Source organism: Leucothrix pacifica (assembly GCF_003172875.1).
Taxonomy (GTDB): Bacteria; Pseudomonadota; Gammaproteobacteria; order Thiotrichales; family Thiotrichaceae; genus Leucothrix; species Leucothrix pacifica.
In genome coordinates, this window is sequence record NZ_QGKM01000007.1 from 1 (window position 1) to 57,671 (window position 57,671).

The 57,671-nt window shown below is 46.2% G+C and carries 53 protein-coding genes; 33 read left to right on the forward strand and 20 right to left on the reverse strand.

Going from position 1 to position 57,671, the window contains the following annotated elements; translation table 11 throughout:
• Positions 1-119 precede the first annotated feature (119 nt).
• The gene (locus DKW60_RS04175; RefSeq protein WP_219988631.1) at positions 120-1,475 is read left to right on the forward strand and encodes an IS5 family transposase; all 1,356 of its coding nucleotides are present in this window, start codon (positions 120-122) and stop codon (positions 1,473-1,475) included.
• Positions 1,476-1,978: 503 nt separating this feature from the next.
• Here DKW60_RS04175 and DKW60_RS04180 read toward each other — a convergent pair.
• The 4 genes from DKW60_RS04180 to DKW60_RS04195 all read right to left on the reverse strand — a co-directional run bounded on the left by DKW60_RS04180 (position 1,979) and on the right by DKW60_RS04195 (position 4,869).
• Positions 1,979-3,145 carry an ATP-binding protein gene (locus DKW60_RS04180; RefSeq protein ID WP_109836413.1) on the reverse strand — a complete coding sequence of 389 codons (1,167 nt, stop codon included), beginning with the start codon at positions 3,143-3,145 and terminating at the stop codon, positions 1,979-1,981.
• An 82-nt stretch (positions 3,146-3,227) separates the two neighbouring features.
• Positions 3,228-3,683, reverse strand: coding sequence for an EVE domain-containing protein (locus tag DKW60_RS04185; RefSeq protein WP_109836414.1), 456 nt, complete (start codon positions 3,681-3,683; stop codon positions 3,228-3,230).
• A 132-nt stretch (positions 3,684-3,815) separates the two neighbouring features.
• The gene (locus DKW60_RS04190) at positions 3,816-4,196 is read right to left on the reverse strand and encodes a carboxymuconolactone decarboxylase family protein (protein ID WP_109836415.1); all 381 of its coding nucleotides are present in this window, start codon (positions 4,194-4,196) and stop codon (positions 3,816-3,818) included.
• Positions 4,189-4,869, reverse strand: coding sequence for a GntR family transcriptional regulator (locus tag DKW60_RS04195; protein ID WP_109836416.1), 681 nt, complete (start codon positions 4,867-4,869; stop codon positions 4,189-4,191). Before DKW60_RS04195 ends, DKW60_RS04190 begins: the two co-directional genes overlap by 8 nt.
• Positions 4,870-4,956: 87 nt before the next feature.
• Between DKW60_RS04195 and DKW60_RS04200 the strand changes: the two genes are divergently transcribed.
• From DKW60_RS04200 to DKW60_RS04225, 7 genes are all read left to right on the forward strand, one after another.
• Entirely contained in the window at positions 4,957-5,556 is a 600-nt protein-coding gene (locus tag DKW60_RS04200; RefSeq protein WP_109836417.1) for an amino acid synthesis family protein, read from the forward strand.
• Complete coding sequence (locus DKW60_RS04205; RefSeq protein WP_109836418.1) at positions 5,528-6,382, forward strand: alpha/beta fold hydrolase; 855 nt, start codon at positions 5,528-5,530, stop codon at positions 6,380-6,382. Before DKW60_RS04200 ends, DKW60_RS04205 begins: the two co-directional genes overlap by 29 nt.
• The gene (locus DKW60_RS04210; protein WP_109836419.1) at positions 6,379-7,308 is read left to right on the forward strand and encodes a flavin reductase family protein; all 930 of its coding nucleotides are present in this window, start codon (positions 6,379-6,381) and stop codon (positions 7,306-7,308) included. Before DKW60_RS04205 ends, DKW60_RS04210 begins: the two co-directional genes overlap by 4 nt.
• A 3-nt stretch (positions 7,309-7,311) precedes the next feature.
• A complete protein-coding gene (locus DKW60_RS04215) occupies positions 7,312-8,349 on the forward strand; it encodes an LLM class flavin-dependent oxidoreductase (RefSeq protein ID WP_109836420.1) in 1,038 nt (345 codons plus the stop codon).
• A gap of 26 nt (positions 8,350-8,375) precedes the next feature.
• Positions 8,376-9,863: an aldehyde dehydrogenase gene (locus DKW60_RS04220; RefSeq protein ID WP_109836421.1), complete on the forward strand. Its 1,488-nt coding sequence runs from the start codon at positions 8,376-8,378 to the stop codon at positions 9,861-9,863.
• Between the two features lie 33 nt (positions 9,864-9,896).
• Entirely contained in the window at positions 9,897-10,058 is a 162-nt protein-coding gene (locus DKW60_RS23935) for a hypothetical protein (RefSeq protein ID WP_219988632.1), read from the forward strand.
• Between the two features lie 82 nt (positions 10,059-10,140).
• On the forward strand, positions 10,141-10,806 hold the full coding sequence (locus DKW60_RS04225) for a hypothetical protein (protein WP_109836422.1): 666 nt from the start codon (positions 10,141-10,143) through the stop codon (positions 10,804-10,806).
• Positions 10,807-10,909: 103 nt separating this feature from the next.
• On the opposite strand, the gene ahpF is transcribed toward DKW60_RS04225, so the two are convergent.
• Together ahpF and ahpC are read right to left on the reverse strand one after the other, a co-directional pair.
• Complete coding sequence (ahpF, locus tag DKW60_RS04230) at positions 10,910-12,499, reverse strand: alkyl hydroperoxide reductase subunit F (protein WP_109836423.1); 1,590 nt, start codon at positions 12,497-12,499, stop codon at positions 10,910-10,912.
• Positions 12,500-12,589: 90 nt separating this feature from the next.
• A complete protein-coding gene (gene ahpC, locus DKW60_RS04235) occupies positions 12,590-13,153 on the reverse strand; it encodes an alkyl hydroperoxide reductase subunit C (RefSeq protein WP_109836424.1) in 564 nt (187 codons plus the stop codon).
• 169 nt (positions 13,154-13,322) lie between these two features.
• On the opposite strand from ahpC, the gene oxyR reads away from it, so the two are divergent.
• The 8 genes from oxyR to DKW60_RS04275 all read left to right on the forward strand — a co-directional run bounded on the left by oxyR (position 13,323) and on the right by DKW60_RS04275 (position 19,838).
• Positions 13,323-14,225, forward strand: coding sequence for a DNA-binding transcriptional regulator OxyR (oxyR, locus tag DKW60_RS04240; protein ID WP_109836425.1), 903 nt, complete (start codon positions 13,323-13,325; stop codon positions 14,223-14,225).
• A 25-nt stretch (positions 14,226-14,250) separates the two neighbouring features.
• A complete protein-coding gene (locus DKW60_RS04245; RefSeq protein ID WP_109836426.1) occupies positions 14,251-14,646 on the forward strand; it encodes a hypothetical protein in 396 nt (131 codons plus the stop codon).
• 67 nt (positions 14,647-14,713) lie between these two features.
• Positions 14,714-15,580, forward strand: a complete 867-nt coding sequence (locus DKW60_RS04250) for a mechanosensitive ion channel family protein (protein ID WP_109836427.1) — start codon at positions 14,714-14,716, stop codon at positions 15,578-15,580.
• Between the two features lie 36 nt (positions 15,581-15,616).
• Positions 15,617-17,449, forward strand: a complete 1,833-nt coding sequence (locus DKW60_RS04255; RefSeq protein ID WP_109836428.1) for a cation:proton antiporter — start codon at positions 15,617-15,619, stop codon at positions 17,447-17,449.
• A complete protein-coding gene (locus DKW60_RS04260) occupies positions 17,446-18,798 on the forward strand; it encodes a DUF2254 domain-containing protein (protein ID WP_109836429.1) in 1,353 nt (450 codons plus the stop codon). Before DKW60_RS04255 ends, DKW60_RS04260 begins: the two co-directional genes overlap by 4 nt.
• A 265-nt stretch (positions 18,799-19,063) precedes the next feature.
• A complete protein-coding gene (locus DKW60_RS04265) occupies positions 19,064-19,348 on the forward strand; it encodes an ElaB/YgaM/YqjD family protein (protein ID WP_109836430.1) in 285 nt (94 codons plus the stop codon).
• A gap of 17 nt (positions 19,349-19,365) precedes the next feature.
• A complete protein-coding gene (locus DKW60_RS04270; protein WP_109836431.1) occupies positions 19,366-19,647 on the forward strand; it encodes a hypothetical protein in 282 nt (93 codons plus the stop codon).
• Positions 19,614-19,838, forward strand: coding sequence for a hypothetical protein (locus tag DKW60_RS04275; protein WP_109836432.1), 225 nt, complete (start codon positions 19,614-19,616; stop codon positions 19,836-19,838). Before DKW60_RS04270 ends, DKW60_RS04275 begins: the two co-directional genes overlap by 34 nt.
• A gap of 138 nt (positions 19,839-19,976) precedes the next feature.
• Here DKW60_RS04275 and DKW60_RS04280 read toward each other — a convergent pair whose 3' ends face one another.
• Both DKW60_RS04280 and DKW60_RS04285 read right to left on the reverse strand, forming a co-directional pair.
• A complete protein-coding gene (locus DKW60_RS04280; protein WP_109836433.1) occupies positions 19,977-20,336 on the reverse strand; it encodes a hypothetical protein in 360 nt (119 codons plus the stop codon).
• Positions 20,337-20,352: 16 nt separating this feature from the next.
• Positions 20,353-20,808, reverse strand: a complete 456-nt coding sequence (locus DKW60_RS04285) for a hypothetical protein (protein ID WP_109836434.1) — start codon at positions 20,806-20,808, stop codon at positions 20,353-20,355.
• 152 nt (positions 20,809-20,960) lie between these two features.
• On the opposite strand from DKW60_RS04285, the gene DKW60_RS04290 reads away from it, so the two are divergent.
• The 5 genes from DKW60_RS04290 (at position 20,961) to DKW60_RS04310 (ending at position 25,808) form a co-directional block, all read left to right on the forward strand.
• Complete coding sequence (locus tag DKW60_RS04290) at positions 20,961-21,881, forward strand: DMT family transporter (protein ID WP_109836435.1); 921 nt, start codon at positions 20,961-20,963, stop codon at positions 21,879-21,881.
• A gap of 179 nt (positions 21,882-22,060) precedes the next feature.
• The gene (locus DKW60_RS04295) at positions 22,061-22,873 is read left to right on the forward strand and encodes a DUF2202 domain-containing protein (protein WP_109836436.1); all 813 of its coding nucleotides are present in this window, start codon (positions 22,061-22,063) and stop codon (positions 22,871-22,873) included.
• Between the two features lie 113 nt (positions 22,874-22,986).
• Positions 22,987-23,868 (forward strand): DMT family transporter, encoded by an 882-nt coding sequence (locus DKW60_RS04300; protein WP_109836437.1) that lies wholly within the window; start codon positions 22,987-22,989, stop codon positions 23,866-23,868.
• 65 nt (positions 23,869-23,933) lie between these two features.
• A complete protein-coding gene (locus DKW60_RS04305) occupies positions 23,934-24,812 on the forward strand; it encodes an AraC family transcriptional regulator (RefSeq protein ID WP_109836438.1) in 879 nt (292 codons plus the stop codon).
• A gap of 81 nt (positions 24,813-24,893) precedes the next feature.
• Positions 24,894-25,808, forward strand: a complete 915-nt coding sequence (locus tag DKW60_RS04310) for a hypothetical protein (RefSeq protein ID WP_109836439.1) — start codon at positions 24,894-24,896, stop codon at positions 25,806-25,808.
• Positions 25,809-25,821: 13 nt separating this feature from the next.
• On the opposite strand, the gene DKW60_RS04315 is transcribed toward DKW60_RS04310, so the two are convergent.
• On the reverse strand, positions 25,822-26,835 hold the full coding sequence (locus DKW60_RS04315; protein WP_109836440.1) for a serine/threonine protein kinase: 1,014 nt from the start codon (positions 26,833-26,835) through the stop codon (positions 25,822-25,824).
• A gap of 83 nt (positions 26,836-26,918) precedes the next feature.
• Entirely contained in the window at positions 26,919-28,103 is a 1,185-nt protein-coding gene (locus tag DKW60_RS04320) for an AGE family epimerase/isomerase (RefSeq protein ID WP_245929580.1), read from the reverse strand.
• Positions 28,104-28,253: 150 nt separating this feature from the next.
• Here DKW60_RS04320 and DKW60_RS04325 point away from each other — a divergent pair, with 150 nt between their 5' ends.
• Both DKW60_RS04325 and DKW60_RS04330 read left to right on the forward strand, forming a co-directional pair.
• Positions 28,254-28,835, forward strand: a complete 582-nt coding sequence (locus tag DKW60_RS04325) for a peroxidase-related enzyme (RefSeq protein ID WP_109836442.1) — start codon at positions 28,254-28,256, stop codon at positions 28,833-28,835.
• A 167-nt stretch (positions 28,836-29,002) separates the two neighbouring features.
• Complete coding sequence (locus DKW60_RS04330) at positions 29,003-29,608, forward strand: histidine phosphatase family protein (protein WP_109836443.1); 606 nt, start codon at positions 29,003-29,005, stop codon at positions 29,606-29,608.
• Positions 29,609-29,799: 191 nt separating this feature from the next.
• Here DKW60_RS04330 and mnmE read toward each other — a convergent pair whose 3' ends face one another.
• The 4 genes from mnmE to rpmH are packed head-to-tail and all read right to left on the reverse strand — an operon-like array spanning position 29,800 to position 33,338.
• Positions 29,800-31,137 (reverse strand): tRNA uridine-5-carboxymethylaminomethyl(34) synthesis GTPase MnmE, encoded by a 1,338-nt coding sequence (gene mnmE / locus DKW60_RS04335; RefSeq protein ID WP_109836444.1) that lies wholly within the window; start codon positions 31,135-31,137, stop codon positions 29,800-29,802.
• A gap of 11 nt (positions 31,138-31,148) precedes the next feature.
• Positions 31,149-32,801: a membrane protein insertase YidC gene (gene yidC, locus DKW60_RS04340; protein WP_109836445.1), complete on the reverse strand. Its 1,653-nt coding sequence runs from the start codon at positions 32,799-32,801 to the stop codon at positions 31,149-31,151.
• A 3-nt stretch (positions 32,802-32,804) separates the two neighbouring features.
• Positions 32,805-33,158 carry a ribonuclease P protein component gene (gene rnpA, locus DKW60_RS04345; RefSeq protein ID WP_109836446.1) on the reverse strand — a complete coding sequence of 118 codons (354 nt, stop codon included), beginning with the start codon at positions 33,156-33,158 and terminating at the stop codon, positions 32,805-32,807.
• Between the two features lie 45 nt (positions 33,159-33,203).
• Positions 33,204-33,338: a 50S ribosomal protein L34 gene (gene rpmH / locus DKW60_RS04350; RefSeq protein WP_109836447.1), complete on the reverse strand. Its 135-nt coding sequence runs from the start codon at positions 33,336-33,338 to the stop codon at positions 33,204-33,206.
• Positions 33,339-34,019: 681 nt separating this feature from the next.
• On the opposite strand from rpmH, the gene dnaA reads away from it, so the two are divergent.
• From dnaA to DKW60_RS04380, 6 genes are all read left to right on the forward strand, one after another.
• Positions 34,020-35,402 carry a chromosomal replication initiator protein DnaA gene (dnaA, locus tag DKW60_RS04355; RefSeq protein ID WP_109836448.1) on the forward strand — a complete coding sequence of 461 codons (1,383 nt, stop codon included), beginning with the start codon at positions 34,020-34,022 and terminating at the stop codon, positions 35,400-35,402.
• A gap of 26 nt (positions 35,403-35,428) precedes the next feature.
• Positions 35,429-36,541 (forward strand): DNA polymerase III subunit beta, encoded by a 1,113-nt coding sequence (dnaN, locus tag DKW60_RS04360; RefSeq protein WP_109836449.1) that lies wholly within the window; start codon positions 35,429-35,431, stop codon positions 36,539-36,541.
• 7 nt (positions 36,542-36,548) lie between these two features.
• On the forward strand, positions 36,549-37,643 hold the full coding sequence (recF, locus tag DKW60_RS04365; RefSeq protein ID WP_109836450.1) for a DNA replication/repair protein RecF: 1,095 nt from the start codon (positions 36,549-36,551) through the stop codon (positions 37,641-37,643).
• A gap of 57 nt (positions 37,644-37,700) precedes the next feature.
• Positions 37,701-40,112, forward strand: a complete 2,412-nt coding sequence (gene gyrB, locus DKW60_RS04370) for a DNA topoisomerase (ATP-hydrolyzing) subunit B (protein WP_109836451.1) — start codon at positions 37,701-37,703, stop codon at positions 40,110-40,112.
• Positions 40,113-40,187: 75 nt separating this feature from the next.
• Positions 40,188-41,771 (forward strand): DUF1287 domain-containing protein, encoded by a 1,584-nt coding sequence (locus tag DKW60_RS04375; protein WP_219988633.1) that lies wholly within the window; start codon positions 40,188-40,190, stop codon positions 41,769-41,771.
• Positions 41,772-41,852: 81 nt separating this feature from the next.
• Entirely contained in the window at positions 41,853-42,428 is a 576-nt protein-coding gene (locus tag DKW60_RS04380) for a thioredoxin family protein (RefSeq protein ID WP_109836452.1), read from the forward strand.
• Here the strand turns inward: DKW60_RS04380 and leuA are convergent.
• Positions 42,425-44,074, reverse strand: coding sequence for a 2-isopropylmalate synthase (gene leuA, locus DKW60_RS04385; protein ID WP_109836453.1), 1,650 nt, complete (start codon positions 44,072-44,074; stop codon positions 42,425-42,427). The two genes, DKW60_RS04380 and leuA, sit on opposite strands and share 4 nt — an antisense overlap.
• Before the next feature lie 152 nt (positions 44,075-44,226).
• Here leuA and DKW60_RS04390 point away from each other — a divergent pair, with 152 nt between their 5' ends.
• Complete coding sequence (locus DKW60_RS04390) at positions 44,227-44,715, forward strand: Lrp/AsnC family transcriptional regulator (RefSeq protein ID WP_109836454.1); 489 nt, start codon at positions 44,227-44,229, stop codon at positions 44,713-44,715.
• Positions 44,716-44,720: 5 nt separating this feature from the next.
• Here DKW60_RS04390 and DKW60_RS04395 read toward each other — a convergent pair whose 3' ends face one another.
• Together DKW60_RS04395 and DKW60_RS04400 are read right to left on the reverse strand one after the other, a co-directional pair.
• Entirely contained in the window at positions 44,721-45,089 is a 369-nt protein-coding gene (locus DKW60_RS04395; RefSeq protein WP_109836455.1) for a DUF5665 domain-containing protein, read from the reverse strand.
• An 80-nt stretch (positions 45,090-45,169) separates the two neighbouring features.
• Positions 45,170-45,592, reverse strand: coding sequence for a group II truncated hemoglobin (locus DKW60_RS04400; protein WP_109836456.1), 423 nt, complete (start codon positions 45,590-45,592; stop codon positions 45,170-45,172).
• A gap of 82 nt (positions 45,593-45,674) precedes the next feature.
• Between DKW60_RS04400 and DKW60_RS04405 the strand changes: the two genes are divergently transcribed.
• The 3 genes from DKW60_RS04405 to DKW60_RS04415 all read left to right on the forward strand — a co-directional run bounded on the left by DKW60_RS04405 (position 45,675) and on the right by DKW60_RS04415 (position 48,359).
• The gene (locus DKW60_RS04405) at positions 45,675-46,283 is read left to right on the forward strand and encodes an NUDIX hydrolase (RefSeq protein WP_109836457.1); all 609 of its coding nucleotides are present in this window, start codon (positions 45,675-45,677) and stop codon (positions 46,281-46,283) included.
• 89 nt (positions 46,284-46,372) lie between these two features.
• Positions 46,373-47,101: a 16S rRNA (uracil(1498)-N(3))-methyltransferase gene (locus DKW60_RS04410; protein WP_109836458.1), complete on the forward strand. Its 729-nt coding sequence runs from the start codon at positions 46,373-46,375 to the stop codon at positions 47,099-47,101.
• 130 nt (positions 47,102-47,231) lie between these two features.
• Entirely contained in the window at positions 47,232-48,359 is a 1,128-nt protein-coding gene (locus tag DKW60_RS04415) for a type II secretion system protein N (RefSeq protein WP_109836459.1), read from the forward strand.
• A gap of 3 nt (positions 48,360-48,362) precedes the next feature.
• On the opposite strand, the gene pbpC is transcribed toward DKW60_RS04415, so the two are convergent.
• From pbpC to DKW60_RS24235, 3 genes are all read right to left on the reverse strand, one after another.
• A complete protein-coding gene (pbpC, locus tag DKW60_RS04420; protein ID WP_109836460.1) occupies positions 48,363-50,762 on the reverse strand; it encodes a penicillin-binding protein 1C in 2,400 nt (799 codons plus the stop codon).
• 30 nt (positions 50,763-50,792) lie between these two features.
• Complete coding sequence (locus tag DKW60_RS04425; RefSeq protein ID WP_109836461.1) at positions 50,793-56,639, reverse strand: Ig-like domain-containing alpha-2-macroglobulin family protein; 5,847 nt, start codon at positions 56,637-56,639, stop codon at positions 50,793-50,795.
• A gap of 215 nt (positions 56,640-56,854) precedes the next feature.
• Positions 56,855-57,487: a 3D domain-containing protein gene (locus DKW60_RS24235; RefSeq protein ID WP_245929582.1), complete on the reverse strand. Its 633-nt coding sequence runs from the start codon at positions 57,485-57,487 to the stop codon at positions 56,855-56,857.
• Positions 57,488-57,671: the final 184 nt, after the last annotated feature.

Sequence of the window (57,671 nt, forward strand, 5' to 3'; positions counted from 1 at the left end):
TAGTCGACCCTGAAAAACCATCAAAGCCCTTGATAGTTAAAGGAAAACCCTCTTTAAAGCATGGTCATTTCGACCAGAAAGGGTAAAATGAACGCTCTTTTCTGGTCGAAAGGTTCAAGATGCTCACACCTGACTCTCCCCACCACCAAACCAATTTATTTGGCCCGGATCTGTTGCTACAGCTTGATCCCAACGATCCATTGCTCGCCTTAGCGACTAAGATCCCTTGGTCAGTGTTTGATGAGGCGTTTGCCAAGCACTACAGTAAAACCACGGGTGCGCCTGCTAAGCCCATCCGGTTGATGGTCGGTCTGCTGTTGCTTAAGCAGCTGGAGTGCCTGAGCGATGAAGTGGTTGTGTTGCAATGGAAGCGCAATCCTTACTATCAGGCATTTTGTGGCATGACCGAGTTTCAGCAAACCCTGCCCTGCGATAGCACAGAGCTGGTCAAATTCAGACAACGGATTGGCAAAGCAGGCGTCGAATTGGTTTTTCGCATGAGTGTTGCCCTGCACGGGAAGGCAGCACTCGAGGCTAACGTCAATATTGACACCACCGTACAAGAGAAGAACATTACCTATCCCACTGACAGTAAGCTGGCGATTAAAATTATCAAGCGCCTGAACAAACTGGCTAAGAAACAAGGCATTCAACAACGTCGCACCTATGTAAAGGAGGTCAAGCATTGCCGGTTAGCGATACGTAACTTTCGCCATCCCAAAAAACGAGGCCAAGCTAAAAAGGCGTTGAAACGATTGCGTACCATCGCAGGCAAGTTGATCAGAGAACTCAGAAGAAGGTTACCGGCTGAGGCGTTATTTGAGCAGTATCAGAAAGACTTTCTCTTTTATGAGCGGGTGCTGGCTCAGCAGCCCAAAGATAACAACAAAATCTACTCCCTGCATGAACCGGCAGTTTATTGTATTGGAAAAGGCAAGGATCACGTGCAATACGAGTATGGCAATAAGGTCTCCATCGCCAGTACGGCTAAAGGCAATATTATTGTGGGTGCGGTGAGCCATGAGCAGAACCTTCATGATGGTCATACGTTGCCGGACATACTCGCTCACATTAAGCGCAGCCGTGGCAAGAAAGTCAAACAAGCGACCTGTGATCGAGGTTATCGCGGCAAACGCCGGGTGAATGGTACGGAGATCGTGCTGCCCAAGCCGCCACTAAAACGGGATAACCGCTATCAGCGTGATAAGAAACGCAGGCAGTGCCGAAGACGGGCAGCGATAGAGCCTATCATTGGTCATCTGAAATCAGACTTTCGCTTATCCCGAAATTACCTCAAGGGTGTAATGGGTGATGAAATCAATCTGTTGATGGCAGCCGCTGCCTGGAATCTAAAAAAGTGGTTAGTGGCTGCTTCAGCGGCGGCAAAATACTACTTTTGCCTTGTTATTGTGTTGGTATTAGCGAGGGGGAGTCGTGTTCAAGCCCAATTTCGAATAAGTCTGGCACACAACTAAACAGTCTGAAAAACGTATAAGTCGGGCGGAGTTTTTCAGGGTCGACCACTTAGAAACGACGTTCAATTCGTATTAAAAGCCATCACTGGCCGCAGCAAAGACTAAAAACTGGGCAATTGTCTATGCCGACCCATCGCTTGAGTTGGACAATAACGATATGCGAAGAGTCATCAATAAATAGTTGAACAGAAGCTTATCTTCCCACTTAGCAATTGGATCTGGTATCTCTCTGACCAAAGAGGAAGCGAATCACAGAAAGACTACTGAAGCCATAGGAATGTCGTGAATTGCCATTAAAGCATCCGACACTACCTCTCTGGCACATCCGATGTTGTATCAGCAGCAAATATATTAGCGAAACTCAATTCTATAAATAGCTCACAACAAATAGGGCGAGCTCTATCAGTACTGGATGCTCTCCCTAGGTTCGGTCCCCATAAAGCTAATAATATGGGTATTCGGCAAACTGCTATCGTGTATCCAACCTGCATGACAAAAGCCGATTATAATTCATACAATAGCCCACAAAGTTCCACCAATCCAATAGCTTCTACACCCCCTCCTTTCGGGTAGCGCTCCAATCCCGTATAAACCACAAATGCTTTACTAGGTTTAATATCATCCACGGATATATGAAACCCTTTAGTAACCTTAGGCGCAAGACTACGTTTTATCTCTATCGCCCAAACGCCATGCTTACCGCCCAAATCCAAAAGCAGGTCAATCTCAGCACCCGCTGAGGTACGGTAGTAACTCACTTCTGCTCGATCTGGTGCTGCCCGAATCAAACTTTCAATGACAAAACCCTCCCAACTTTCACCCGTAATCGGGTGACTGAGAATTTCATCATAATCATCGAGCCGTAACAAAGTGTGTAACAGCCCACTGTCTCGCAGGTAAACTTTAGGGCTTTTTACCAAGCGTTTGCCTACGTTAGCGTGATAAGGCTGTAAGCGCCTGATGAGCAACAAATCAACCATTAGATCGAGATAACGTGCAACAGTCTTACCATCAACGGAAAGACTTTTCGCCAAGTTTGCAGCATTCAGTGGTGACCCCTGTAAATGCGCTAACATCGTCCAAAAACGCCTCAATGTTTCGGCAGGTATACGCGGCCCAAGTTGCGGAATATCTCGCTCCAGATAGGTTTGAATAAAGTTATTACGCCAAGTCACACTTTGCTCTTCATCAGCTGCTAGAAAACTACGGGGAAAACCGCCACGAATCCAAAGCTCATTGATTGAAGCAGGGTCAATCTCGGCCACCTCTAAAGGTGTTAATTCGAGATATGCAATTCTTCCAGCCAAGCTTTCACTGGATTGTTTGAGTAGCTCTATAGAAGCTGAACCTAAGAGTAAAAACTGACCCGTCGTAAAACCCAATTCAATACCTTCATCGATTAAACCTCTTAAAATCTGAAATAGGTTTGGTAGGCGTTGAACTTCATCAAGAATGATCAGCTTTCCTCGGTGATGGAGTAGGTACTCACGTGCATCTGAGAGTTTTTCCAGATCTTCAGGATTCTCTAGATCAAGATAGATGCTATCGGTTTCTTTACCCAGACTTTTAGCGAGGGTTGTCTTACCTACTTGTCGAGGTCCAAGCAGTGTTACGGCAGGAAACTGGTTTAGACGCTTCCTGACTGTGGCTGTGAGTTTTCTAGATATCATCCTTGTAATTATGGACTTTAGTGCCAAATTTGCAAGGTAGTTGTAATATCACTACTGAAAAACTTGAGCGCAGCAGCACTAATCACCCAGCAATCCCCATAATAAACTCCCACTCTGACTTCTCGACTGGCATGATGGAGAGTCTGTTGCCTTTTTTCAGCAGCCTCATCTCAGCAAGTTCTGGCATGGTTTTGAGCTCAGCCAGACTAATCACCTGCTCCAGTTTTTTAACAAACTTCATATCAACCAATATCCATTTCGGCTTGTCGGGATCACTTTTAGGGTCGTAGTAGTTTGCCTCAGGATCAAACGCTGTGGGGTCAGGGTATGGCTCGCTGGCGACCTCACAAATCCCGACAATACCTGGCGCTGCACAGCTGGAATGATAGAAAAACACCTGATCACCAACCTTCATTTGATCACGCATAAAATTACGCGCCTGATAATTCCGGATACCATCCCACGGTTCAACATTCGCCGCTTGCAAATCATCGATTGAAAACGCGTCGGGCTCACTTTTGATTAACCAGTACTGCATTGGACTCTCCAGACATTCAAGTCTCTCTATCATATCGGCTGAATCTGAAGCAATAAAGGGTGATGCGTTGCTAAGTATTAGCAACTAAAGCGCTGAGGTTAGTTAGCTTACAGGTGGTCTGGCCGGGAAAGCTTATAACAGCCCTTCTTCTTCCAGGACCTTACGCGCTACCCGAAAACACTCCAGCGCCTGTGGCACGCCACAATAAATCCCCACCACATGAATAATCGAGCGGATTTCTTCTTTAGTTACGCCATTGCTAATCGCGCCACGACAATGAATTTCCCACTCGTGCATTTTGCCCAACGCCCCGATCATGCTGAGATTCATCATAGAACGCGTCTTAGGATCAATGGTGTCATCCCCCCAACCAAAGCCCCAGCACCACTCGGTCATAGCTTCCTGAAACGGCAGAGTAAAATCATCCGCTGCTTCCAGATTTTTTTGCACATACTCTGCGCCTAAGGTGGCTTTGCGCTGCGCCAGACCTTTCTCAAATAGCTCCTTATCCATCTAATACATCCTCTTTGGGTTTCTGTAATTCATTGAGTGCGATCGTCATCGCTTGCTGTAAATGTTTTGCACAGGCTTCTGCTGCTGTGTCGGGGTCTTGTTGCTTAATGGCTGCGGTAATCGCCCGAAGGTTGCGCGGGCCTGCAGTAGAGCGTCCTTTTGAGCTGAGTGTGACGGCGCGTAACTGTCCAATGCGTCCGTTCAGGCGCTCAACCAAGTCCCAGGCTACCCATTTTTCACCTTCGGAGAATATCGTATGGTAGAACATGCGGGTATCTACTAATGCCTGTTTGATATCATGATCTAGCAGTGATCGGGCAATCTTATCGCAGTACGCTTCGAGTGTGGCTACCGTTGTTTCGCTGGCGATAGCGGCACAACTGGCGATCGCAGCACTTTCCAGCATAGTACGGATTTCATAAATTTCCTGTACCTCATGCGGATTCAAAGTAGCCACTGAAGGGCCGGCATTTGGCACAACTGTAATCAGCTGCTCACTCTCTAAATGTTGAATACACTCACGAATTACCGTACGACTAACACCTAATTGTTCACAAAGCGTTCGTTCAACCAAACGCTCTCCGGGTAAAAAATAGCCCATAGTAATGGCTTCACGCAGTCGTTCCAATGAGGTTTCTTTTAAGGTTTTTGGTCGTTCTAAGCTGGTTAACATCTGTCGTTATCACCCATTCATTAATTGTTTGCGTTTTTGCATATTGTATACCATCATACAAAAAACAGCGACCACGAGTATTTTTGAATGACACCCGATATTAGAAAAATCGTTACTTTTGAAGAAGAAGTGTTTAGCGAAGGTTTTCGTAAAGCAGACACGCCATGGCGCCTCTACGCGGTTGCAGCCGTAATCACAAACCCTTGGGCAGGTCGTTTTGTTGAGGATCTGACTCCGGAAATTCGTGCATATGGCCCAATACTGGGTGAAATGCTAACCGAACGCATCGTCAGCTTGGCAGGTGGTGGTGATGCTATTGAAGCCTATGGGAAAGCAGGCGTCGTTGGGACTAATGGCGAGATTGAACACGCTTCCGCCCTAATTCACACGCTGCATTTTGGTAATCATTATCGCAATGCAGTGGCAGCCAAAAGCTATTTATCATTCACGAATACCCGCGGTCCGGCCAATGCGCCCATCAGCATTCCATTGATGGATAAAAATGACGCCGGGCGCCGTTCTCACTACCTGACGATCCAATTCGCCATTCCTGATGCACCTGCACCGGATGAGGTAGTGATTGTATTGGGTGGAGCATCAGGCGGGCGACCACATCACCGCATTGGTGACCGTTACCAAGACTTAAAAGAGCTGGGTCATGACCTCGATAATCCTGCCTCGGTCTAAAACCGACCAAGGCATCGCCTATCACCACAGTGGGAATGCAAATGGCATACCGCTGTTATTGATTCATGGCGTCGGTTTGCGCGCTGAAAGTTGGTATCAACAAATTGATGCGCTAGCACCTGACTACGATGTCTATGCAGTGGATATGCCCGGCCATGGTGAAAGTAATATCTTGTCAGTTGAGTCAAAAGAACCGACATTAGCTGATTTTACAGACTGTTTAGCACAGTTTATGACGCAGGTCATTGGTAAACCAGCAGTGATTATTGGTCACTCTATGGGTGCTTTACTGGCATTATCACTGGCTAAATCCTACCCTGATTTATCTCTGGCTATTGTGCCGATGAATGCGATTTATCAGCGGAGTGATGAGGCTAAACAAGCAGTACTCAGCCGTGCCAAACACTTGCGGGAACAACCACAATCAGACCCGACTGCGCCGGTAAAACGCTGGTTTAGCGAAACGCCTTCTGCACAGGATCAGTTACACGCAGCGATGTGTTGTGAGTGGCTGCAGGGAGCCAATTTACAGGGCTATGCGGATGCCTATACAGTATTTTCTGAAGACGATGGTTTAGCAGAATCAGAGCTACAGGCGCTTGATTTACCGTGTTTGTTCATCACCGGTGAACTGGATGCTAATTCAACACCCGATATGAGTGATACCATGGCACAGCAGCTACAACATGCAGAGTCGCTGGTGATTCAACACTCCCGCCACATGACTCCGCTCACCCACGCTGCACCAGTAAATGATGCATTAATGATGTTTTTGCATCGGCATGTGGCCACACAAAAGACTACCCGCACGGAGGTTTCATCATGAGTAATTTGGACCCCAAGGCCTTACGACAGGCATTCGGCACTTTTTTAACCGGTGTCACCGTCGTCACAGCAAAAAGCGCAAGCGGTGAATTAGTTGGCTTTACTGCAAACTCGTTTACCTCAGTGTCGATGGAACCACCCTTATTATTAGTCTGTCCGGGAAAATCACTGGGCAGTTATCCGGTGTTTGAAAATTGCAGCCACTTTGCGGTGAATGTACTGGCACAGGATCAACAAGATATTTCCAATCATTTCGCAAGCTTTGATGGAGATCGCTTTGCCGATGTTGACTGGCAAGCCGATGAGTTTGGTACACCAATCCTCACGGGTGCAAGCACACACTTTTCCTGCAGTACTCACCAACGCGTCGATGCCGGTGATCACATGGTGCTGTTCGGCGAAATTCAGGCTTTTAGCAGCACGGGTGACGAAGGCTTAGGCTACTCCAACCAAGGGTATTTCAGCTTAGGTTTAGAGCGTGGTGCTGGTGAAGCGCCTGCCACTGTGCGCTCCTTTAGAGTGGGCGCGATTGTTGAGGCAGATGGCGCCATTCTGGTGAAGGGGTCAGAACAGGGGCTGCGCCTGCCAACCGTGGAAGTACAAAGTCGTACCGGTGCCTTAGCTGCGATTCGTGAGCATTTTAAACAGGCTAACCTGCCCGTCGAACTGGGCCCTGCGTATTCTATCTTTGATAACCCGAAAACGGGTGACTACTCTGTGTATTTTCGCGCAAGTTGCGATGAAGCAGTGGCAACTGACTATGGCACCTTTACCCCGTTGGATTCACTGGCTGATGCCAAACTGGCCTCTGAGCCAGTTAAAAATATGTTAAATCGATATGCGCTGGAACGCCATACCGGCGTGTTTGGCTTGTACTTGGGTGATGAACAAGACGGAGAAGTACACACCCTGCATCCCGGAGGTTAACTCATGAAATTCTCACTGTTTGCGCACATGGAGCGTGTCACTACGGGCGCGACTCATCGTGAGCTCTACAATGAATTTGTAACTCTGTGTGAAATGGCAGACCGTGGCGGTATGCACGCCATATGGACTGGTGAGCACCACGGCATGGAATTCACCATTGCCCCCAACCCGTTTACGACACTGGTGGATTTAGCCCATCGCACAAAGCAGGTTCGACTAGGGACTGGCACGGTGATCGCACCATTCTGGCATCCCATCAAACTTGCCGGTGAAGCCGCTATGACCGATGTATTGACAGGTGGACGATTAGATGTCGGCATTGCCCGCGGCGCTTATAGCTATGAATACGAACGCATTATGCCCGGTATGGATGCCTGGGAAGCGGGTCAACGCATGCGTGAGATCGTGCCTGCCGTACAGCAGCTATGGAAGGGCGACTATGCGCATGACGGTGAATTCTACCAATTTCCTGCCAGTACCAGCGCACCCAAGCCATTACAGGATGGCGGACCACCTCTGTGGGTTGCTGCACGAGACCCTAATAGCCATGAGTTTGCTGTAGCCAATGGCTGCAATGTGCAAGTCACCCCCCTCTGGTTAGGGATCGAAGAAATAGAGAACCTAATGAAGTGCTTCAAAGATGCTTGTGAAAAGCATCAGCAAGTCGCTCGCCCAAAAATCATGTTATTGCAGCATACTTATGTTGGCAAAGACGAAGCCGCTGTGATTGCCGCCTCCAAACGCTTAAGCCGTTTTTATTGTTACTTCGGCTCATGGTTTAGAAACCAGCGCCCGGTCACTCAGGGTCAAATCAAAACCTTATCGCAAGAAGAAATGGATGCGATGGAAATGTATAGCCCTGAAAACATGCGTAAAAACCTACTGATCGGCACCTCACAACAAGTGATTGACCGACTCAAGCATTATGAAGATTTAGGCTATGACGAATTCTCATTCTGGATTGATTCCGGCATGAGTAGTGCCGACAAGCGCGAATCCTTAGCCCGTTTTATTGATGAAGTTATGCCAGCCTTTAGCTGAAACCACCGCCCGCAGGAGCACCCACTATGAGCACACAATTACCGATGTTTCAGTTATATATCGATGGCCAATGGACGGATGGCAGCACCGGACAAACCATGAGCAGCATCAACCCTGCCACCGGCGAGGCGTGGGCAAACTTTGCCTGCACCAGTAAGGAAGATGTCAATCGCGCCATTAGCGCTGCACGTCGGGCACTCAATGAAGGTGAGTGGCCAGCAATGACCGCCACACAGCGCGGGAAATTGCTGTACAAATTAGCGGATTTAATCGAAGAACACGCGCAAGCACTCGGTGAATTAGAAACCAAAGACAGCGGGAAATTACTGGCTGAAACCAAAATGCAAACTGGTTATGTCGCGGACTACTACCGCTATTACGCCGGTCTCGCTGACAAGATTCAGGGTGCAACCTTACCGATTGATAAGCCGGACATGCACGTCTTTACCTCACGCGAACCGATTGGTGTGGTGGCTGCGATTGTGCCATGGAATGCACAGATGTTTTTAACCGCTACAAAGCTTGGACCAGCTTTAGCGGCAGGCTGCACGGTGGTACTTAAAGCCTCAGAAATCTCACCGGTTTCTATGCTGGAATTTGCACGTTTAATTGAGCAGGCAGGCTTTCCGGCAGGTGTGGTATCAGTGATTACCGGTGATGCTGAGAACTGTGCAATTCCACTGACTAGTCACCCGGATATTGACCGTATTGCTTTCACTGGTGGCCCTGATACAGCGCGTCATGTGGTACGCAACTCAGCGAATAACTTTGCCGTCACTACACTGGAATTAGGCGGCAAGTCACCGATTCTGGTGTTTGATGATGCAGATTTAGACAGTGCAGCGAATGGCCTAATTGCCGGTAATTTCGGAGCATCCGGTCAGTCTTGTGTGGCAGGTTCGCGTGCTTTTGTGCAGCGCTCGGTGAAAGACAAACTCATCGCCCTGATTAAAGAAAAAGCAGCGTCTATTGTTATAGGTGATCCGCTGGATGCCAACAGTCATGTCGGACCACTTTGCACTGAAACACAGGTTGAGCGCATTGAAGACACACTAGAAAAAGCCCAAGCGCAGGGAGCCAATATTGTGTTTGGTGGCATGCGTCCTGAAGGCTTGGAGCAGGGCAATTACTTTAGCCCGACACTAGTGGAGTGCCCTGATGACCAAACTGAAACGCTGACCGTTGAGATGTTTGGGCCGGTGATGTCAATCGTGCCGTTTGATAACGAAGACGAAGCCATTGCCATGGCCAATGACAGTGTTTACGGGCTTGGTTCAGGCATCTTTACGCAGAACTTGGCACGGGCACACCGTGTGTCAAAGAAGATTAAGGCAGGGATTTGCTGGGTAAATACGTATCGGGCGATATCACCAATTGCGCCATTTGGGGGTTATGGTGACTCCGGTTATGGGCGTGAGGCAGGGTTAGATGCGGTGTTGGATTACACCAATACTAAAACGACCTGGATTAATACCTCGGATGCGCCGATGGCTAATCCGTTTGTGATGCGGTGAAGTAAAAACTCCCACAGCTGCTAGCGCTTATTGATGATGTCGCCAGTGCTGGCTGCAGTGTTATTACTCCCCATTTACATACTGTCAGACATTGTCAGTGAGAAGGTGTTTTTCTTAGCGGTGCAATTAGCCCTGTTTGCGATTTCATTGAAACCTGTTTATGGCGGGTCTGTAGGGTTATTCGGTGCTAACTAATAGTGATAGAAACCTAATCTTGTAAGCTCGCCTATGCTATCTTCTGCTCTTGCTAGCTACTCTTCCAGGGACTTAACACTTCATGCAAAACACACTGACACCCTCAGGTTCCAGACGCTCCCAGTTACTTCTGGTCTTTGGCGTCGTTTTACTATTACTAGTCATTTATGCGCTAACTTTTAGTTTAGATGCATCAGGCAGAGATTTTTGGCTGAGTGAAGGGGGGATTGTTGAGAGCTTGTCAGCACTGGGCTATTTCGTCTGCGCGGCACTTATGCTCCTGATGGGAGGTTGGCATTATGTAAAGAAATATCATTATCTTTTCATGCTGGTGCTGCTATTTGGCATGCGTGAGCTGGATTTTGATAAACGCTTCACTACCATGGGGATTTTTAAAAGTAAGTTCTATGCCAGTAGCGATGTACCAATGATTGAAAAAGTTATTGGTTTAATCGTTATCGCCATCTTTTTCTATATTGTTTTTCGTCTGGTCAAAAACCATCTAAAAGACTTCATCACGGGTGTATTGCGCTTTTCTCCGGCTCATTTGGCAGTCTTTTTTGCCATGTCCTTTATTTTTATTTCAAAGACTCTGGATGGTATTGCCCGAAAACTCGGTGGCTTTGGTATTACTATTGAACAGAGTGCGTCTGTTTATTTCCAAGCACTGGAAGAGATTTTAGAAATGGGTATTCCTGTCTTGCTAATGCTATCGGTTTACCTGTTTTTATCACGCCATAAACAGTAATTCCCACTTTCATTGTGGTAAATGATCAAGCATAAAAAATGCGGCCTGTGGGTACCTAAGCTAAGGCAAACACAGACCGCATCGATTCAGTCAGTCGATCAGATTAAGCCGCTTTAGTCACCGCTTCTTCTTCAGCAACCGGCGTACGCATCATGTAATCAAATGCGCCCAAGGCAGCGGTAGACCCCGCTCCCATCGCAATAATGATCTGCTTGAACGGAACCGTTGTAGCATCACCAGCGGCAAACACACCCGGTACATTGGTTGCACCACGATCATTGATCACGATCTCACCGCGCTGGCTAAGCTCAACACTGCCTTCAAGGAACTCGGTGTTCGGCACTAAACCAATCTGTACAAAGACACCTTCCAGTTCAATATCATGGCTTTCACCTGTCACACGGTCGGTGTAGGTCAAGCCAGAGACCTTCTCACCGTCACCAGTGATTTCAGTCGTCGCTGCTTCTTTGATGATCGTGATGTTAGACATTGATTCTGCCTTACGAACCAATACCGCATCAGCCAGCAACTTATCTGCAAATTCCAGTACCGTGACATGACCCACGATACCCGCTAAGTCGATCGCCGCTTCAATACCTGAGTTACCACCGCCGATAACAGCAACACGCTTGCCTTTAAACAAAGGGCCATCACAATGAGGGCAATAAGCAACTCCCTTACCAGTGTATTCCTTTTCACCAGGTACATTGATCTCCCTCCATCTTGCGCCTGTTGACAGAATGACTGAACGGCTTTTCAGTACCGCACCATTTTCCAGCTCAACCGATACTAAGCCACCAACTTGCTCCGCAGCCACCAGTTTACTGGCGGTTTGGTCGTTCATGATGTCTACATCGTAATCACGAACATGTTCTTCAAGGTGCGCAACAAGCTTTGGACCTTCGGTTTTCTTAACCGAGATAAAGTTCTCAATGCCGACCGTATCCAGTACCTGTCCACCAAAACGAGAGGTTACAATACCCGTACGGATGCCTTTACGGGCTGCATAAATTGCAGATGACGCACCAGCAGGGCCACCGCCTACGACTAATACATCGTAAGGTTCTTTTTCATTCAGCGCAGCCGCCTGACGCTTCGCTGCACCGGTATCAATCTTGTTAACGATCTTCGCTAAGCTGGTACGGCCTTGTGTAAACTGCTCACCATTCAGGAATACCGTTGGTACCGCCATGACCTTGCGTGAATCAGCTTCCTCAGGGAAGACGCCACCATCGATCATCACGTGTGAAATATTCGGGTTAATCACTGCCATCATATTCAAGGCCTGAACCACATCAGGACAGTTTTGGCAGGTTAACGATATAAAGGTTTCGAATTTAAACTCACCTTCTAAATTGCGGATCTGCTCGATCAGCTCAGGTTCCACTTTCATGGTGTGGCCACCGCTGTGCAGTACCGCCAAAATCAACGAGGTAAACTCGTGACCCATTGGTACGCCTGCAAAGAAAATGCTGCTGTCAGAACCTTTACCTTGCACCTGTAATGACGGCGCTCGCTCGCCATTTGATCCCTCTTCAACACTGATCAACGAAGACAACTCCGCCATGTCGTTAGCAAGTGTTACCAGCTCTTTCGACTTGTCAGTATCGTTTGCAAATACTCGTAGCACGACATCAGTTTTTAGATTGCCAAATGTCTGCTTTAGCTGTTGTTGTATGTTTGAATCTAACATTTTTATGACCTACTGATTGATGCTTAAAGTGGCTGCCCGACACGAGGAGGAGTATCGGGCTGCCTTTTTCTATTAGCGATTAACGCGCTATTAGATCTTACCTACTAGATCCAATGATGGCGCTAGTGTCTCTTCACCTGGTGTCCATGCAGCTGGGCAAACTTCATCAGGGTTAGCAGCGATGTGCTGTGCAGCCTGAACTTTACGAACCAACTCAACCGCTGAACGACCGATACCCAGATCGTGGATCTCAGCAACTTTCACTTCACCTTCAGGGTTGATCACGAACGTACCACGTAGTGCCAGACCGTCTTCTTCGATCATTACGTCGAAGTTACGAGTGATTGCGCCTGTTGGATCGCCGATCATTGGATACTCGATCTTACCAATAGTGTCAGACGTGTCGTGCCATGCTTTGTGAGTGAAGTGAGTGTCAGTTGATACTGAGTAAACTTCAACGCCCATCTCTTTAAGCTGTGCGTAATGATCAGCAAGGTCACCTAGCTCAGTCGGACATACGAATGTGAAATCTGCAGGGTAGAAAAATACGATAGACCACTTACCCAGCATGTCCTGCTCTGATACATCAACAAACTCGCCGTTGTGGTAAGCCGTTGCTTTGAAAGGTGCTACTTTAGAGTTAATGATTGACATAATTGTCTCCTGTTAAATGAAAATTGTTACGGGTTTCTATAAAATCTGGGAGTATATTATCCCCACCCCATAAATAGATAAAGTCACTTGAATCTATCTTTGCGATTGATATCATCTATTGATATACCGTCAACGATTATATATCAACTTCATAGAGTGAGATAACTTTGTGGTTAAATTACGCGATTTAGAATACTTAGATGCTATTGAACGCTATAAGCACTTTGGTAAAGCAGCCGATGCCTGTCATGTCAGTCAACCCACCTTAAGTGCTCAAATCAGAAAACTGGAAGAACAACTGGGCCTGACATTAGTTGAACGACATCCCAGAAACGTTATGCTGACAAAAGCCGGTGCCTTACTCACTGAGCAAGCCCGCAAAGTACTCAACAGCGCCAAAGAGTTTGAAACCGCTGCTAAAAACCTGGCTGACCCTCTCGCGGGTGATTTACATATTGGTCTGATTCCCACCCTGGCACCTTATTTGTTACCACAGATTATGCCTGCGCTGACCAAGTCCATGCCTAATGTGAATTTGTTTCTTTATGAGAAGCAGACAAAAACTCTGCTAGAGGATCTCGACAACGGCGCGATGGATATCCTGATACTGCCGTGGCTTGATGATGAAATGAAACGTTTTGACCGCTATAAACTCATGGATGAGCCGTTAGTACTGGCTGCACCACCCGACCACGCAGTTAGCCAAAAATCGCCTCTGACACTGGACGATTTAAAGGATGAAACGATTCTTACTCTGGAAGATGGTCACTGTCTGAGAGATCAGGCCATGGGCTATTGTTTCATCGCAGGTGCTGAGGAGGATAAGCGCTTTAAAGCAACCAGTCTGGAGACTCTGCGCTATATGGTCGCCAGTGGCTCAGGCGTGACTTTAATGCCTAAACTGGCAGTCATGAATCAAGCAGAATCCGACATGATTTGTTATCGTGAATTTGCAGAACCCCAACCAACACGCGAGATTGCAGCGGTTATCCGGGCAAATTACCCAAGAATGGAGGCCGTGCGAAAGTTAGTGTCGACCATCAAGGCACTGGATTTATTTAAATCCGCTTAGTTACTACTATCATCAGGAACCTCAAATGTTCGGATTACTACTATTTTTCGTTGCGCTGTTTGCCAGCATCACATCAATCACCGTTTTGTATCGCCGCAAACCTTATAAAACGCTAACACCTGAAAAACCACGCATCGTCTTTTTCCCAAAGTACTTGGCAAGTTATCAGCGTGATGATGCGGATGTTGAGCACACCATTACCCAGTTGGGGTTCTCAAGAGACCCGCTGACCGGTTTGTATAGACGTGGCTTGGTACGTTCCGGATTGACCACCAAATCAGTCAAACTCACTATTTCAGTGGATCGCGAGAAGAAGGAGATAGCGGTTTACTCTACTTTTTTCGGTATTTTATTGGATAACGGCGACCTCTGGCAGGTTACTCATGACATCGTTAACGGCTTAGAGCCCCAGCCTGACTAAATGCAAGCTGATATAAACTGCACTGACACCAGCGATACCATCTCCCCAAGACACTTAAGGATCAACAATGGAACCGATTTCAATCTTACTCACCCAACTGCGTGATATGGTTCGTGAAACCATTGCTTTGTTACCGCAGCTAATGATTGCTGTTTTAGTGATGGTGCTCACATACTTTGCCGCCTCATTGGTCCGTCGACTGGTGCGTCGCATCTTCAGAAACAGTCGTCTGCGCGCCAGTCTGGTGAATCTCATCGTGATTCTTTCCTCCATGGGCGTTTGGGTGCTCGGCATCATGGTGGCCGCGATCATCGCGTTTCCAAACCTCACCCCCACCAAAATGCTTGCCGGACTCGGTATTGGTTCGGTCGCCATCGGATTTGCCTTCAAAGACGTTTTCGAAAACTTTTTAGCCGGAATCATAATCCTGTTGCGCCGCGAGATGCGTATTAACGATTATATCGAGTGTGTAGGCCTGGAAGGTAAAGTGGAGAATATACTGGTGAGAGAAACGCATGTTCGGCAAGCAGATGGCCAATTGGTGATTATCCCCAACAGCATGCTGTTTAAAAATCCGGTCACAATTCGCACGGATCTTGACCAGCGCCGAACAACCATTATCTGTGGTGTCGCCTATGGAGAAGATATCGAGCAATCCCGCTCAGTGATTCGCGAAGCTGTCCTGAGTTGCCCGAGTGTGGCCAGTGATAGCAAGCCCGTGCAGATATTTGCACAAGAATTCGCAGACTCTTCAATCAACTTTGAAGTGACCTGGTGGACAGGCTCTAAGCCACTGGATATTCGTCAGTCACGCGATGAAGTGATTCAGTCGATTAAGTCTGCTCTGGATCAGGCGAATATTGAAATTCCATTCCCGTATCGCACGCTGACATTTAATGAGTCATTAAAAATCGACACACAATCCGACAGCTAAACACCCATAGCACTTTATTAAGGAGCTACAGTCACTATGCATCATCATGTCGCCGAACTTATCGCCTCTATTCTTATCGTTGGTATCGCCTTGCAATGGGTGGGTTGGCGTTTAAAAATTCCCGCACTGATATTGCTGATTGCGGCTGGCTTTATTATGGGACCAATCACCGGCTGGCTAAAACCCACCGAGGACTTTGGTGAGTTGCTACAACCCATGGTGTCATTAAGTGTAGCGGTGATTCTGTTTGAAGGTGGCCTGAGCTTGCAGTGGCATGAGTTTAAGAAAAACTCACGTGTCATCTACCGCTTGGTGACGTGGAGCGTTGTGATCACCTTTGGGACAGGTAGTCTGGCAGCGCACTATCTGCTCGGGCTATCCTGGCCGGTGGCGTTAGTCTTTGGTGCCATCATTATCGTGACAGGACCGACGGTCATCATGCCGCTACTGAAACAAGCGAATCTGCGCAAGCAACCCTCATCGCTCCTGCGCTGGGAAGGTATTGTCAATGACCCTATCGGTGCCTTACTTGTGGTACTGATTTACGGCTATTACGTGTTATCGGAAAGTGATGCCTTAGCCATCAACATAGCCAGTGGTTTATTGATTAGCCTAGTGGTGGCATCCGCACTTGGCGTCGGCGTAGGACTTTTGTTAGCCCGCGCGTTTCGTCAGGGAAAAGTGCCGGAATACTTAAAATCCCCTTTGATACTGATCGCAGTATTACTGGTATATACCTTATGTAATCGCGTACAAAGTGAGGCAGGATTACTGGCTACAACCATACTAGGTATTACACTGGCAAACCAACAACTTAATACCCTGCATGAGCTGAAACGTTTTAAAGAATACGTAACGATTCTGCTGGTTTCATCGACCTTTATCGTACTCACGGCAGACATCAATCCGGAGATTTTGCAACGTTTGGGCTGGCAGAGTTGGTTATTACTGGCGCTGGTTATTTTTGTATTTCGTCCGCTGTCGATTTATCTGTCGACAATAGGTACTGATATCAATAAAAAAGACAGAATGCTGATTGCATGGATTGCCCCCCGAGGCATTGTGGCGGCAGCCGTTGCCGGACTATTCGGCGCGGAGTTAACCGACAAAGGTTATGAGGGTGCAGAGCTGTTACTGCCATTGATTTTTGCCTTGATCATACTCACCGTGGTGATGCATGGCTTAAGTATTGGCTGGGTGGCGCGAAAACTTGGACTCGCTTCTTCTCATCCGGATGGTGTCATGATTGTCGGTGCTTCATCGTGGAGTACCGCATTGGCGAATGAGCTGCATAAAAATGATATCCCTGTAGTGCTGATCGATACCAATTGGGACGCGCTGAAAGCTGCCAGAATGAATAATATTCCCACGCACTATGGTGAAGTCTTATCCGAACGAACCGAGGAAGTGCTGGAGCTCTCACACATCACTAAGCTGCTGGCAGTCACACCCAATGAAGCCTATAACACGCTGATCTGTAGTCGCTTCGGGCCTGAGCTGGGTCATCGCCATGTTTACCAGATGGGTTGGAAAGCGGATACCGGTCGCGGCACTAACAAAGCCACAGAAGGTAAGTTACCGAGTCAGTCAATTCGCGGTGAAACACTGTTTGGTGAGGCTATTTACTACAACGATTTCGCACAGTCGTTTAAGGATGGCTGGCAGTTTGAAAGTACCGGTTTATCTGAGCAATACACACTTGAAAACCTCACCAGTGACAAACCCGAAGCCACTGAATTAATCGCGGCCATTGACGAGTCAGGTAACATCGTTTTTTACCCATGGGATGAGAACTTAGACACTCAAACGTTCAAACAGATCATCAGCTTTGTTCCTCAGGACAACAATACAAAACAGGGTGATGCATGAAAACGCGCCTGCGACACTTTATGGAATTAGCGAGTGCCAATATCTGGATGGTGCCATCGTTATTTTTAATCGCGTCCGTGCTGATTGCTTTTCTTAATTTTTACCTGGATAAAACCCTGTTTGCGCAGCATGTTCAGTTTCCCAAGTTATTTTTATACTTCAATAACTCTGAGAATATCCGTACCTTGCTGAGTGTTTCGGCCTCCTCAATTTTGGGCGTTGCAGGTGTATCGTTCTCCATCACTATCGCCTCTTTAACGCTGGCATCACAACAGTTTGGCTCGCGATTATTACGTAACTTTATGATGGACCGCTTTAATCAGCTTGTGTTGGGAGTGTTTATCGGTACCTTCCTGTACTGCATCATGATGCTGCAATTCACCAGCTCGATGGATTTAGAGAAGACCACACCCCTTATCTCGATGATTGGTCTATTAATACTCATCGTGACGAATCTGCTGATGTTGGTGTTTTTTATTCACCACACCGCAGTATCCATTCAGGCTGAGAGCGTGATTGCTGATGTCAATGGATCACTCCAGTCACAACTCAACACCTTCTTTCCAGATAAATACACTGAGACAGAGCACCTTCCCGAATCTGTCACCGAACACGCTGACGACCCGTTTGAGGGTATCGATAATTATATCTATACCAAGCAGTCTGGCTACCTGCAGGCTATCGACATGGAGAGTTTAATCGCATGGGTAAGCGATGAGGATATTTCGCTGAAGCTCACCGTCAAACCTGGCGACTTTTTGATTAAACACAGCCTGATCGGTGTTTGTTTGATTAGTGATGAGCAAAAAGAGGATTTTAAAAAGACCATCAGCGACCCGGTTAATGACCGTTTTCTGATTGGAGCGAAAGGCACTGCCAGCCAAGACCCTGAGTTTGCGGTGAGACAGCTGGTTGAAGTGGCGGTTCGCGCCTTATCACCGGGCATCAATGATCCATTTACCGCCATCACCTGTATCGACCGCTTAGGTGATAATATTGCTTTTCTGATTGACCGGGAGTTTCCGTCTGATCAGCACTTTGACGAAGAAGGGCGACTGCGTCTGCAAACCAAGCCATTTACCTTTGAGGGGATTGTAGAGGTATCGTTTAACCAAATTCGTCAACACGGCCGTGCGGATGTATCGGTGACGATTCGTCTGCTGGAAACCATGTATTGCCTGACCCAACAAGTCAGAAGCCAAGCGCAGGCTGAGGCCATTGGTGTGCAGGTCAATGCGATCTATTCAGCGTGTGATGAGAACTTTAAAGCCACTAAAGACAGGGATGATATTGAAACCTTGTATCAGAAAATTACAGCACTACTGGAGGAGCGATTTAGTAAAGGATAGGGATCTTTTTCGTTGAAGATATCGCCATCATCGAATCAATTATAACGGTATCCAAGTTTAGAGATAGCAGGTTATTGCCTCCTTATCTAATTGATTTATTTAAAATACTTTAAACCAATATAGCAAATGGTTAATTGACTTAAGAGATGATCAACCCTAGGCTAGAGAGTAATGATTTCAGTCACCGCCCCCGGTCTTTTCTATCGGTGACTCAGTGATAGTACAGGCAATTTTCATTTTCAATCCAATTTAGTAGAGGTTATTTATGCCAGCATCAAAAGCCACTCAAGCGACAGAAGATCTACGTGAAGAAATTGCAACACTACGCAAAGAATTTGCTGAAATGATGGAGCTAGTGAAAGACAAAAGCGGCTCTTACGCGGAAGATATTAGTGAGACTGTAGAAAAAAGTGCAGAGGCCGTTTACGAAAAAGGCAATCTCGGGCTGGAAGAAATCAATGAACGGGTGCGTAAAAACCCTGTTGCCAGCTTGGCCATCGCTTTCGGTGTGGGTTACATCATCTCTAAACTATTTAGTAGTGATAAATAAGTTCAGGTGATAAGACGATGAAAATGCTGACAGAAACCATTGTCAGTATCTGTGATCTGGCAGAGGCCGAAGGTCGGCTGCTAAAGCACAAGGTAGTGCAAACAATATCGGTGGGTCTTTTGTTGCTTATCGCTGCTGCTATGCTACTGGCTGCCTTAGCGCTTCTGATCACCTCGCTATATCATCTGTTAGCTAACTGGATGCCACCTAGTGCGGTATTCCTGATTCTATCGCTGTTTTCTTTGCTGTTAGCCGGAGGTATTTTATGGACCGCTATACGCCTAAACCGCAAACCGTAACAGAGGCTAAACAACGTTTATTGGCAGTCCAGCCAAAAAAGCCAGACTATCTGGAGTCCATTAAAAAGCATCCAGCAGCCAGCGTCGGTGTAGCAGTCGCTGCCGGCATCATGGCGAGAAGTGTCGTTAAGAACAAACGCCTGCCACCCGGCTTCTGGAGCTTGGGTATGTTTCTGCTCAAGAAGCTGTAGTGGCGGAAGGGGGGTTACCCCGCGGTGCTTTCATTATCCCACATAACAACTTCTTGATCCGCTTTTGCCATTTCCAATAACTTTATCAACGGAGCATTCAGTCTACCAGCTGCTAAAGCATGGGTGTTTAATAATAGATTACAGCAACTCGAAATTTACCAGTCTGTTCACCGCCTCACGTACCTTTTTAAAAGCGGCATTGATCGCAGTTTCGATAGCAATATCCTTCATTCCTCCGAATTCAATCATCAGCATTTTGATATTGAGCTGTTGGAATTCGATCAGCTCACGGGCAGACTCCTCAGTAAGCTCACCAGCTATCTGTAACTCGTTGATGTAGTCGATACTCGCACGCACTTCCATGACCTGCTTTTCCATATCTGGTCGGATTTTTACCCAATCAGCGCCTAGTGAGTCTTTAAAAATCACTAACATCTCTTTACTGACCGTTTCCAAATCTGGCTTGCCGGCATCACCCTGATCTATTGTGTACGTCATGTTATGTCACCGTGGGCTAATTATAAGAATGTGAAGAATCACGTTGTTTGGCTTCTTCAAAGCGTAAAATGCTATCAAGCAAACCACTTAACGATTTACTCAAAATTGCGATTTCAACTTTAGTGAGACAGGCTTTTTTGTGCTTTTTCTGTAGCTTTTTCAGGCCTTCGTCAAGTACGCCAACCTGCAATGCCGTCGTCTTATTTTTATGCTTTGTGCGCTCACGCATGGCAAGCAGATCAAACTCTACCCAGAGTTGTTTGTAGGCTTCAGTATGATTCTGGTAACGACAATCTGGCTCTATGCCCGCCAGCTCATCTAGCTCAAAGAATAATCCGGTCAATTGCTCTCGCATATTCAGGACTGACTTTTCAGTGCGGGAATCATACTTGCTAACCAGTTGAACCGTGCAGCCTGAGATAGCGAACAGCAACAACAGCAACAGGCCATTACGTCTGAATTTATACTTCATTATTTCCCCCATTATTTTATCTGGAAGTCATGCTATCACAATATGTGTATTTTTAGAGCATATTACCGCATTATTATCGATTAAAAGTCATAGTGTTCCCATTGCGAAAAGCCTATCCTGTAACGCTGTTTCACTCCATTGGAGATCACACCATGTCATCTTTACGACAGGATCAAACCCGCGGTATTCAACTCATGTTACTGGGCTGTATTCTGTTGCCTCTGATGGATGCCGCTGCAAAGTATATGGGGGAAACAATTTCATCAGGACTCATTGTGCTAGGGCGCTTTGCCTTTCAGAGTTTATTCCTGCTGCCCTTTGTATGGAGCACACTGTATTTACCCAAAGGCAGAGAATTAGCACTTCATCTGATGCGGTCTTTTAGTATCGCGGTTGCGACAGTCTGCTTCTTCACCGCCATCCAAGTCATGCCCATTGCGGATGCGCTGGCCATTTTCTTTGTAATGCCCTTAATCGTGACACTGCTGGCCCCTTGGGTACTCGGTGAATCTGTGGGGTGGCGGCGGTTAGTTGCGGTATTTGTGGGTTTATTGGGTGCGGTTATCATTATTCAACCCGGACATGCCTTATTCGGCGCACGCGCCTTGCTGCCTTTAATGACTGCACTTGCCTTCTCGTTTTACCTGATGTTTACCCGTAAATTGGCGCGAGTAGGCAGTGAAACTCATCAAGGCAGCGGGGTTGCACCACTTACCATGCAGTTTTATTCCGGTTTATTCGGCTCCTTAATCATGATTACCATCATTACAGTGATGCAGCCGTTCGAGGTGTCGATGTTTACGATATCCCTGCCAGAGCCTTGGCAATGGAGACAACTAGTACTGGTTGGCTTTCTGGCTGCTGTTGGGCACTTGGTGGTAACCACGGCGTTTAAATATGCCGATGCTTCAATTCTGGCACCGTTTCAGTATATCGAACTGATTAGTGCGGCATTGCTTGGTTGGTGGTTGTTTGATGATATTCCTGCGGTTACCACCTGGATTGGTGCAACCATTTTAGTTGCTTCCGGACTGTATATCTTCCACCGGGAACGTGAAGCAGCCACACTCTGACGCAGCTTATGCAAGGTTGAAGGCATTGTTTCACAAGCAATGTAAGGGGTATGTTAAGAGTGTAAGTTTATTGTAAAACAATCACTTACGCGGTATCAATTTGATATTTCGCAATGTTTGATCAGTGGCTAAGCCTTACTCTGAAAGCGTGAAATCAATAACGCAATCGGAGCAAAACAATGAAAAAACTATTCACTGGCACAGCCATCGCAGCGGTATTAGCAGGAAGCTTCGCAGCCACAAGTCAGGCTGCTTCAACACTGACAGAAGCTGAATCAAAAACACTTCAGTTCATGCATGAAGAAGAAAAACTGGCTAAAGATGTTTACCTGACGCTTTATGATAAATGGAATATCCGCTCATTCAGTAACATTGCAGGTGCTGAGCAACGTCATCAGAATCAGCTAAAGGCACTACTGGATAAGTACGGTGTTCCTTCGGCTATTCAAAGCAGCACAGTCGGTGATTTTGCTAACCCTGAACTGGCGAAGATGTATAAGGATCTGACGACTCAAGGTTTGGCTTCTTTAGAGGGTGCGCTCAAAGTTGGCGGTATGATTGAAGAGCTGGATATTATGGATCTTCAAAAAGCCATTGCAGAGTCCGATAAAGCAGACGTTGATAGCACTTATGAAAATCTGATGCGTGGCTCCCGTAACCATTTAAGAGCCTTTGCCAAGCAGTACAACAAAAACATTGGCAGTGTTTATCAGGCGCAACTCATGCCAGCGGCCGAAGTGAGTGCCATTATAAACTCAGAACAGGAACGCGGTGGTGGGACAGGTGGCCAAGGTCATGGCGGTAAAGGCAAGGGTGGTGGACATGGTCAAGGACAGAATATGAGCCAACATGATGGTCACGGTATGCAACAAGGTCGTGGTCAAGGCAGAGGACAAGGTCATCGTTTTGGTAAAGGTAACGGAGCTGGTTACGGTAAACAAGCCGGACAGGGAAAGCGCTGGGGTCAGCAAAACCGGGATCACCAGACATGACTTTCTGATTTAACATAATCTGTAAATCGCTCACAAGGCAGGCATGATTATCATGTCTGCTTTTCTTTATTTGGGCTACACTGACCGCCTCTTAATCCATAGCGGATCGCACCATGGAAAACTCACGCGGTAGTGCTTACATGATACTGGCAATGGCATTCTTCGCCTTGGAAGATATGTTTATCAAGGCCGCATCCAGTTCGGTCCCGGCAGGTGAAATTCTCATTTTCTTTGGTATCGGCGGCAGTATTGCCTTTATGCTGATGACCCTGAAGCGTGGTGAAGCTATTCTTCATCCGGCAATACTCACACGAGCAGTGTTGATACGCGCCCTCAGTGAAATTATCGGTCGCTTAGGCTTTACGCTGGCACTGGTATTAACTCCGCTTTCCAGCACCTCTGCAATCTTGCAAGCCACTCCCTTAGTCGTTGTCATGGGTGCTGCAATATTCTTTGGCGAAAAAGTTGGCTGGCGTCGCTGGAGTGCTATTTTGATTGGCTTTATCGGTGTATTAATGATTATTCGCCCCGGCCTTGAAGGATTTCAGGCGAACTCACTGTTAGCGGTCGTCGGTATGCTGGGGTTTGCCGGACGAGATTTGGCGACACGTGCAGCCCCCAAGGTATTATCCAATGTACAACTAGGTGTTTACGGCTTTTTGGTGCTGATTCCAACCGGGATAGGGTTGCTACTGTATAGTGGTGGGGCGGTCATTCCTGATTTGCTAGCCAGCGGCCAGATACTGGGAGCTATCGTGTTTGGCGTCATTGCCTATTACGCCCTGACACTGGCTATGCGCACAGGTGAAATATCCGTGGTGACGCCTTTTCGCTATACCCGCTTAGTATTCGCCTTACTATTAGGCTTTCTGGTGTTTGGTGAACGACCCGATGCGATGACACTATTGGGTAGTGCCATTATTGTGGCTGGTGGCATATACACACTCCTACGCAATCGTCAGGTACGCCAAGCGACACTCAACGCTAACACTTAAGCTTCACAAAAACCGCAAACATTATCAGTTCACCCGCCGTATTATTCCTAACAAGAGGTAATGATATGAAACAGACAACCGGACAAAACTATCGCCAACGACTCACTCAGGTCATTGATTATATTTACAATAATCTTGACGGAGACTTGAGTGTTAATGCACTGGCGGATGTCGCGATTATGTCTCCGTATCATTTTCACCGGATCTATCGCGGCTTGGCTAAGGAGCCAATTAACGCCACAATTCGCCGGTTGCGCCTCCAACATGCTGCAGCGGAATTGATTCGCTCGGAGCAGCCAATAGCCAACATTGCAAAAAAGGTTTCATACGGCAGCGTGGAAGCGTTTAGCCGCGCTTTCACCGCCCACTTTGGTGAGCGCCCTCGTGATTATCGCGAAGGCCGCCAAACCGATGGAAAGGCCTGTGTTCCTTACATTGCAATGCTTCCGGCAGATAATCAGGAGTATACAGATATGTTTGAAACAGAAATTATGGAGTTTGACGCGATTGACTTGGTTGGATACCAGCACCAAGGCGACTATATGAATATTGGTGGCGTATTTGAGAAGTTGTTTATTTACGCAGGTAGCCACGGCCTTGTAAATGACAGTACGCTCTCTATCGGCTTGTACTATGGTGATCCACAATCCACACCCGTCGATGAGTTGCAATCGATGGCTTGTATCACCGCAAGTGTCGATGACATTCCGGCTGACGATGATGCACCGACGCCAATGCAAATACCCGCAGGGAAGTACGCAACACTGCTGTTTAAGGGTTCTTATGCGGAGCTGGAAAAGCCGTATTCCTGGCTATTTGGGCAGTGGTTGCCACAAAGTGGTTATGAAGCGGCTGACTTTCCTCCGTTTGAGGAGTATTTAAATGATCCCAAAGATACGCCACCGAATGAGTTACTGACGCGGATTCATTGTAAGTTGACCTAAATCATCCGATGAAGCCATGCGTGAGTGATATCTTATTGATAAAGCACGCATGGTTTCTCTAATGAATACGAGGGTTTAGCAATGATCGAAACGCCCTGTCGAAATCCAGCCCTTGGAAAGTCACTCAAAATTATCGGCTTTCTGATGATTGTACTTGGCGCAGCTGGCATACCGGTATTTGGAAGTGCGCTGGATGGACTCGGCTGGATAGTCGCTATTGTCATTATGATGCTTGGTGTGGCGATTTATCTTTATGCTTCCCGACTTGGATCGGTTTCCGCAGGTGATCTGCTTGCCAAAGACAAACGCGCACCGATTGTATTCGTTCGCTCCTTTCAGGATGAACAGGACGACTACTCACTTACTGGTTACAACAAATCACTCAAGTCGATGGATACGGATGCCCTGAGCAATAACAACGTTTGGGGGCCGGGGGTTCAGCTACAATTCAACACCCTACTGGAATCCATTGGCCCTTATATCGCCATCGGTCGACCTGGTGAAAATTTAGCAGGAATAGGAGCGGCACGTGTTTATGTCTCTGACGATGACTGGCAGGACAAAATTCTGGAATACTTTCATCGTTCCCAGATGGTTATCATGCGAGCCGGAAAAACACAGGGTTTGCGCTGGGAGCTGGAACAGCTGGTAGAGATGCAAAAGCCACAAAGCATATTATTGATCCTGCCGCACACGCAAGCGGATTACCAAGAGTTTAGGCAATGGGCTAATGACGTACTGCCCAAGCCATTGCCTGCGGATAAACCGGATGCACGCTTTCTATTGTTTCGTCAGGATTGGACACCACAACCGTTAACCCCACAACGCTTTTTGTTCAATACGCTGGAGCCGTTCTTCAAGCAAAACCAGATTGAGCGTAAAGATATTCGACTATCCTATTTTTTGAAGTATGACTCTTGGTTGAATTATCTTGTGGGCATTTCCGTACTAATTGCTGCAGGACTGGGACTTTATTTCATCGCTCAGTTATTTTAGTTAAGCATTTTATCTAATCCCAAATCAATGGTTCTTCATCAAGCAAGGCTGACTGCTCTTTCAATGCAAGGATATGATCATCCCAATATCTGGCAGTATAAAACCACGGGAACGCCAACTGAAACGCCGGATCTTCCGCACGCTTTGCCAACCACCCTGCATAATGAATCATTCGCAATGTGCGCAGCGCTTCGACTAAATGCAGCTCTTTGGGGTTAAAATCGCGGAACTGCGTGTAACCAATCAATATATCCATTAAACGCGCTTGCTGATACGGGCGCTCACCGGACAAATACATCCATAAATCCTGAATCGCGGGACCCATGCGGGCATCATCAAAATCAACGATGTGCGGCACTTCATCCCAGTACAAAATATTACCGGGGTGGCAGTCGCCGTGAATGCGTAATTGCTGTACTGAACCTGCCGCACTGAAGTGGTCATTAATCTTTACCAGTAAGTCATCAATTAAGTTGCGGTAAGCCACTTCCATTCCCGCAGGGAGCTTTCCCTCGCTTAATAAATACTGCGAAGGGGCAGCTCCGTAACTCTCAATATCTACGGCGGGACGATGCTTGAAATCAGCCTGTTCGCCATGCAAATGAATGCGCGCTAAAAATCGCCCAATGACCTCTAATTGGTCTGGATTATCCAGCTCTGGTGTGCGACCAGACACTCGTGGGTAGAGCGAAAAACGGAATTCACCATGCTGATGGATGCTTTCGCCCTGTGCGTTGTAAAGTGGCGCAACAACAGGTAATTCGCTGTCGACCAGCTCACGGGTGAAATCATGCTCTTCCTGAATGGACTCATTATCCCAGCGAGCAGGGCGATAGAATTTAGCAATGAGCGGCGCACCGTCCTCAATCCCTAATTGGTAGACTCGGTTTTCATAGCTGTTGAGAGCCTGGAAACTACCCGAGCAGAAGTAACCCTGACTTTCAACAGCGTCGAGAATTTCATCAGGTGACAGATTCTGGAACGCGCTGATTTCGGGTTCTGAGGCTGCTGGTTCGAGGATATTCATGGTGTTTTGGATTCCAAATGGATTTACACTCTCACTAATGCTTTAACGATTACATAACTCGAAACTATCACAAGCACTTACACTTAAAACCCCGAACGCAGCACCTCATAACAAGCGCCCATTGTGTGATAATCCGTCTTTCCTGCCGGAGATTTAAGATCATCAAACTTCTGGTTATCCTGCGTCAAAATACGATACCAAGCCCCATACTCATGATCCACCATATGCTGCCAACTGTATTCCCAAATCTTCTCATACCACTCGGAGTATTTCGCATCTCCGGTCGCTTCAGCCAGTAACGCTGCAGCCGCAAAACTCTCAGCTTGTACCCAGAAATACTTATCGCCATCGCACACCGAACCATCGGGCGCAAAGCCATAACAAATACCACCGTTCACCTCATCCCACGCAGGCGCTAAAGCACGGTCAAACAACTCTTTGGCACGTGGTATCAACCAATCCATCGGGCGATGACGATTTAGAATAAGCAGTAACTTCGCCCACTCTGTTTGATGACCCGGTTGAAATCCCCAAGGGCGGAATAAGTGCTTCGGATCATCCTTGTTGTAGTCCCAATCAACCTCCCAGTTAGCATCATAATGCTCCCATACCAAGCCATCCGCTTTGGCTGCCTGACGCTGGGTAATATTGCTTGCCAACAACTCAGCACGATCTAAAAAGCGCGTCTCGCCAGTTGCTTCATAAGCCCATAACATGGCTTCGCAACTGTGCATATTGGCATTTTGCCCACGGTAATCACCAACTACAGAGAAATCGGCATTAGCCTCATCACGATACAGACCCGCCGCTTCATCCCAAAAGTGCGCTTCCATCAAATCCCATGCCGATTGCAATGTGTCACGACCCGCTTCAACACCGGCTAATAACGCGGTAGCACCTGCCACAATGACAAACGCCAAGCCGTAACAGTGATTGGTTGCATCCTCTACGCCATTTTTGCCAATCAACCAAATATAGCCTTGGCTTTCCGCTTGACGATGTGCAGTTTCCAGGTAGTTCAGACCGTGCTCAACCCACGGCAATAAGCTGTCATCTTTAAAATAACGCGCTGCCATTGCGTAATTAAATACGAAGCGTGTGCTACTGACTAAGTGACGGGTGTCGGCATCGTAAATGCTGCCATCATCGCGAAAATGCTGAAAAAATCCACCGTTCTCATCAAATACATTGGGCTGATAAAAAGCCAGTGTGGTTTGGATGTGCTTTTCCAATGTGGAAGCTGATTTAAAGTCTGGGAAGGTCATCATCTCTCTCAATTACTAAGCGTAAACAAATGGCTATTCAGTCTAGCGCAGTCTTTTACTGTCGGTTTACAAATTACACCCTTATTCCGAGGAGTGTCTGTAAAAGCTCACAGTATACTCTTTATATCAACATTATCTGCAGAGGAAATAACGATGTCTGAACAGGCTATCAGTAACTACCCCATACCTAAACTTGAGGATATGCCAGATGATATTCGCGCGCTGATTTTAGAGGTACAGGAAAAATCCGGTTTTATTCCGAATATTTTTTTGGCATTAGCGCATCGCCCCGCAGAGTTTCGGGCGTTTTTTGCCTATCACGACGCTTTAATGGAAAAGGATGAGGGCTTGACCAAGGCTGAGCGTGAAATGATTGTGGTCGCGACCTCTGGCTTGAACCAATGTCAATATTGTGTGGTGGCACATGGCGCTATTTTACGAATCCGTGCGAAGAACCCGTTGATCGCAGATCAGATCGCCGTGAACTATCGCAAGAGTGATATTAGCGAACGTCAAAGGGTGATGTTGGATTTTGCAGCCAAAGTTTGTAAGCAAGCAGAAGAGGTGTCTGAGGAGGATTATCAATTGCTGCGCGAGCATGGTTTTACGGAAGATGATATTTGGGATATCGGCGCGATTACAGCTTTTTTTGGGTTATCAAATCGTATGGTGAATATGGCCAGTATTCGGCCTAATGATGAGTTTTATATGTTGGGGCGGGTGCCACGGAAGTAGCTAATTTCCGTTCTTGAACGGAATCACTAATATGGGATTCATGCATCATAAGCGTTCTTAACAGCTATCACTGCGGGTTATCTGGCTTAAACCAGAACTCGCAAAAGCGCTACCGAAGCCTGACAAAGTTTTGCTAAACTGGCCCTATCACAACAAGGACCCAGATCATGAATCATCTACTCAATTACAGGGCCCTGAATAACCGTTATTTCATTATCAGACACGGACAAAGCCTCGCTAACCAACAGGGGCTGATTGTCAGCACACCTGAAAATGGTGTGAATGGCTATGGCTTAAGTGATCACGGCAAAGCGCAAGTTAAAAACAGTCTCAGCCAATGCCGGAGTATTTCAGATGTATCCTGCATTATTAGTTCTGATTTCAAACGTGCTTATGAGACCGCACAAATTGCACTGGATTACTTACAAGGTACGGTTGCGGATATTGTCCTTGAGGAAGCACTTCGTGAACGAAATTTTGGTGATTTTGAGTTATCGAAAAGTGGCCACTACCAAGCAGTCTGGGATGCCGATGCTTTGGACTCCACACACACTCAGTATCAGGTAGAAAGCGCAGCGTCGGTAATGTCACGGGTCAGTCAATTGATTCTAACGCTCGAGGAACGTTACACAGGTCAGAGTATTCTGCTGGTTTCTCATGGTGACACGCTGCAAATATTACAGATAGCGTTTGGTAAACAGCCTGCTTCAACTCACCGCCAATTAGCGCCTCTGGAGACGGCTGAGATCAGGGAATTACACTTAGCAGATTAAAAGTTCGAGTCCCTGAAAGTTCAGATCCGCTAATAAATATTTTTTACTAACCAAAGTGTTAGCAGTGTATGTTTCATGTGAAACACTTATGCAGCTGAGCCTTATTTCAAGGTTGAGTATCACATCAGTCACTTGGCGGATGCAGGATACCGAGAGGTAATTCGAGTCTGTCTAAGAATGGCGGCGGGGGTTTACTTGCCAATACAAAACGAACTAAAAATCTCACCCAGAAGATCATCAGGTGTAAATCGCCCTGTAATCTGCCCTAAGGCATCCTGTGCCAGCCTTAGTTCCTCTGCCATGAGTTCACCTGCATTAAACACTTTGAGTTGTTCTGAGGCATTATCAACCGCTATCTGAGTCTCTTCCAATGCTTGCAAGTGTCGACGACGAGCGATAAACAAGTCTTCACTATCTGCCTGATAACCCATGCGCTGTTTCAAGACTTCACGTAGCGCATCAATCCCTAAGCCTTGTTTAGCAGAGATATACAGATGCTCGCCATGTTGCCCCACCTCATGACCACTCTTATCAATTTTATTATGAACGGTTAGACGCGGTAGATGCTCTGGCATTTTCTCCAGTAAACCATGATGAGTCTGGTCTGCTGCTTCTGTATCATCGACTAGAAACAGAATGAGATCTGCTTTATCAATCGCTTGCCATGCGCGTGCTATACCAATCTTCTCAACCGGATCATCGCTGTCGCGTAGACCTGCTGTGTCGATAATATGCAGTGGCATACCGTCCAGATTAATGGATTCGCGAAGTACGTCACGTGTTGTCCCGGCATGCTCAGTGACGATAGCCGTATCCTGACCCGCCAAAGCATTCAGCAAACTAGACTTACCAGCGTTGGGTTTACCTACGATAACCAATTGCATGCCCTCACGTAGCAAACTGCCTTGTTTGGCTTTATCAAAAATATTGTGGAGTTGTTGCTGGATAGCGTCTATGCGATCAACAACACGTTGGTCGGCCAAAAAATCGATTTCCTCTTCCGGAAAGTCTAATGCCGCTTCCACATACATTCTAAGCTCGGTGACTTGTGTTAGCAGTGAGTTGATTGCAGCGGAAAAATCACCTTGTAGTGATCTTAAGGCAGAACGAGCGGCTTGCTCACTACTGCTGTCAATCAGATCTGCAATGGCTTCAGCCTGAGCCAGGTCTAGCTTGTCATTGAGAAATGCTCGTTCTGAGAATTCACCGGGTCTTGCTAATCTGGCACCGTTTTGTAGACAGGCTTGTAGCAACATATCCATGACGATCTTACCGCCATGACCTTGTAATTCAAGAACATCTTCACCGGTAAACGAGTTAGGCCCGGGGAAATAGATAGCGACGCCGTCATCCAGAACTTGTTTATCTGTTCCGAGAAATTGACGATGTGAGGCGCGATGCGGTTTAGTGAGTTGGCCGAGCATGGCTTCTGCAATTTGTGAAACCTTGGGGCCGGAGAGGCGTATTATGCCAACACCACCGCGACCTGCCGGAGTGGCAATGGCCGCGATGGTGTCATTTGTGTACATCAGGCTAAGTCCTAGCTTAGTACAGGGGCTGCATCACCCACGATTTTCTTTGTAATTACGTACTGTTGTGCTATTGACAACACGTTGTTGACCACCCAGTACAGTACCAGACCAGCAGGGAAGAACAGGAACATAACCGTAAATACGACCGGTAAGAACTGGAAGATCTTCTGCTGCATAGGATCAGCCATCTGTGGTGGATTCAGACGCTGTTGGATGTACATACTCGCGCCCATTAGTAACGGTAGTACGAAGTACGGGTCCATCACTGATAAGTCTTTAAACCACAGAATCCATGGTGCTTGACGTAGTTCCACACTTTCTAAAAGCACCCAGTACAGTCCCATGAATACCGGCATCTGGATCAGGATCGGTAAACAACCACCCAGTGGATTAATCTTTTCCTTACGGTAAAAATCCATGGTTGCTTTCTGCTTAGCCTGTGGGTCAGCTTTATGTTTTTCGTTGATCTCTTTGATCTTTGGTCCAAGCTTCTTCATTTTTGCCATGGAGCGATAACTGATCGCAGATGGATAGAAGAAAATAATTTTGATCAGAATGGTCATCAAAATGATGGTCCAGCCCCAGTTGCCTACCACATCATGGATTTTGTTCATCATCCAGAAAATGGGTTTGGAGACGAAACTGAAGATTCCATAATCTACGGTCAGGTCTAAACCAGGAGACATTTTTTCAAGTTTTGCCTGGGTCTTCGGGCCAACATAAAACTGACTTTTAAAGACTCCGGCTTTACCGTCAGGCACGGTTAACAGTGGAGAGCTAACGCCCAGAATATGGTTGCTATTGTTAGGTATGAACTTGGTGTAGTAGTTGTTGGTCGCTTCAGGTCCCGGAATCCATGCACTAATGAAATAGTGCTCCAGCATTGCTGCCCATCCGCCTTTGATCGGTTGTTTCAGGTCAGTATCTTGTATGTCACCGAAGTCTACTTTGACGTATTTGTCATCATAGTAAGCACCACCAACATATGAAACAGAGGTTAATCCCATACCTTCACTTTCATGTACACCGTGGGTTAACTGGTGATATTCACTACCCACCCATGTTTCACCGGATTGGTTGTTAATCGTCTGGTTCACGTCGACTAAGAACTTGCCTCTGGTAAACGTGAAGGTCTTGATAACGTTAAGGCCATTAGGTGAGGTCCACGTCAGTGGCACTACTAATGTGTCACTATCGCCTAAATCGAACTCTGCTTTCTCGGTAGTAAAAGCAGCGTAGTGATTAGGTGCTTTCTCAGGACTACCATCCGTTGCTACCAGTCCGGATTGAGCGGCATAGCTTTTCGCGATATCTAATACACGTACCGGATTATCGGGTTCGTCCAGACTAACAGGGTAGGTCAACAGATCTGCCTGAAGTATGGTACCGCCCGTTAGACTAATTTCAAGATCCAGTACGTCGGTTTTAACCCGGATATTCTTTCCGCTAACAACATTACCAGCCGTTGCACCGTTAGCTGAAGCGGCAGGTAAACCTTGTGCTTGTGGCACATCAAGCTGTGCGGTGTTCGTCGCAGCTATCCCTTGAGTCGTTGGTGTGTTTGCAACCGGAGGAGGGGCATTTCTTTGCTGCCAGGTTTGCCAAATCATGAAGGTAATGAAAGCCAACATGAGGTAGAGAAGTGGGCGTTGTTGTTCCATGGATTATCCTGGGAGTTTTTTGCAAATGTATCGCCACTGAGTATCCAGCTGCGTGCGAATTTCTTGGCTCGGCAATTCTACCGCGCCCTTGCGACACATGGCAATAATATCTATGGAGGGAAGCTCCGTCTGGTGACGAAAGCTTTCGCGGATGAGCCGTTTGATGCGATTGCGATCAACCGCAAGTCTTACACTTTTTTTTGCGATAGCAAGACCCAATCTAGGATAACCCAGATCGTTTTCTCTCACTAGCAGGGTAAAATTGGGGTTACCAAATCGTCTTGCTTTTGCAAAAACAAATTGGTAATGCTCTGCGGTAAGGAGTCTTCGTTCCCTACTAAAACTTTGCCCTGTCATTGCGTTTTCCGCACAGGGCTTAAATAAAGCCCCGAGCCGAAAAAATTATGGACAAAGTAGTGCGCGACCTTTTGCTCTACGAGCTTTAATCACCTTACGTCCGCCAACAGTACTCATACGTGCACGGAAACCGTGAGTACGTGCGCGCTTCAGATTGCTGGGTTGAAATGTTCTTTTCATGGTAGTAAACCTGGGTTCAACGTTATTAGCTTGCCAGTCAGCGATTTCTCTGACATGGCGGAAGGGCGAAGAAAATAATGCAATGTTCGGATGATGTCAATCTTTTTTCAAATCTGTTTCTGATTTAAACCGGACAAGACATCTATAGCCTGTGCTTGGTTGTTATTTATATCTTATATATATAAAGATAAAAGTAATAATAAGGGCGCTTGTTTTATGTGGATTAGTTCAGTTCTCCATTGTGATTCAATGACTTATTAATTAACGCTGCTCTGTACCAGTTATGTTTAATTCAGGGAAAAAATGTTGATGATATGTGGATAACTTAAGTATGGGTATTTATCCACAGTTTATTCAGCAGTAGTCCTCTTAGTTACGCTATGTGTTATGCACAAGTCTTTTTTTGTGGGGGTTAGAGGTTTTTTTCCCGTTAAATACTAAGCGTAACAAGTATTTAGCCGCGATTTCATTTTTTCTGTGAATAAAAACAGATTAAAAAACGATCAGGTTATTATGGGGGATTCCTCTGCTTGGTTAAAAATATCAATAAAAACAAAAGTTTAAATTGGTTTTAGTCATCACTAGGAAAAAAATATAATTTTCTAGTTGTGGATAAAACAAGGTTTCTAGTAAACTAGTTAGCCCTCGTTTGTGAACCCTCCTACCGGTGTACATCGTCTTATGCTTTGGCCTGACTGTTTGAAAATATTTGCCAATCAACTCACTGATCATGAGTTAAATACCTGGCTTCGAACACTTCATGGTCAGGAGCACGATGACATACTGCTTCTGCTCGCACCAAATGATTTTGTGCTCAAGTATGTCCATAATTACTATCTGGAACGGATCGTCACTGTCGTTCGACAGGTCACAAAAAACGATAACTTTCAGGTTCGTCTGCAGATAGGCAGCGCAGACTCAATACCACCACCACCGGCCTCGCCGCCGGACATACCGGAGGTGCCGACACCACCACCTCAACCGCCGTTTGAGCCACCGCCTCCTCCTCCGGTGCCGGATAGTGAGTCCCAGCTGATATTTGCTAACAATCTGAATCCTGCTTTAACGTTTGATAACTTTGTTGAAGGTAAGTCAAATCAACTGGCAAGGGCATCGGCTTTGCAGGTCGGGGATAACCCCGGGCTTTCCTATAACCCATTGTTTATTTTTGGTGGGGTTGGTCTGGGTAAAACTCACCTGATGCATGCGGTGGGGAATCAGATCAAAGCGCGTAACCCAAATGCTAATGTGGTTTATTTGCATTCTGAGCGATTTGTAAATGGTATGGTTGCAGCGCTTCGCCATAACAAGATAGAAGAATTTAAGACCTATTACCGCTCTGTTGATGCCTTGCTCATCGATGATATTCAGTTTTTTGCCAATAAGACGCGAAGTATGGAAGAGTTTTTTCATACCTTTAATGTTCTGTTGGAATGCCAAAAACAAATCATCATGACGGGTGACCGATTGCCTCGTGAGGTAGAAAATCTTGATGACCGTTTACAGTCTCGTCTGGTGTGGGGCTTAACCGTTGAGGTTGAACCACCGGATGTCGAGACGCGAGTTGCTATTCTGAGAAAGAAAGTTGAACACTTGGGTTTGGATATACCGAATGATGTTGCGTTCTTCATTGCCCGACGCTTTCGTTCCAACATTCGGGATCTTGAAGGTGCGTTGCTGCGTGTTGTTGCAATTTTGAGATTGCGAAACACCACCACGATTACCCTTGATTTTGTTCAGGATGCATTGCGCGACCAGTTAGCCGTCATGGATAAGATGGTCACGATAGAGCGGATCAAAAAACTCGTAGCGGAATATTTTAATATTCGGGTGTCAGATCTGGATTCAAAGAGCCGCGCACGCAATATCACGCGGCCCAGACAGTTAGCGATGGCGCTGTCTAAAGAGTTGACTAACCACAGTTTACCGGAAATAGGTGACAAATTCGGCGGACGTGATCACACTACCGTATTACACGCATGCCGAAAAGTGAGAGAACTGGTACAATCTGACAGTCCTTTTGAAGAAGCACACCGGATACTTTCCAGAACCTTACGAAGTTAATATCGTTAACGGATGAATCAGACACTATGAAATTTACAGTTTCCAGAGATACTCTTGTTGAGCTGCTGACAAATGTTGTTGGTGCGGTTGAAAAAAAGCATACCTCCAAAATTCTTGAGAATGTATTGCTCAGTGTTTATAACGATCAGTTACGCTTAGTGGGAACTGACCTTGAAATTGAATTGAGTGCCAGTATTAATATTCAGGTTGACAGAGAAGGTGCGATTACAGCGCCCGCCCGTAAATTATTGGATATTACAAAAGCATTGCCTGCCGACTCCTTTATTCTGATTGAGCAAGATCTGGAAAGTTCACGTTTGTTGATAAAAGGCGGACGTAGTCGTTTTGAATTAGCGACTTTGCCTGCTGAAGACTTCCCTGAATTAGATGAAATTCCTCTCGAAACTGAAATCACCATTACTGAGAGTCAGTTTAAGCGTCTACTGGATAAGACATCATTTTGTATGGCCAATCAGGACGTGCGGTATTATCTGAACGGTTTACTACTGGATATCGAAGCGGGTGCTATTAATACAGTATCAACGGACGGTCACCGCCTTGCTCTGTGTGAATTCAAAGACGAAGCCATTAAAGTCAATGAGCGCTCAAGCATTATTGTTCCCAGAAAAGGTGCGTTGGAATTATCACGCATATTGGAATCCAGTGCCGATGTCTCAGTTAAAGTGCAAATGAGTGGGAATCACATTCGCGTTGAAAAAGATAATGTACGCTTTACTTCAAAGTTAATCGATGGAAAGTACCCTGACTATCAGGCAGCGGTACCCTCTTCAACGACTATTTCTATCCAACTGGATCGCATTGTTTTTCGCGATACATTGGCTCGTGTTGCAATCTTATCTAATGAGAAATTCAGAGGTATTCGTCTTCGTCTGAGTGAAGGCGTGATGACATTAATGTCTAATAACCCTGAGCAAGAAAGTGCTGAGGAAGAAATTGATATTAACTACAGTGGTGATGTCTTCGAAATTGGATTTAACGTCAGTTATGTCCTCGAGGCTGTCAATCATCTGGAAGGGGAAATGATCGACTTCAATTTCACCAGCTCTGCAGCCAGTGCGTTGCTATCTTCTGCTGAAGACAGTGGTGTACGCTACGTGGTAATGCCGGTTAGATTGTAATTTCTGTATGTTGCTAGAACAGCTATCGATCAATCATTGCAGGATTATCGATAGTGCAGAGCTGATGTTGTCGCCAGGTGTAAATTTAATTAGCGGTGATAATGGTTCAGGTAAGTCCAGCATCCTTGAGGCTGTGGCAATTCTGTCCAGAGGACGTTCTTTTCGTAGTCCCAGAATTGTGGATGTGATTCAGCATAAGCAAGATCATTTACTCATTCGTGCCAAGACGACTGATGATGATAATGCCTTCAGTATCGGTATTCAGAAAAGTCGTACCTCAACCCGAATTCGCGTTAATCAACAAGATATTAATACGCAAGCGGCACTCAGCCGTTACCTGCCAGTGACCATTATTGATCCGAACTCAATTGAGTTAGTGACTGGTTCCCCTTCCTTACGACGTGCCTATATTGATTGGATTGCTTTTTACTTATTTCCTGAATTCCATAAAGTCTGGCAAAACTACCAACGTGTACTTAAGCAGCGCAATCTCTGCTTGCGTGTCCCATCCTATCTGTCTGCATTACCCGTATGGACGGATGAGCTGATTAAGGCTCAGATCCGTATTCAGGACTATCGTGAGCGCTCGCTATTGGTCCTGAAGCCACAGCTAGAAAGGCTGTGCGAGCGATTGCTTGGTGATCATAGTATTAGTATCAAGCTAACAACTGGTTTTGCTCAGGCAATGGATTTGAGTGCTGAGTCACAAAAGGCCTTCTATCTTGAAAAACGAGATAATGAAATTAAATCAGCCAGAACCTTGTCGGGTGCACACCGTGCTGATTTACAGATTATGTTTAACCAATCATTGGCACAGCAAAGTGCATCCAGGGGGCAGCTAAAGCTAATAGCAATCTCCATGCTGCTTGCGCAAAGTCGTAGCATTGATACGAATAATCAAGGTAAAGGAATTATTGCCATTGATGATTTAGCTGCTGAGTTGGATGGTGAGAATAAGCATAAACTTTTGGCGACATTGCGCAGTTTAAATCAGCAGCTTTTACTCACCACAACTCAGTCAGATCTAATCCCATTAGAGGCAGATGATCGAATGTTTCACGTGAAACAAGGAAAGGTATTTCTTAAAAATTCAAGTGTTTAGCTGTTCTTCGTAAGACAAAGTGCTATAATCTTGCGAGTATAAAATAAGGTGAATTACATGTCAGAAGAACAGACCTACGATTCCTCCAATATTAAGGTTCTGAAAGGCTTAGAGGCGGTCCGCAAACGCCCGGGTATGTACATCGGTGATACAGACGATGGTACAGGTCTACATCACATGGTCTTCGAAGTGGTCGATAATGCGATCGACGAGGCCTTGGCAGGACACTGTTCTGAAATTAAAGTCATCATACACACAGATGGCTCAGTCTCCGTATCTGATGACGGTCGTGGTATCCCTGTTGATATCCATGAGGAAGAAGGTATCTCTGCTGCTGAAGTTATCATGACGGTACTGCATGCCGGTGGTAAATTCGATGATAATTCATATAAGGTATCTGGTGGTTTGCACGGTGTTGGTGTTTCGGTGGTTAACGCCCTTTCAGAGACGCTACAACTAACGATTCATCGTGAAGGCAAGATTCACTCCCAAGAGTACCGTCTAGGTGAACCACAGGGTCGTTTAGAAGCAGGCGCTGTTACGGATAAATCAGGTACTGAAGTCCGATTCCTTCCAAGTCCGGATATCTTCGCAATCACCGAATTTAGCTTCGATGTTTTAGCCAAGCGCTTACGTGAACTTTCCTTCCTTAACTCAGGTGTGCGTATCAATTTGATGGATGAGCGCGGTGAGGGCGAGGCAATTATTTTTGAATACGAAGGTGGAATTAGTTCCTTCGTTGAGCATTTGAACAGAAAGAAAACGGCCATACACCCTAATACAATCTATATTAGTACTGACAAAGATGATGTTGGTGTAGAGGTTGCGCTGCAGTGGAACGATACCTATCAGGAAAATATTTTCTGCTTTACTAATAATATTCCACAGCGTGATGGTGGTACCCACCTTGCAGGCTTCCGAGCTGCATTAACCCGTACATTGAACCAATATCTTGAGCGTGAAGGATTACTAAAGAAAGAGAAGGTGAATCCATCAGGTGATGATGCACGTGAAGGATTAACCGCAGTATTATCCGTTAAAGTGCCTGATCCTAAATTCTCATCTCAGACAAAAGATAAACTAGTCTCGTCTGAAGTACGTGGAATTGTAGAGTCTGCGATGAGTGAGCGCTTGTCAGATTTCTTACTGGAAAACCCGGTTGAAGCCAAGATTATTGCCACTAAGATAATAGATGCAGCTCGAGCGCGAGAGGCCGCTCGTAAAGCACGTGAAATGACCCGTCGCAAGGGCGCACTGGATATTGCTGGTTTGCCGGGTAAACTTGCAGATTGTCAGGAAAAAGATCCGGCACTATCAGAAATATATCTGGTAGAGGGTGATTCTGCGGGCGGCTCAGCGAAGCAAGGTCGAGACCGCCGGACTCAGGCTATCTTGCCACTGAAAGGTAAAATACTGAATGTTGAGAAGGCACGCTTCGATAAGATGCTGCAATCACAGGAAGTTGGAACCCTGATTACTGCGTTAGGTTGTGGTATTGGTAAAGAAGAATTTAACCCTGACAAGCTGAGATACCATCGTATCATTATTATGACCGATGCTGACGTCGATGGCTCTCACATCCGTACATTACTACTGACATTCTTCTATCGTCAAATGCATGAGTTGGTTGAGCGTGGCCACGTTTATATTGCACAACCTCCGTTATACAAAATGAAGAAGGGAAAACGAGAGCAGTACGTAAAAGATGACCAAGAGCTCAATCATCACCTATTACAGATCGCTCTGGACGGCGCCGTTCTATATTCTAATGAAGACGTACCGGGTATAAAAGGCGAAGGCTTAGCGAAGCTTGCCGAGAGTTACACCTTGGTAACAGAGGGTATAGCACGACTGAAGCAGCGGTTTGACAGTGAAGTACTTGAGGCAATGTTATTTACTGATTCAGCTTCTGATAAGTTAGATAAGGCTATTGTTGAGAGGTGGATGCATAATGTCTGTGAAAGCCTCAATCATAAATTTAACGGTACACGACATTATCAATCTGAAATGAAAGAGTCAGACACCGACAATTGGTGCGTGCATGTCGTCAGACGTATGCATGGGGTTGATACAACATTACTATTCAGTAGCGGTTTGTTTGCTAGCGAAGAAATAAATCGTTTAAATCAGTTAAATCAGCAATTGGCAGGTCTGCTAAACGAGCATTCATGGATCGAACGTGGAGAAAAGAAAGAGCCGGTACTTCGCTTCGATGAAGTGATGGATTGGCTTATGAAAGAAGCGTCACGGGGCTTGAACATACAGCGATATAAAGGTCTGGGTGAAATGAACCCAGGGCAACTCTGGGAGACTACAATGGACCCTGAGTCACGCCGTATGTTGCAGGTAACGATTGAGGACGCTTATCAGGCTGATGAGGTATTCTCGACACTGATGGGTGATCTGGTAGAGCCTCGACGCGAGTTTATTGAAAACAACGCCCTATCGGTATCAAATCTGGATGTTTAACTGTCAGGAGGACGGATAAGCAGTAGGAGCCAGGATAGCGATACGGAAAACCTAAACAATCGCTAGGGAAATAAAATGAAAACAATAGGGAATATTAGTAGCATTGCTGTGTATGCGGCAGTTGCTACCGTCCTTGCTGCATGCTCAGCAAACCCAGTAGAAGATACTAATAATAAGAAACCAGTTGTTGCCGCTAAGGCAGCTAACAATGTCAAAGCACCTGTAAAGGTGGCAGCAGTTAAGAAAGAGTCGGTTTCTAAAAAGAAGACTATCGCAAAAGTAGCTACACCTGCAAAGCCATCAAGGGCTGAAGCTCTTGCAAAGAAGAAGTCGATCATTGCAATGGCTAAAGTACAGAAAGCTCAACAGGCGGCAAAAGTTCAACAAGCAAGGGCGAGAGCCCAGCAGGCTAGAATTCGAGCGGCTAAAGCGCAGGCTGCTAAGGTTAAAGCCAGACAAACTGTTAGTGTGGCGAGGGCTGTTTATAAAAAGCCAGTGGTTAGTAAAACAACGTATAGAAAACCAGTCAGCAATATTAGGTCGCCACAACCAGTCGGTGTTAGGTCCCCGCAACCTGTTGGTACAAGAGGAAACGCTGTTTCAAAGCAGTATGCCCAGAGACGTGCGCCACAAAAAGTTGCTCAGGCCAGGCCTGTTGTCAGGAAAGTCGTTCATAGAGCAAAGACGGCGCAAAGCAGACCCGCTGTAAGGTTAGCATCCAGAACGCAAAAGCCAGTTCAGAGAACGGCTTACCGTAAGCCAGCAAAAACAGCCTATCGTAAAGCAGTTTACAGAAAGCCAGTAGTAAATAGAGCAGCGCCTAAAAGAGCTATTCCTCGTATAGATCCGAATAACTCATTTGGTTATGCGCTTTCAAACGCTGCTATCGAGAGAACAAAACATCGGGTTCGTTACGATGGACGCTATCTGAAGATTGGATACCCTTGGGGGGACGTGCCAAAATCAATCGGTGTCTGTACAGATGTTGTGATACGCGCTTATCGCAAACTGGGCATTGATTTGCAGTCCGAAGTTCATAAAGATATCAGTAAAGACTTTTATGCTTACCCTAACCTGACAAAATGGGGCTTGGATAAACCTGATCCGAATATAGATCATCGTCGTGTTTATAACTTACAAGCATTCTTCAAGCGACATAAAGCAGAGTTACCACGTTCGCGTAATCCGCGTGATTATAAACCTGGTGACTTGGTTACGTGGATGGTGGGACCAACCTTCCCGCATATCGGTGTGGTGGTAAATAAGCCTTCTCCATCAGACCCTAACCGTTTGATGATTGCTCATAACATTGGTGCAGGTCCGGTTATAGAGGATATTTTGTTCCGCTACCCAATGACAGGTCATTACCGTTACACACCGGAACATCGTAAAGTGAATCCAGCACTCCATTTTGCTAAGACACCACCACCTGCGTCGGTGCTTAAGAAGCGCAGACAGCAACAAGCTAGCTACGCTCAACTATTGCAGGCGAGTAAGTATCTGAACGCTGCGAAACCAGCAACTCCGGTAGTTGATACGCAAGCTAAGTCGAACAGTAAAAAGCCAGCAAGAATCTATCTGGCACAACTTGATTCAGTGTTGGCAGCAGGCAGTAGCAATTTAAACTCTGCTGCGGTTCAGGCGCTACTGAAAAAGTAATAAACCCATGCTAAATGTGACTTGGCGAATCAGGAAAAATAGGTAAACTGATTCGTCTAGTCATTTTTCATGGAGTAGGATATGGCACGTACGCCTTCCACAATGTTAGCACTGGGCACCAAAGCCCCTGATTTTTCACTACCAGAGCCACTCACTGGTAAACGCGTTAGCCTTAATGATTTTGAAGGCAAACCACTTCTGGTTGTATTCACCTGTAACCACTGTCCCTATGTCATTAACCTTCGTGCTTCATTCACTGAGTTTGTAAAGAGTAACCAGGCTAAGGGTTTAGCTGTGGTTGCGATCAACTCAAATGATGTCGAGAATTACCCAGCGGACAGTCCAGAAAAAATGGTGGTTGAATCGACGGAACATGGCTTCACATATCCTTACCTTTACGATGAGGATCAGCAAGTAGCTGCAGCTTATCAAGCGGCATGTACACCAGATTTCTTTTTGTTTGATAGTGATAAATCGCTTTATTACCGAGGTCAGTATGATGACTCACGACCGGGGAATGGTATAGAAGCGACAGGAAAAGACATGCAGGAAGCCGTTGATCAACTGCTGGCAGGACACCCGGCGCCTAGTGAGCAAAAAGCATCACTAGGCTGCGGGATTAAGTGGAAAAGTGGAAACGAACCTACGTACGGTTAAGCAGTAGTACTTTGAGAGTACGCTGTTAGTAGTGCTTGCAGTGCCGCTGTTGAGATATCGTCATTGATTGCAACAGCGGTGTACGTGCTTCCTTCAATGGATAATGCAATACATGCTTGTGCTTGTGCAGTAGTACCTCGGGAAAGAGAGTGCTCATCAAATTGAGTCACTTCTATCGCTTTACCATAAGTAGCGGTTAGCGCATCACAAAGCGCTTCTACAGCCCCGGTACCTTGCCCTTTAATGACAGGACCTGACTCTCCCAGAGCAAACTGACCCCATATTTGACCCGCCTCGGTATGGAGATCGAAGCGATCAAGTAACCACTCTTCGTTTGTGCGGATGAAATGCTCGTCAAATAATGATTTAATTTTTTCTGAAGATATCTCTTCACCGCTAGCCTCAACAGCCTTTTGCACTACACGGCTTAATTCAATGTGCATCCATTTCGGTAGCTCAATACCATAGTCACGCTCTAATACAAGTGCTACGCCACCTTTACCACTTTGACTATTGATGCGTACAATCGCTTCGTAGTGTCTGCCAAGATCTGCAGGATCGATGGGAAGGTATGCAACATTCCACTTCTCATAACCGTGCTGCTCATGATGCTTAATTGACTTGCGAATCGCATCCTGATGGCTACCAGAGAAGGCAGTGTAGACCAACTCGCCTGCCCAGGGGTGACGGGCGTGTACTTTTAACTCAGTACTGTATTCAACGACGTCAATGATCTCCTGAATATTGGAAAAGTCGAGTTTAGGATCAATGCCCTGAGAATAAAGATTCATTCCCATGGTGACGATATCCATATTCCCCGTCCGCTCACCATTACCTAGCAGTGTACCTTCAACCCGGTCTGCACCTGCCATAACGGCCAACTCGGCTGCGGCGACAGCACAGCCCCGATCATTGTGTGTATGCAAACTGATACGAACATGATTACGTTGCTTTAGGTGACGACAGAACCATTCGACCTGATCTGCAAAGATGTTCGGGGTCGACATTTCTACTGTTGCAGGCAAGTTTATAATTACTTCACGCCCACTCTCTGGTGACCATTGTTCGATGACTGCATCACAGACCTCAACCGCATAATCCATCTCAGTACCTGTAAAGCTTTCTGGAGAATACTGGAATACCCAATCAGTCTGAGGATACTTTGATGCATAGTCTCTAACGTGACGAGCGCCCTCTACCGCAATAGATTTAATACCGTCACGATCAAGTGCAAATACCTGTTCACGTTGTACTGTCGATGTTGAGTTGTAGACATGGACGACTGCTCTTCGCGCACCAACAAGCGACTCATAAGTTCTGGCAATCAAGGACTCTCTGGCTTGTGTTAACACCTGTATGGTGACATCATCCGGAATCATATTCTCTTCAATCAGCTTTCTGACGAAATCAAAATCAGGTTGGGATGCTGAAGGAAAACCTACTTCAATTTCTTTAAATCCCATTTTCACCAAGTGCAGGAACAGGCGTGTTTTTTTCTCGACATCCATTGGGTTTATGAGTGCCTGATTACCATCACGCAGATCAACACTGCACCAGTCAGGCGCTTGAGTAATTTGTTGATCCGGCCAGCTACGGTCGGTCAATTTGATTGGCTGAAATGGAATATATTTGTTGTGGTCAAACACGGTACGGTTCCTGTTATGAGTGATTGAGTGAGAAGTATATGCCTCTGTAGACGCAATGAGTTTGTTAATTTATCTATATATCTACGATTTGCACAAAAATAGATTAAGGAATAGACTTTTTAGTTAGATAAATTGCGAAGTAACTGTCAGTTATGAAAACAAATACCAATATCGATAGTTTTGATCTAAAAATATTGCGTGAGCTACAAAGCGATGGCTCTCTGACTAATCAAGAGCTTGCGGATCGTGTTGGACTAACTGCAGCACCCTGCTCAAGGCGTGTTAAACAACTGGAGGAATCAGGGGTTATTGCAGAACGCGTTGTGCGTATTGATGAGCGTAAAATTAATTTGAATATGATTGTGCTGCTATACATCAGCATGGATAAGCACATACCGGAACGGTTTGAAGCGTTTGAAGAAACGGTAAAGAACATTCCTGAAGTGATGGAATGCTACATGATTACGGGTAATAGTGCAGACTATCAATTGAAGGTAGCTGTGCCAGATCTTGAGAACTACTACGAGATATTGTTAGGCAAGATTACCCGAATAGAAGGAGTAACGGGGGTACACTCATCATTCATTCTTCGTAAAATCATTGATAGTACTGCGTTACCTTTGGGTTATATAAATCAATAATCAGATCACTCTTGAAGCTCAGTATCAGTTTGGGTTTGTTGCTTTAGTGTGGCCTCGATGCGCTCTAAGGTATCACCGACACGATCCAGCTCATCGTTGTAATTGGTCTCGCGCACATACCCCGAAACGATGTCTTCAACATCTTGCGCATACTCCCCTACCAGAGGAACCTTGGTAAAAAGACTCAGCAGCCAAATGATAATGGCGATAACAATAGAAGCGCCAATGATCGTCCCAAGTCCTCTGAAAATACCCGCAATAAAATTAACCCATACCACACGCCATGGGCTTGAGACATAGAGTACAAAATTCTCCATGCTTTGAGCGGCACGTTCGTGGTGATTCTCAGTAAGACTTTTCGGTTTGTTATTCATAACATGTGGGCCGGGACAAACGTTTAGTATAAACGAAGCACTTGGCTGCAGGCAGTGTGCATGATGAGAGACAAGGAGAGTTAGTCTCTGTTGCGGCAGAGATTCGCCGGAAAGCTTAGCTGCTTCATTAGGTAATCACGGAAGTCTTGCGGGTAGCTTGTTTGTAGCTCCAACGCTCTCTCCATGCACAGCAGCCAGGCGTCGCGTTCGGCGATACCAATATCAATATGATAATGTGCTCCGGGAATACTGATGCGCCCGTACTTCTCGTCATAAAGCGATGGCCCTCCCATCCACCCTGTTAGGAAGCGGGCGAGTTTATCGATAGATTCTTCCTGATCTGCAGGGTGCAGACTTCGGATGTGACTGGCCTCTGGCAGTGTATCCATCTGATGGTAAAAATCCGTGACCAATGCACGAATACCTTCAATACCACCTGCCGTTTTAAAGCTATGATCACCTTGACCATAAGTCTTTTCACCACTCACATTATCAATTTGCATAGCGACCCTCTGGATTCATTGATGTATCGAAACAGGGTATAATTACAGAGCAGCAAACACAAAACAATAAGAGGCGATCACCTTGACTGAGCTTGCAACACTTAGCGTGACTGAAATACAGGAACGTTTATCAAGAACACTGAAAGCGACTCACGATGCACCAAGACAGACAAAGCCAGACGTCTTAAAGCAGGCAGCGGTGCTAGTCCCTTTTGTGGAAGTAGAGAATGAATGGCACCTGCTGTTTATCCAACGCAGTGAGCATGAAAATGACCGACACAGTGGCCAGGTTGCGTTTGCAGGTGGACGTTATGAGGATAGTGATGACTCACTGAAAATGACTGCCCTGCGTGAGGCGCATGAAGAAGTGGGAATAGCCCCTGAACATGTCACAGTGCTTGGCGAACTCAATCATCATTACAGCATTAGTAACTATCAGATCACACCTGTTGTCGCGACCCTTCCATGGCCATATCGTCTTACCTTGCAGGAAAGCGAGGTGGCAGCAACCTTCACGATTCCATTGCGCTGGCTTGCTGATAAAGCGAACTATCGATTTGAAAAACGTCAATACAATGGCGTTGAGATTCCTGTGGTGTACTTTAAAAAATATAACAACTACTTACTGTGGGGCGCCACGGCGAGAATGACCTTATCATTACTCACGTTACTCAATAGCAGCACGTCCTGATAAGATTTATAAGTATTTGTGAATTGTTGGCTGGTGCTAATCATCAAGCAGCACTATGATAGACCGCACAGTTATCCGGAGAACAGGCAGTGCGTATCCCTCGTTACTACATAGATCAGGCATTAGAGTGTGGCCAAATCATTCCATTACCTGATGAACTACACAGACACGCTGTGCAAGTATTACGGGGTAAAGTGGATGATGCGTTGATCTTGTTTAATGGTCGGGGCGGCGAATATCACGCAAAATTCTCTGAGGTAAATAAGCGCCATTCCAGCGTTGAAATCACCGAGTATGATGATGTAGACAGAGAGTCACCGCTAGATGTCAGATTAGTGATTGCCCTGATTAAATCAGACAAATTTGACTTCGCGATTCAAAAAGCCGTTGAGATGGGGGTGACATCCATTCAGCCAGTGACAGCAGCCAGAACTGTTCTGAATCTCAAAGCAGGTCGTTTGGAAAAAAAGAGACTACATTGGCGAGGCGTTATCACCAGTGCCTGTGAGCAATCCGGGCGTACCCGTGTGCCCGAATTACTAGCGGTCCAATCCTTGAATGATTATTTACTTGAAGATGATGAGCGCTTGCGTTTGACCATGTTGCCGGAAGCAACGTCGACGTTTACTGAGCTAGACATTGAGAGTAAACCGGTATCACTGATCATTGGCCCTGAGGGTGGATTTCATGATGATGAGGTTGAATTAATGCGGCAACAAACCATCCGCCTAGTTAAATTTGGTCCAAGAATTTTACGAGCTGAAACAGCAGTGGTCGCAGGCCTTTCACTATGTCAGAGTTACTGGGGAGATATCTGATAGAGTCCATCGCTGTTTCTCTTCCATAGGTCGGAAAAGCCTGCCCTCAGATAACGGCGCTGCTAGCATTGATATCTCTCACCGGAGTGTGAGTCATAATAAAAATTACCCCCGAGATTCCCCGTCGTCTATGAGAGTTTCTGATAAACCATTGTTGCAGCGTGTCCCCGGTATCATGATGCCTCTGTTAGTTATGGCGTTTTCAGCGTCATTAGCTAAACTAGTGTGGATAGTGTTTGCTCCACCTGAGGAGGTATCAGCGGCACCAGTTATTGGTAATCCGGTACAAATTACGACAACTCAATCACCTAACTTGGGCCGGATTATTGCGGACAATCATTTGTTTGGTGAGGTAAAGCGTTTACCCCGACTCGCGCAGGCGACTCCACCAAAAGCAGCTCCCCGACCAGTAGAACCACCAAAGCCCGTCGTACCACCGTTATCACTAAATTTGCATGGTCTGTGGGCACAAAAACAATCAGAAGGACGTACCGAAGACAGCTATAAATCCACACCTATTGATCAGACTAAAAATGTAGTCACACAGATTGCATCAGACCTGGACAGCTTGTTTTCAACTGAGACTGAAGTCATAAAACCAAGCCCCAAAAAATCTAAAGCATATGCCATAATGTCACACTCTGGTGGTGATCAGCGGATGTACTCGGAGGGTGAAAGCATTGCTGAAGATGTGAAAATAGTAGAGATTTTTACAGACAAAGTGGTGGTAGAAAACAGAGGTGTAACACAAGAAATCTTCCTGGCAGATGGTAAGAGTATGGCTTCAGCGGATTCACCATCAGCACGACTTCCGGCTACTGCACGACAGCAACCACGTCCACAAACAATGCCAAAAGCGGTCTCAGCGAGTATTGCGGCGGGTCAACAACAAGGCACGCCCTCAGGCATGTCAGACCCACGTCGTGGTGGTGAAAATTTAGGTCAGCGTGACCTTCGTAAGTTGCGTGAGGATGTGATCAACGATGCATCGATTCTCTCACAATACTCTGCACCGGAACCGCTGTTAATGGATGGCACAGTGAAGGGATTTAGATTGCATCTGAGCAATCGTTTGCGATTGTTGTATCAGGTCGGATTCAGACCGGGTGATGTTGTAACAGAGTTGAATGGCGTTCGCTTAAATGATCCTGCTACGGTTCAGCAAGCCTTGTACAACTTTATTGGCTCAGACCAGATGTCCATCAGTGTGATGCGTGGACAAAATGAGGAAACCTTCCGCTATAATTTTGATGGCTAAGACTCACTCACTGAGTACGTCAAAGTTTTGAGAAACTTGTCGCCCTTTTTCGTCAGCTAATGTCACGGTATGTTTACCGGCATTAACCCAAATGGCTTGCTGATGAATATCTTCTGTAATGCCTAAGAAGGTGTTATCAAGATGCCAAAACAGTCGCGCTGATGGAGTTTGGTGAACCGCTTTAAAAACAACCTTGCTGCGTTCGTTGGCCAGATCTTTTGGGATGTAGACTTGTGTGTTGTCCCGTGGGTAAATCAGAGAGATTGGGTTTTGATCTGTTCCATTTGCTAGTGGTAAGTCCTCAACACAATCGCTTCTCCAGTTGGGTAACGCTTGGTAATTTGCATTGAGCTGTTTGTAGTAAAAAGCCTGATCCGGTGGCAATACAAACCAATTGATTGCCCGCATATTCCTGACCACTTCGCACCCGCTATGCACACGCAATAGTTCGCCATTTTCTTCCACGACATGAATTCGCTGATGATTCGGTGAGATACGTTCGAAATGGGTTGTTTGTGGAATGAAGTACTCTTCAGGCTCACAGGAATCAGTTGCTAAAAATCCGTCATCCTTACAAATATTAATGCTTTTCATTTGTGTTATTGGTTTATCAAACCAGCTTCCATCCAAATTCAAACGGTTAAACATATCAAACATCATCGGTGCTGCCAGTGTTACACCGGTAACTCCCGGACGCCCTTCACCTGAAGCATTACCAATCCATACACCTACTGTATATTGTGGTGTTGTACCGATTGCCCAGGCATCGCGGTGTCCAAAGCTGGTTCCGGTTTTCCATGCGATTTTATGGGTACTGTTAAAGCGTTTCCAATAACCCGCATTTCCGGGTCTGGTGACTTCCAGTAAAGACTGCAGCGTCATCCATGCTGCCGGAGGTGTGAGTTTATTAATTAATTTAGTTGTTGTGCTTCCGATATTCAGTAAAGAGGGTTGTTGGTAGTAACGCCATTTAGAGGATTGGTTTTGCTGTGCAATGAATGCCAGATTGGCATACAAACTGGTTAACTCCCATAAGCTTGCCTCAGCCCCTCCAAGAATCAGCGGTAAGCCATAATCACGCGCGTTACGGTGCAAGTGTTTCAGCCCCATTTGTCTCAGCGTGTCTAAAAAACGCTCGACACCGTGATAACTGAGCATATTCACCGCAGGAATATTTAATGAGCTAGCTAAGGCCGAACGCGCAACCACAGCGCCATGAAAGTCACGATTAAAGTTTTTAGGCCGATATCCCGAATACCTGACAGGTGTATCGGCAACCAATGTCTCCGGTAAAATCTCACCTTGCTGAATCATATTGGCGAACAAAAAAGGCTTTAATGTGCTGCCGGTGCTGCGAGGTCGGGTGATCAGATCAATAGCATGGCCGAATTGTTTAGCATCGTCTCTTGGTGTATTACCTACGTAAGAGATTACCTTGAAAGTTTTGTTATCGATCACAAGCATTGCCAGGTTATTGACTCCACGCAGTGCTAACGACTCGCCGTGGTGTTTGGCTATTTGTATGGCAGCACGTTGCGTTGAGTATTTAATGTTGGTGTTAAATTGTGATGCCGTTGCTAATATTTGCTGTTGCTGTTGCTGTTGCTGTTGCTGTTGCTGTTGCTGTGTCAGCGTGTCTAATAAATGAGGGGCAAGTCTGGGTAGTGGTTCCGGTTTGACTGGCAGTGGCTCAACGAGTGCAAGCGAATAATCCAGTGATGACAGTATATTCTGCTCCATCAGTGTCCGGAGTAAACGATCCCGTTTAGCCTTAAGTTTTGCACGTGACCGGCTGACATGAATCAGTCCGGGACTATTCGGCAACACGGCTAACATGGCGCTTTCAGCCCACGAAAGCTGATCAGCCGCTCGGCCAAAGTAACGCCATGCTGCAGCTTCCAAGCCGACTACATTCCCGCCGAATGGAGCATGACTTGCGTAGAGTTTGAGAATATCAGTCTTGCTGTATTTGGTCTCAAGCCGTATGGCTTTTAAGGCTTCTTTGAGTTTATTCCATAAGGTTCGTGGTGGGTTTTGCTGTGACAGCCTAATCACCTGCATTGATAAGGTACTGGCACCACTAACGACCCGCCCTTGCTGAAGATTGAGATTTACAGCACGCGCTATCGCCAACGGATCAACGCCAATATGCTGATAAAACCGTTTATCTTCAAAAGCAACTAAACTGGCCGCAAACTTTTCAGGGACGTCATTCACCGGTGGAAAGCGCCATTGCTCGTCACTGGCAATGTGTGCGCCCATTAGTCTACCCTCTTCACTCAGAATAGTGCTGGAATAAGGCGCGTTAAATAGCTTATCCGGCAGGCTTTGATAAAACCACCCACAAAATAATATCAAAACGCCTGACAATAAAAGCCTATGTTGTTTTAGAAAATTCAACATAGGCTTTACTGTTGCTTCATAAAAGCCGGCTTACTCAGTGGTTTCAGCCTTTATCCACTTTTCAAGCACCTTAGTCCCTGCAAAGCGGATGAAATACCAAAGTGTGCCGTCAGCAGCTTTTACTTCAGAGAGTACGGTGACTTTGTCTCCGGCAATCACATACATCTTAGTCGCCTGCTCGTCACTACTACCATCATGCAAGATAGCTTTTGGAGCGGTGATCGTCTTGGTTTTCGTTTGTGGTTGAGCCGCTATCTCTTCTGGTTTAACAACATCAACCCACTTACCACGTTCACGGGCCTGTAAATGACCGTCATACATAGCTTCAACACTAACCGCTGGTACATAAAATTGACCAAGATAAGATGCATTTGCGACTAAGGTGAAGGTTTTCTCTTCACCCTTATTCAAATCAAAGTAGTAGATAATGCGATCATCTCGCTGATCCCTATGGGTATAAGCGGTAGAGGTACTCGACTGCTCAATATCATTCAATATTTCCCAGCCAGCGGCAACCGGTACAGTCAGCGCCAGATATTCCGCTTTATCCGTATGATCATTCTTAACAGACACGGAGATTTTGACATCAGTACCCTGTGCAATCTTACTGCCACTGGGCAGATTACCCCAGTCTAGTGTGCTGTCTTTTTTGTTGTCCTCGTAGTTAGTGGTTAACGTCAGGCCTTTACTCATGCTTTGCTCTTGGCCTGTTTCAGGAACACCATGTGAAATGACACTCGCATACAGACGTACGCCACTGGTATTACTGATGGCTAACGGTGATGCCTGAGTCGCGCTTAGGTTGCTGGCAAATAATGGTTTAGCGCTGTCCACTTTACGCGAGCCAAACTGCCCTAGTGTGTAGTTTGCAGTGAATATTTGCTTATCATCACCCAAGTAACGTGATGCGCCCATTAATGCCCATGCAATACCCTGTGTGCTCTGGAATTCATCTTTACCGAGTAATTCACCGATTTGCTCCAAAATTAAACTGGCGCCATCACGCTTATCTAAAGCAACCATATTCTCAAGCTGAATCCCTAAATCACCGAGATGGGAACTGAAGGTTTCATCACGTTTCACGTCTTTTTCAACAACGGCTTGTAGGCCCTCGATAACACTGGAGGCAGCTTCTGCCTGCCCGACAGTTTGATAAGCTGAGGCTAACATCCAGCGCGCTTTCACTCTCAGTGTTTGTGATTCACGCAAGCGGTTCATGGCACCCATTTGTGGTTTGCCTGCGAGTGCTAATACATACAGACGATAGGCCTGCGTATGAGAGTCATTAGTCTCGCTTTGCTCCCAACGTTGTGCAGCAGAGCCTTGGTAATTTAGCCAATTTGCTAACACTGTTGGTGGCACTCTATAACCGAGTTTCTTAGCTTCAACCAGGAAGTGTCCGGCATAAATACTCGCCCAGGCATTGTGAGAGTCAGCGCCGGGCCAGTAGTTGAACTCACCTTGCACGGTCTGGAACTTACGCATCTGCTCAATGGCCGCACTGACGTGTGCATCGATCGCTTTATTGCGCTCATCGCTCAGCGTCATCATGCGATTGATATACAGCTGCGGGAAGGCAGCAGAAGTTGTCTGCTCCAGACAGCCGTGCGGATAGCGCAATAAGTATTGAAGATGTCGGTCCAAATTCAATGGCGGCACAGCGGAAATCTCTAACGATGCACTATTAGTGCCTCGTAGCCCATAAGGCTTAAAGTCGTGTGTCCATGTTTTTCCCGGATCAACTGCTTGTGTAACAACACGCGTTGTCTGGGTATTCGGACGACGAACATCGATGTAGATTTCCGACTCAGAACGATGCTCGCCGCTACTGGCCATAAATGTCAACTTTGCACGACCAACATACTGTTTGGTCTTTAAGCGGATAAACCCAAGCTGTTCACCGGTTTTCTCAAAGGTTAAGGTCTTCGAGGCGTCACCGACGACTTCAAAATAGTCATCCGCAGAGACTTCGAGCGTAACATCGTTGATTTGATCATCCGTCACAAACAACGTCACAGGAACATCAAAGGTTTCCTCTGTGCCTAATACCTTAGGGAGGCTGGCTTGTAGAATCAGTGGTTGACGAACAAACACCTCCTCTTCAGCGCGCCCAAATGCACCGTTATTCGCAGCGACCAGCATCACGCGAACAGCGCCAATATAAGGGGGGAGCTGAACCTCGTGGTTACGAGTTTCGCCCGCTTTGAGTGTGAATGGTCCGAGTACTTTGACAACGGGCGGGAAACGACGCTTGCGGTTAGCATCTGGGTTTAACTCCGCCTTACCACCGCCAATTGCCAGCATTCGTTCTAAACTGCCGCTATATGCACCGACTACTGAGTCATATAAATCCCAGGTTTTAACGCCTAAAGCCTCTTTAACATAAAACTCACGGTGTAGATTAGGCGTACTAAAGTTGGTTAGCCCAAGGAGTCCCTCATCAACGACAGCCAGCGTATAATTCATCGCCTTGCCATTCTTTTCTGAGACTTTAATCATTTGTTTCGTTTCAGGCTTCCATTCACTGGCTGCTTCAATGACCGGCTTGAGATAAGTCGCCTCATCAGAGACCTCTATAGGCACGATGCCATAGAGTCGCAGAGGTCGTTCGTTCTTCTTACCTTTGTGGGGTTGTAGTAAAGTGATGTGAACGTAAGCATTAGGTGCCATCGCCGAGGTAATGGGCAACTCAACTTTCGTTCGTTTCTCTGTAAACTCAATCCAACGTTGGCTGAGAATTTCACTACCTGTTTCAACCGTCAGGAGTGCACGACCTTCAGTAGCGGCTGGTAATTGGACGACGGCTTTATCACCCACTAAATATGCCTGCTTATCAGTAAACAGGTTCAGGCGACTGGCGGCACCACTCCCTTCTTCCTGAGCGCGACCAGCCCAACCAGGCCAGTCCACATACACAATTTTACCGCTGCAGTGCTCGCCATTTAAATCGCATGCGCGCACCAGATAGCGCCCCCAGCTAGGGTACTTAATTTCAAAGTCCCACTGGCCGACCCCATCTTTGGTGTTAACGATGCTTTCTTTAAGCTTGGCAGCGTTCTCACTGTCCGCATAGCGTGCTAATGATTCTGATGACTTATCCCACCACCATTTCCAGTCGATTTTGTAGAGTGACACCTTCACTTTATTCAAGCTAACAGGTTCACCCTTGGCATTCAGACTACCCAGTTCAACGGTGTGCTTGGTATCGGTGAGTAACATGCCTCGTTCAGCATCACCTTTGGGAAGCTTGATGCCGATGTAGTTCTCGTAGGGATGATAATCGATCGATTGTTGGCTAATGCTAAATGCACCACTGTTCTCAAACACACGACTGGTAAACCGCGCATTGAGCATACCGGGTGGCAGTGTCTTTGGTGCAAAGTCTTTAGCAAACTGTAGCTTGCCGTTCTTGTCCAGACGACCTTCCAAAACGGCTGACTCACCCGCACTAAATTCACGCACCGGATCATCAAAACTATAATCACTAAAGCGTGTAAATTTGGTGGTCTTTGGGCTGAACCGCACAGAGATATCTGCTTTTAAATCTTGAGCTGTTGCACCATGTAACCATTGACTACTCAAGGTACCTTTGGGAGTACCGTCAGCCTTGTAAATCGTCTCAGCCCCAAAGTCCAACTCTACTTTCAGGCGATTGGGACGAACTGTTTCAATGCTTAAGTTTTTACTAAAACGGCTGCCACCCAAATGTGCACGTGCAATCCAGTTACCGGTCGGGTCTTTCTCATTGGTTTTAAACACAAAGGGATACAGGTCACCGACTGACTTTGTACTGGTTTTGGTTGCCGCTACACGCCCACGAGGGTCAATCAATTGCATTGTTACGGGGTGGTTATCTGGCAGGCTGTTATCTTTGTCAAATAGCGCAAAGGTCAGGTACATTTGATCGCCCGGACGCCATACACCACGCTCTCCGTAAATACTCCCCTTGAGACCCTTCTCAAGTTTTTTACCACCTACATCAAAATGACTCACAGTCAAACTGGTACGGGCATTGAGCTTTAGGTAAGCCGTGTCAGAAAACTTCTTCGCCACTAACAGAAACGGTATGTTATCCAGTTTGATATTGGAAAAGCCATCCCGGTCAGTCGTTCCGGTAGCGATTTGCTGGCCCTGAAAATTAAGCACTGTCAGCTCAGCACCGGTGAGTGGTGTGGCATCGCGTAAGTCTGTTGAGATGACATGTAAATTACCATGTCCATCTTGCTTGGCAATCAGGCCGATATTGCTGGCAATGAAGTTGTTCTTAGCTGTCACCATGTCTTCATGGTCAACGTAATACGAGTCCTTACAGGGGTCGTTACGCTCCTGCCAATTGTAATTATTGTAGTTGTTTTCTGACCACTCGCTTATGCCATCCCAGCCGCTGGGTAATGTTCTGCCGTCATCTTCTGAGTTGAATAATGGGACCGGATTCGTATTAATTGGCGCAGTTGCCCCACATTCGTAGGTTGAGTGTTGGCGTTTCACTTCAAGCTCAAGACGGATCAGGCTACCGTTGTGCTCCTTCATCATGTCCGTCACGTCAATCGAATAATTATTCCACTGATCATAATTTGCAGCATTCAGCGGCAAAGTTTTACGCCATAAATAACGCCCGACACGTCCCGTTTCTTCATTCTCGTTAATGCTATTAGCTTGTAAGAACTGCCCCATATTATCAGGGTAGATTTCAAAGGCTGTGACCTCGACTGCATTGACAGCGACTGCTTTAAACGGTATTTCTAAACGACTGTCCTGTGGCATGATTGAGCCATTACCAACGAAAGCGACTTGCGGTTTTTGCAGGTCGAACTCCACCTCACGCGACAATTGATTTGTCAGTGACTTGCCGCCCTCACTACGAACACCGGGGTTGATATTGATGGTGTAACTACCGGATAAATTTTCTTTGGGGAAAATCTTAATCAGATTGCTTTCAGCGCTGACGGTAAACTTTTTATCCTCTTCGTACTCCTGACCTTTGATTTGAATCAGTCCTTGCAGATTGACTGAACTATCCAAAGGATCAGAAAAACCGACTTGCACATACGGATTAGTGCCTACGTTATGAATCACTGCGACATCGATGACATCAAACTGATTCAGTACAGGAACCGAAATTTCTTGTTTAGCCTGTTGTTTCAGGCCGATAGGTGAGCCATCCCAGTTGAGCGTGACGTCACTAGCAAAGGTCTCACGTACGATATTCTCAATAGTGAACTGGTGCTGTTTGCCATTATCAGAAAATGCCCAGTTAACCTCCAAAGGCTTGTTCTGAAAGCTGGCTTTTAGCATCTGCTTCACAGCATCCGGCATGACTTTGTCAGACGTCAATAACTCACCGGTTAGCGTCATGCGTCTTCCTGTATCGGCAGCAGCCAGCAGCGCATTTGTTGTCACTTCAAATTTCAGAGGAACGACACTGAACTGGAAGCGATACGGTTTAGCATTCGCCGGGATATCTTTTAAATCATCCGGAGAGATATCAACGGTATACTGAGCGCCAGATTCTAAGGGATTTTCAGGAACGAATACGAGTTCGGTTGGAGAGACAAAAGTTGCAGCACCAGCAACTTTAGGACTGATTTGAATGATGTTCTTTTCACTTGTACCGACTCTGTCAGCGTTGACCACGTCGCGATTAAACTTAATGCGGATCGGAGAATGACGGGCAACCATGCCCTCGGTGTGTCTGCCACTGACTTCAGCCCAATTAAACGCTGCTTTTGGTGTGACAGCATCAGGCGTAGCCACATCAACTTGCTCGCTTGTGGTTTCAGTGACTTCCGTTTCGGCATCAACACCTTCACAACCAGCAAGTCCAAACCCGACTAATAGCGACAATGCCGCTGGTAAAATCCTACGACGTAATATCATCTCAAACTCCCTTACAAGCTTTGAATGTTATCTTTTTCGAGCAGGTGGAGTTGTTTTTGTTCCATTTATACCTGCTGCCCTTTCTTAATATAGCAGCAAATTGTGACGCCCATGTTTGCTTTTTGTAATTATTGCCATGCAAAACATGCAGACACAAAAAAGCCCCGGCTCATAAAGCAGGGGCTCTTTCTCAGAATCCTTTCTGAACTAACTCATTAGTTCCACTGAAGCTCAACCTTGCGGCGACCCCATTTGTAGGCCTTTTTTAAATCCATGCCCATATAGATATCGATCTTCTTTTTCCAACGTTTGTTCATTTTATCCAGAACAACGTACTCACCCTTCAGGCCTTTAATACGAACCTTGGAGCGATGCTTCAAGCCATATTTGTTCAACATATCACGAGATACAGCAATGACCTTCATACCTGGCTCCAGGCGATCGCCCCAAGCTGCAATATTAGGAGTGCTGTCCGTTTGATTAACGTGAGAAGTGTAAGCAGTAGCCGTTACGGTCATTTGCTTCTTGAACTTAGCAGAAGATGTAGATTTCTTGCTTTTTGCCAATGTCGTTGGCTTACGCTTTTTCTTGGAAACTTTGGGCTTCACTGATTTTTTAGCAGTAACCACTTTTTTCTTCTTGGTGTCTTTAACTGCGACATCTGTAGAAGGTGTTGGTTTAGCTGCTTCAGCCAGCTTGTGTTTCCGGTAAAGAATAGCAACATCACGAATCAGTTGCTTGGTGTCGTAGGTTTCCGATTTTGCCTGGGCAAAACCGACGTTCGCGAATGGTAAAAGAACTGCAATTAATACCAATACTAACGAACGCTTAACAGATAAAACATTCATAAACTCTAAAGCCCAGATTATCTTAGCGAGGGCTTCCAAACCAAAAGAGCGCAAAGCTTATAGCGGTAAAATTTTTGATACAAGTTGATTTTATCGGATTTAACGTATAAAAAATAACCTTTAAGTATATAAAATAACCAATAAAACTTATTTTAAACTTTCTTAAAATCAGTTCATCAAAAAC

Bases quoted from the DNA above. Each gene is read 5' to 3' on its own strand.
- DKW60_RS04175 (WP_219988631.1), top strand. From the start codon at position 120: ATGCTCACACCTGACTCTCCCCACCACCAAACCAATTTATTTGGCCCG.
- DKW60_RS04180 (WP_109836413.1), bottom strand. From the start codon at position 3,145: ATGATATCTAGAAAACTCACAGCCACAGTCAGGAAGCGTCTAAACCAG.
- DKW60_RS04185 (WP_109836414.1), bottom strand. From the start codon at position 3,683: ATGCAGTACTGGTTAATCAAAAGTGAGCCCGACGCGTTTTCAATCGAT.
- DKW60_RS04190 (WP_109836415.1), bottom strand. From the start codon at position 4,196: ATGGATAAGGAGCTATTTGAGAAAGGTCTGGCGCAGCGCAAAGCCACC.
- DKW60_RS04195 (WP_109836416.1), bottom strand. From the start codon at position 4,869: ATGTTAACCAGCTTAGAACGACCAAAAACCTTAAAAGAAACCTCATTG.
- DKW60_RS04200 (WP_109836417.1), top strand. From the start codon at position 4,957: ATGACACCCGATATTAGAAAAATCGTTACTTTTGAAGAAGAAGTGTTT.
- DKW60_RS04205 (WP_109836418.1), top strand. From the start codon at position 5,528: ATGACCTCGATAATCCTGCCTCGGTCTAAAACCGACCAAGGCATCGCC.
- DKW60_RS04210 (WP_109836419.1), top strand. From the start codon at position 6,379: ATGAGTAATTTGGACCCCAAGGCCTTACGACAGGCATTCGGCACTTTT.
- DKW60_RS04215 (WP_109836420.1), top strand. From the start codon at position 7,312: ATGAAATTCTCACTGTTTGCGCACATGGAGCGTGTCACTACGGGCGCG.
- DKW60_RS04220 (WP_109836421.1), top strand. From the start codon at position 8,376: ATGAGCACACAATTACCGATGTTTCAGTTATATATCGATGGCCAATGG.
- DKW60_RS23935 (WP_219988632.1), top strand. From the start codon at position 9,897: ATGATGTCGCCAGTGCTGGCTGCAGTGTTATTACTCCCCATTTACATA.
- DKW60_RS04225 (WP_109836422.1), top strand. From the start codon at position 10,141: ATGCAAAACACACTGACACCCTCAGGTTCCAGACGCTCCCAGTTACTT.
- ahpF (WP_109836423.1), bottom strand. From the start codon at position 12,499: ATGTTAGATTCAAACATACAACAACAGCTAAAGCAGACATTTGGCAAT.
- ahpC (WP_109836424.1), bottom strand. From the start codon at position 13,153: ATGTCAATCATTAACTCTAAAGTAGCACCTTTCAAAGCAACGGCTTAC.
- DKW60_RS04245 (WP_109836426.1), top strand. From the start codon at position 14,251: ATGTTCGGATTACTACTATTTTTCGTTGCGCTGTTTGCCAGCATCACA.
- DKW60_RS04250 (WP_109836427.1), top strand. From the start codon at position 14,714: ATGGAACCGATTTCAATCTTACTCACCCAACTGCGTGATATGGTTCGT.
- DKW60_RS04255 (WP_109836428.1), top strand. From the start codon at position 15,617: ATGCATCATCATGTCGCCGAACTTATCGCCTCTATTCTTATCGTTGGT.
- DKW60_RS04260 (WP_109836429.1), top strand. From the start codon at position 17,446: ATGAAAACGCGCCTGCGACACTTTATGGAATTAGCGAGTGCCAATATC.
- DKW60_RS04265 (WP_109836430.1), top strand. From the start codon at position 19,064: ATGCCAGCATCAAAAGCCACTCAAGCGACAGAAGATCTACGTGAAGAA.
- DKW60_RS04270 (WP_109836431.1), top strand. From the start codon at position 19,366: ATGAAAATGCTGACAGAAACCATTGTCAGTATCTGTGATCTGGCAGAG.
- DKW60_RS04275 (WP_109836432.1), top strand. From the start codon at position 19,614: ATGGACCGCTATACGCCTAAACCGCAAACCGTAACAGAGGCTAAACAA.
- DKW60_RS04280 (WP_109836433.1), bottom strand. From the start codon at position 20,336: ATGACGTACACAATAGATCAGGGTGATGCCGGCAAGCCAGATTTGGAA.
- DKW60_RS04285 (WP_109836434.1), bottom strand. From the start codon at position 20,808: ATGAAGTATAAATTCAGACGTAATGGCCTGTTGCTGTTGTTGCTGTTC.
- DKW60_RS04290 (WP_109836435.1), top strand. From the start codon at position 20,961: ATGTCATCTTTACGACAGGATCAAACCCGCGGTATTCAACTCATGTTA.
- DKW60_RS04295 (WP_109836436.1), top strand. From the start codon at position 22,061: ATGAAAAAACTATTCACTGGCACAGCCATCGCAGCGGTATTAGCAGGA.
- DKW60_RS04300 (WP_109836437.1), top strand. From the start codon at position 22,987: ATGGAAAACTCACGCGGTAGTGCTTACATGATACTGGCAATGGCATTC.
- DKW60_RS04305 (WP_109836438.1), top strand. From the start codon at position 23,934: ATGAAACAGACAACCGGACAAAACTATCGCCAACGACTCACTCAGGTC.
- DKW60_RS04310 (WP_109836439.1), top strand. From the start codon at position 24,894: ATGATCGAAACGCCCTGTCGAAATCCAGCCCTTGGAAAGTCACTCAAA.
- DKW60_RS04315 (WP_109836440.1), bottom strand. From the start codon at position 26,835: ATGAATATCCTCGAACCAGCAGCCTCAGAACCCGAAATCAGCGCGTTC.
- DKW60_RS04320 (WP_245929580.1), bottom strand. From the start codon at position 28,103: ATGATGACCTTCCCAGACTTTAAATCAGCTTCCACATTGGAAAAGCAC.
- DKW60_RS04325 (WP_109836442.1), top strand. From the start codon at position 28,254: ATGTCTGAACAGGCTATCAGTAACTACCCCATACCTAAACTTGAGGAT.
- DKW60_RS04330 (WP_109836443.1), top strand. From the start codon at position 29,003: ATGAATCATCTACTCAATTACAGGGCCCTGAATAACCGTTATTTCATT.
- mnmE (WP_109836444.1), bottom strand. From the start codon at position 31,137: ATGTACACAAATGACACCATCGCGGCCATTGCCACTCCGGCAGGTCGC.
- yidC (WP_109836445.1), bottom strand. From the start codon at position 32,801: ATGGAACAACAACGCCCACTTCTCTACCTCATGTTGGCTTTCATTACC.
- rnpA (WP_109836446.1), bottom strand. From the start codon at position 33,158: ATGACAGGGCAAAGTTTTAGTAGGGAACGAAGACTCCTTACCGCAGAG.
- rpmH (WP_109836447.1), bottom strand. From the start codon at position 33,338: ATGAAAAGAACATTTCAACCCAGCAATCTGAAGCGCGCACGTACTCAC.
- dnaA (WP_109836448.1), top strand. From the start codon at position 34,020: ATGCTTTGGCCTGACTGTTTGAAAATATTTGCCAATCAACTCACTGAT.
- dnaN (WP_109836449.1), top strand. From the start codon at position 35,429: ATGAAATTTACAGTTTCCAGAGATACTCTTGTTGAGCTGCTGACAAAT.
- recF (WP_109836450.1), top strand. From the start codon at position 36,549: ATGTTGCTAGAACAGCTATCGATCAATCATTGCAGGATTATCGATAGT.
- gyrB (WP_109836451.1), top strand. From the start codon at position 37,701: ATGTCAGAAGAACAGACCTACGATTCCTCCAATATTAAGGTTCTGAAA.
- DKW60_RS04375 (WP_219988633.1), top strand. From the start codon at position 40,188: ATGAAAACAATAGGGAATATTAGTAGCATTGCTGTGTATGCGGCAGTT.
- DKW60_RS04380 (WP_109836452.1), top strand. From the start codon at position 41,853: ATGGCACGTACGCCTTCCACAATGTTAGCACTGGGCACCAAAGCCCCT.
- DKW60_RS04390 (WP_109836454.1), top strand. From the start codon at position 44,227: ATGAAAACAAATACCAATATCGATAGTTTTGATCTAAAAATATTGCGT.
- DKW60_RS04395 (WP_109836455.1), bottom strand. From the start codon at position 45,089: ATGAATAACAAACCGAAAAGTCTTACTGAGAATCACCACGAACGTGCC.
- DKW60_RS04400 (WP_109836456.1), bottom strand. From the start codon at position 45,592: ATGCAAATTGATAATGTGAGTGGTGAAAAGACTTATGGTCAAGGTGAT.
- DKW60_RS04415 (WP_109836459.1), top strand. From the start codon at position 47,232: ATGAGAGTTTCTGATAAACCATTGTTGCAGCGTGTCCCCGGTATCATG.
- pbpC (WP_109836460.1), bottom strand. From the start codon at position 50,762: ATGTTGAATTTTCTAAAACAACATAGGCTTTTATTGTCAGGCGTTTTG.
- DKW60_RS04425 (WP_109836461.1), bottom strand. From the start codon at position 56,639: ATGATATTACGTCGTAGGATTTTACCAGCGGCATTGTCGCTATTAGTC.
- DKW60_RS24235 (WP_245929582.1), bottom strand. From the start codon at position 57,487: ATGAATGTTTTATCTGTTAAGCGTTCGTTAGTATTGGTATTAATTGCA.